General features: G+C 39.4%; 49 protein-coding genes (1 of these 49 cut by a window edge). 39 read left to right on the top strand and 10 right to left on the bottom strand.

Annotated features, from left to right (window positions below; genetic code table 11):
* Positions 1 to 444 precede the first annotated feature (444 nt).
* Entirely contained in the window at positions 445 to 735 is a 291-nt protein-coding gene (locus tag BMZ31_RS10315; RefSeq protein ID WP_090831661.1) for a hypothetical protein, read from the top strand.
* A gap of 33 nt (positions 736 to 768) precedes the next feature.
* Positions 769 to 2,544: an ABC transporter substrate-binding protein gene (locus tag BMZ31_RS10320; protein WP_090831662.1), complete on the top strand. Its 1,776-nt coding sequence runs from the start codon at positions 769 to 771 to the stop codon at positions 2,542 to 2,544.
* 332 nt (positions 2,545 to 2,876) lie between these two features.
* On the opposite strand, the gene BMZ31_RS10330 is transcribed toward BMZ31_RS10320, so the two are convergent.
* Positions 2,877 to 4,094, bottom strand: a complete 1,218-nt coding sequence (locus BMZ31_RS10330; RefSeq protein ID WP_090831663.1) for an MFS transporter — start codon at positions 4,092 to 4,094, stop codon at positions 2,877 to 2,879.
* A 285-nt stretch (positions 4,095 to 4,379) separates the two neighbouring features.
* Here BMZ31_RS10330 and BMZ31_RS10335 point away from each other — a divergent pair, with 285 nt between their 5' ends.
* The 4 genes from BMZ31_RS10335 to BMZ31_RS10350 all read left to right on the top strand — a co-directional run bounded on the left by BMZ31_RS10335 (position 4,380) and on the right by BMZ31_RS10350 (position 10,459).
* A complete protein-coding gene (locus BMZ31_RS10335) occupies positions 4,380 to 5,624 on the top strand; it encodes an MFS transporter (RefSeq protein WP_254778734.1) in 1,245 nt (414 codons plus the stop codon).
* A 38-nt stretch (positions 5,625 to 5,662) separates the two neighbouring features.
* Complete coding sequence (locus BMZ31_RS10340) at positions 5,663 to 5,896, top strand: group-specific protein (protein WP_090831664.1); 234 nt, start codon at positions 5,663 to 5,665, stop codon at positions 5,894 to 5,896.
* Positions 5,897 to 6,029: 133 nt separating this feature from the next.
* On the top strand, positions 6,030 to 7,994 hold the full coding sequence (locus BMZ31_RS10345) for a lipoteichoic acid synthase (RefSeq protein WP_090831665.1): 1,965 nt from the start codon (positions 6,030 to 6,032) through the stop codon (positions 7,992 to 7,994).
* A 149-nt stretch (positions 7,995 to 8,143) separates the two neighbouring features.
* Positions 8,144 to 10,459: an ATP-dependent DNA helicase gene (locus tag BMZ31_RS10350; protein ID WP_368086640.1), complete on the top strand. Its 2,316-nt coding sequence runs from the start codon at positions 8,144 to 8,146 to the stop codon at positions 10,457 to 10,459.
* Positions 10,460 to 10,587: 128 nt separating this feature from the next.
* Here the strand turns inward: BMZ31_RS10350 and BMZ31_RS10355 are convergent, their stop codons facing one another.
* The gene (locus tag BMZ31_RS10355; protein WP_090831666.1) at positions 10,588 to 11,067 is read right to left on the bottom strand and encodes a hypothetical protein; all 480 of its coding nucleotides are present in this window, start codon (positions 11,065 to 11,067) and stop codon (positions 10,588 to 10,590) included.
* A 201-nt stretch (positions 11,068 to 11,268) separates the two neighbouring features.
* Entirely contained in the window at positions 11,269 to 12,642 is a 1,374-nt protein-coding gene (locus tag BMZ31_RS10360) for a dipeptidase (protein ID WP_090831667.1), read from the bottom strand.
* 179 nt (positions 12,643 to 12,821) lie between these two features.
* Between BMZ31_RS10360 and BMZ31_RS10365 the strand changes: the two genes are divergently transcribed.
* The 5 genes from BMZ31_RS10365 (at position 12,822) to BMZ31_RS10385 (ending at position 18,540) form a co-directional block, all read left to right on the top strand.
* Positions 12,822 to 16,232 carry an NfeD family protein gene (locus BMZ31_RS10365; RefSeq protein ID WP_090831668.1) on the top strand — a complete coding sequence of 1,137 codons (3,411 nt, stop codon included), beginning with the start codon at positions 12,822 to 12,824 and terminating at the stop codon, positions 16,230 to 16,232.
* Positions 16,229 to 16,660, top strand: coding sequence for an NUDIX hydrolase (locus BMZ31_RS10370; protein WP_217644040.1), 432 nt, complete (start codon positions 16,229 to 16,231; stop codon positions 16,658 to 16,660). Before BMZ31_RS10365 ends, BMZ31_RS10370 begins: the two co-directional genes overlap by 4 nt.
* Before the next feature lie 30 nt (positions 16,661 to 16,690).
* Complete coding sequence (locus BMZ31_RS10375) at positions 16,691 to 17,254, top strand: maltose acetyltransferase domain-containing protein (RefSeq protein WP_090831670.1); 564 nt, start codon at positions 16,691 to 16,693, stop codon at positions 17,252 to 17,254.
* A 373-nt stretch (positions 17,255 to 17,627) separates the two neighbouring features.
* Positions 17,628 to 18,293 carry a Type 1 glutamine amidotransferase-like domain-containing protein gene (locus tag BMZ31_RS10380; protein WP_175478076.1) on the top strand — a complete coding sequence of 222 codons (666 nt, stop codon included), beginning with the start codon at positions 17,628 to 17,630 and terminating at the stop codon, positions 18,291 to 18,293.
* Positions 18,283 to 18,540 carry a transporter suffix domain-containing protein gene (locus BMZ31_RS10385; protein ID WP_090831672.1) on the top strand — a complete coding sequence of 86 codons (258 nt, stop codon included), beginning with the start codon at positions 18,283 to 18,285 and terminating at the stop codon, positions 18,538 to 18,540. The genes BMZ31_RS10380 and BMZ31_RS10385 overlap by 11 nt, the downstream gene beginning before the upstream one ends.
* 106 nt (positions 18,541 to 18,646) lie before the next feature.
* Here the strand turns inward: BMZ31_RS10385 and BMZ31_RS10390 are convergent, their stop codons facing one another.
* The 3 genes from BMZ31_RS10390 to BMZ31_RS10400 all read right to left on the bottom strand — a co-directional run bounded on the left by BMZ31_RS10390 (position 18,647) and on the right by BMZ31_RS10400 (position 22,845).
* Positions 18,647 to 20,332 (bottom strand): AAA family ATPase, encoded by a 1,686-nt coding sequence (locus BMZ31_RS10390; RefSeq protein ID WP_254778736.1) that lies wholly within the window; start codon positions 20,330 to 20,332, stop codon positions 18,647 to 18,649.
* 278 nt (positions 20,333 to 20,610) lie between these two features.
* Positions 20,611 to 22,056 (bottom strand): DEAD/DEAH box helicase, encoded by a 1,446-nt coding sequence (locus BMZ31_RS10395; RefSeq protein WP_090831674.1) that lies wholly within the window; start codon positions 22,054 to 22,056, stop codon positions 20,611 to 20,613.
* Between the two features lie 324 nt (positions 22,057 to 22,380).
* Positions 22,381 to 22,845, bottom strand: coding sequence for a GNAT family N-acetyltransferase (locus BMZ31_RS10400; RefSeq protein WP_090831675.1), 465 nt, complete (start codon positions 22,843 to 22,845; stop codon positions 22,381 to 22,383).
* Between the two features lie 204 nt (positions 22,846 to 23,049).
* Between BMZ31_RS10400 and paaA the strand changes: the two genes are divergently transcribed.
* From paaA to BMZ31_RS10520, 24 genes are all read left to right on the top strand, one after another.
* Positions 23,050 to 24,006 carry a 1,2-phenylacetyl-CoA epoxidase subunit PaaA gene (gene paaA / locus BMZ31_RS10405; protein ID WP_090831676.1) on the top strand — a complete coding sequence of 319 codons (957 nt, stop codon included), beginning with the start codon at positions 23,050 to 23,052 and terminating at the stop codon, positions 24,004 to 24,006.
* Between the two features lie 19 nt (positions 24,007 to 24,025).
* Entirely contained in the window at positions 24,026 to 24,373 is a 348-nt protein-coding gene (paaB, locus tag BMZ31_RS10410; protein ID WP_090831677.1) for a 1,2-phenylacetyl-CoA epoxidase subunit PaaB, read from the top strand.
* Complete coding sequence (gene paaC, locus BMZ31_RS10415) at positions 24,370 to 25,191, top strand: 1,2-phenylacetyl-CoA epoxidase subunit PaaC (RefSeq protein ID WP_090831678.1); 822 nt, start codon at positions 24,370 to 24,372, stop codon at positions 25,189 to 25,191. Before paaB ends, paaC begins: the two co-directional genes overlap by 4 nt.
* A 28-nt stretch (positions 25,192 to 25,219) precedes the next feature.
* A complete protein-coding gene (paaD, locus tag BMZ31_RS10420; protein ID WP_175478092.1) occupies positions 25,220 to 25,723 on the top strand; it encodes a 1,2-phenylacetyl-CoA epoxidase subunit PaaD in 504 nt (167 codons plus the stop codon).
* Positions 25,724 to 25,760: 37 nt separating this feature from the next.
* Positions 25,761 to 26,069 carry an EthD family reductase gene (locus tag BMZ31_RS10425; RefSeq protein WP_090831680.1) on the top strand — a complete coding sequence of 103 codons (309 nt, stop codon included), beginning with the start codon at positions 25,761 to 25,763 and terminating at the stop codon, positions 26,067 to 26,069.
* Positions 26,062 to 26,841: an enoyl-CoA hydratase-related protein gene (locus BMZ31_RS10430; RefSeq protein ID WP_090831681.1), complete on the top strand. Its 780-nt coding sequence runs from the start codon at positions 26,062 to 26,064 to the stop codon at positions 26,839 to 26,841. The genes BMZ31_RS10425 and BMZ31_RS10430 overlap by 8 nt, the downstream gene beginning before the upstream one ends.
* 27 nt (positions 26,842 to 26,868) lie before the next feature.
* Positions 26,869 to 27,642 carry an enoyl-CoA hydratase-related protein gene (locus BMZ31_RS10435; RefSeq protein WP_090831682.1) on the top strand — a complete coding sequence of 258 codons (774 nt, stop codon included), beginning with the start codon at positions 26,869 to 26,871 and terminating at the stop codon, positions 27,640 to 27,642.
* A 130-nt stretch (positions 27,643 to 27,772) separates the two neighbouring features.
* Complete coding sequence (locus BMZ31_RS10440; protein ID WP_090831683.1) at positions 27,773 to 28,630, top strand: 3-hydroxyacyl-CoA dehydrogenase; 858 nt, start codon at positions 27,773 to 27,775, stop codon at positions 28,628 to 28,630.
* Positions 28,630 to 29,835, top strand: coding sequence for a thiolase family protein (locus BMZ31_RS10445; protein WP_090831684.1), 1,206 nt, complete (start codon positions 28,630 to 28,632; stop codon positions 29,833 to 29,835). Before BMZ31_RS10440 ends, BMZ31_RS10445 begins: the two co-directional genes overlap by 1 nt.
* A 21-nt stretch (positions 29,836 to 29,856) precedes the next feature.
* Positions 29,857 to 30,633: an enoyl-CoA hydratase-related protein gene (locus BMZ31_RS10450; protein ID WP_090831685.1), complete on the top strand. Its 777-nt coding sequence runs from the start codon at positions 29,857 to 29,859 to the stop codon at positions 30,631 to 30,633.
* Between the two features lie 289 nt (positions 30,634 to 30,922).
* Positions 30,923 to 31,798 (top strand): phenylacetic acid degradation operon negative regulatory protein PaaX, encoded by an 876-nt coding sequence (gene paaX, locus BMZ31_RS10455; protein ID WP_090831686.1) that lies wholly within the window; start codon positions 30,923 to 30,925, stop codon positions 31,796 to 31,798.
* A 12-nt stretch (positions 31,799 to 31,810) separates the two neighbouring features.
* A complete protein-coding gene (locus BMZ31_RS10460; protein ID WP_090831687.1) occupies positions 31,811 to 32,746 on the top strand; it encodes an NAD(P)H-dependent flavin oxidoreductase in 936 nt (311 codons plus the stop codon).
* 256 nt (positions 32,747 to 33,002) lie between these two features.
* Complete coding sequence (locus BMZ31_RS10465) at positions 33,003 to 34,013, top strand: ABC transporter substrate-binding protein (RefSeq protein WP_090831688.1); 1,011 nt, start codon at positions 33,003 to 33,005, stop codon at positions 34,011 to 34,013.
* Positions 34,014 to 34,296: 283 nt separating this feature from the next.
* Positions 34,297 to 35,307, top strand: coding sequence for an ABC transporter permease (locus tag BMZ31_RS10470; RefSeq protein ID WP_090831689.1), 1,011 nt, complete (start codon positions 34,297 to 34,299; stop codon positions 35,305 to 35,307).
* Positions 35,291 to 36,085: an ABC transporter ATP-binding protein gene (locus BMZ31_RS10475; RefSeq protein ID WP_090831690.1), complete on the top strand. Its 795-nt coding sequence runs from the start codon at positions 35,291 to 35,293 to the stop codon at positions 36,083 to 36,085. Before BMZ31_RS10470 ends, BMZ31_RS10475 begins: the two co-directional genes overlap by 17 nt.
* Before the next feature lie 197 nt (positions 36,086 to 36,282).
* The gene (locus tag BMZ31_RS10480; RefSeq protein WP_090831691.1) at positions 36,283 to 37,389 is read left to right on the top strand and encodes a Leu/Phe/Val dehydrogenase; all 1,107 of its coding nucleotides are present in this window, start codon (positions 36,283 to 36,285) and stop codon (positions 37,387 to 37,389) included.
* A 559-nt stretch (positions 37,390 to 37,948) separates the two neighbouring features.
* Entirely contained in the window at positions 37,949 to 39,016 is a 1,068-nt protein-coding gene (gene pdhA / locus BMZ31_RS10485) for a pyruvate dehydrogenase (acetyl-transferring) E1 component subunit alpha (protein WP_090831692.1), read from the top strand.
* Complete coding sequence (locus tag BMZ31_RS10490; protein WP_090831693.1) at positions 39,013 to 40,008, top strand: alpha-ketoacid dehydrogenase subunit beta; 996 nt, start codon at positions 39,013 to 39,015, stop codon at positions 40,006 to 40,008. Before pdhA ends, BMZ31_RS10490 begins: the two co-directional genes overlap by 4 nt.
* An 11-nt stretch (positions 40,009 to 40,019) precedes the next feature.
* Entirely contained in the window at positions 40,020 to 41,243 is a 1,224-nt protein-coding gene (locus tag BMZ31_RS10495; RefSeq protein WP_090831694.1) for a dihydrolipoamide acetyltransferase family protein, read from the top strand.
* On the top strand, positions 41,244 to 42,686 hold the full coding sequence (gene lpdA, locus BMZ31_RS10500; RefSeq protein WP_090831695.1) for a dihydrolipoyl dehydrogenase: 1,443 nt from the start codon (positions 41,244 to 41,246) through the stop codon (positions 42,684 to 42,686). It abuts the gene before it with no gap.
* Between the two features lie 34 nt (positions 42,687 to 42,720).
* Complete coding sequence (gene hppD / locus BMZ31_RS10505; protein WP_090831696.1) at positions 42,721 to 43,836, top strand: 4-hydroxyphenylpyruvate dioxygenase; 1,116 nt, start codon at positions 42,721 to 42,723, stop codon at positions 43,834 to 43,836.
* A 274-nt stretch (positions 43,837 to 44,110) separates the two neighbouring features.
* A complete protein-coding gene (locus BMZ31_RS10510; RefSeq protein WP_090831697.1) occupies positions 44,111 to 44,734 on the top strand; it encodes a flavin reductase family protein in 624 nt (207 codons plus the stop codon).
* 36 nt (positions 44,735 to 44,770) lie between these two features.
* A complete protein-coding gene (locus BMZ31_RS10515) occupies positions 44,771 to 45,688 on the top strand; it encodes a fumarylacetoacetate hydrolase family protein (RefSeq protein ID WP_090831698.1) in 918 nt (305 codons plus the stop codon).
* Between the two features lie 9 nt (positions 45,689 to 45,697).
* Complete coding sequence (locus BMZ31_RS10520; protein WP_090831699.1) at positions 45,698 to 46,852, top strand: homogentisate 1,2-dioxygenase; 1,155 nt, start codon at positions 45,698 to 45,700, stop codon at positions 46,850 to 46,852.
* A gap of 122 nt (positions 46,853 to 46,974) precedes the next feature.
* Here the strand turns inward: BMZ31_RS10520 and BMZ31_RS10525 are convergent, their stop codons facing one another.
* A complete protein-coding gene (locus BMZ31_RS10525) occupies positions 46,975 to 47,823 on the bottom strand; it encodes a DegV family protein (protein WP_090831700.1) in 849 nt (282 codons plus the stop codon).
* 397 nt (positions 47,824 to 48,220) lie between these two features.
* Between BMZ31_RS10525 and BMZ31_RS10530 the strand changes: the two genes are divergently transcribed.
* Positions 48,221 to 49,459 carry an MDR family MFS transporter gene (locus BMZ31_RS10530; protein ID WP_090831701.1) on the top strand — a complete coding sequence of 413 codons (1,239 nt, stop codon included), beginning with the start codon at positions 48,221 to 48,223 and terminating at the stop codon, positions 49,457 to 49,459.
* Positions 49,460 to 49,642: 183 nt separating this feature from the next.
* Here BMZ31_RS10530 and BMZ31_RS20330 read toward each other — a convergent pair whose 3' ends face one another.
* Complete coding sequence (locus BMZ31_RS20330; protein ID WP_175478077.1) at positions 49,643 to 49,798, bottom strand: hypothetical protein; 156 nt, start codon at positions 49,796 to 49,798, stop codon at positions 49,643 to 49,645.
* Between the two features lie 545 nt (positions 49,799 to 50,343).
* Positions 50,344 to 51,510: an MFS transporter gene (locus tag BMZ31_RS10535; RefSeq protein WP_090832005.1), complete on the bottom strand. Its 1,167-nt coding sequence runs from the start codon at positions 51,508 to 51,510 to the stop codon at positions 50,344 to 50,346.
* Between the two features lie 287 nt (positions 51,511 to 51,797).
* On the opposite strand from BMZ31_RS10535, the gene BMZ31_RS10540 reads away from it, so the two are divergent.
* The 3 genes from BMZ31_RS10540 to BMZ31_RS10550 all read left to right on the top strand — a co-directional run bounded on the left by BMZ31_RS10540 (position 51,798) and on the right by BMZ31_RS10550 (position 56,702).
* A complete protein-coding gene (locus BMZ31_RS10540; protein WP_090831702.1) occupies positions 51,798 to 52,565 on the top strand; it encodes an ABC transporter ATP-binding protein in 768 nt (255 codons plus the stop codon).
* Entirely contained in the window at positions 52,552 to 54,480 is a 1,929-nt protein-coding gene (locus BMZ31_RS10545; protein ID WP_090831703.1) for an FtsX-like permease family protein, read from the top strand. The genes BMZ31_RS10540 and BMZ31_RS10545 overlap by 14 nt, the downstream gene beginning before the upstream one ends.
* Positions 54,481 to 54,608: 128 nt before the next feature.
* Positions 54,609 to 56,702 (top strand): peptidoglycan D,D-transpeptidase FtsI family protein, encoded by a 2,094-nt coding sequence (locus BMZ31_RS10550; RefSeq protein WP_090831704.1) that lies wholly within the window; start codon positions 54,609 to 54,611, stop codon positions 56,700 to 56,702.
* Between the two features lie 54 nt (positions 56,703 to 56,756).
* Here the strand turns inward: BMZ31_RS10550 and BMZ31_RS10555 are convergent, their stop codons facing one another.
* Positions 56,757 to 57,671 carry the 3' portion of a sensor histidine kinase gene (locus tag BMZ31_RS10555; RefSeq protein WP_090831705.1) on the bottom strand. Its footprint extends 51 nt past the window's final position, so 915 of the gene's 966 nt are visible here — the last part of the coding sequence; its start codon lies off the right edge, out of view; its stop codon occupies positions 56,757 to 56,759.

Genomic DNA, 57,671 nt, shown 5'->3' on the forward strand with positions numbered 1-57,671 from the left:
CACTTTCACTTCCTCCTATCAAGTCCGCTATACGCCCTTTTTCTCCAAATATATGCCATATGCATATAGAGCATGTCTTTTCTGTGTATTTATTTTAAGAATTGCTGTTTTCGTAACCCATGTTACTTTCTAACAAATAAAATCTATGGGGTGATTTTTGCTCCAGTCGCTTGCTTTCCGATACGAATTTTTGAAAAAGCCCTAATGCCGGCTTTTTCAAGAGCAAATTCGTCTTGGGGGCGTTCGTCGAGCCTCCTCGTCGCTATCGCTCCTGCGGGGTCTCGCCTGTAACGCTAATCCCCCAGGAGTCAAGCGCCCTCCGCTCCAATCAACAAAGTGCAAAAAATCAAAATTGTACTTTAACATAGCCAAATATTTAAAAAGGATGTTTTTTCCAAAACTATGAGGATTGATGATAAAATAGGCGTAAGGAGGGGAATAGAAATGTTATTAATTTTCTTAACCATTCTTGCCATTGTGATTACGAGCCTATGTCTAAGGTTAACTTCACAAAATAAAAGAATACGTTTGATTGTGGGTATAGGATTGACTATTTTTTCGATCATTGCTTATCCTGTTCTCGTTCCATTTTTCGGTGAATGGAACGCATTAGAGGGTGTTGCGAGTCTAATGGCTTTCCATTTCCTCTTATTTATTGGAGGTATCATCACCATCATTGCGGGATTTTTTACAAAAAAAAGCCGCACCAAATCAGGAAGACATTTCCCCGATTAAAATTATGAAATTAACTATAAAAGAGGAACCAAAATGAGTAGATTGAAACAAGATTATTTGACTTTAAGAAAAGAGTTTTCCGCTGTGCCAAATCACCAAGCTATTTCTATCACCATCACAAAAATAGCTAATCTGCTGTTCTGCACGCCGCGCAATGCTAAAAATATCATTTCAAAAATGATCGAAGCAAAATTACTTGAGTATCAAGGGGGAGTTGGTAGAGGTAATGCATCTACCATTGTTTTCTTAAGATCTCTTGAGGACGTCGTTTTAGATGAAGCCAAGTCGCTTGCTGCATCAGGCAAAATTGAAGAAGGATTCAAACTAGTGAAAGAGTATGGTTCGATCCATACTTCCACTCAACTTATTGAATGGGTGGGCAGTCTATTTGGTTACACCATTAGTAAAAGTGAGCACGAAATCAAAGAGATGATAAGACTGCCCATTTATCGAGACATTAATACCTTAGACCCCGCAAAATGCTTTTACCGCCTTGATTCCCACATGGTGAAACAAATATTTGACCGACTCGTGGACTATGATGCTGAGCGTAACGAGGTTACTGCAAAAATAGCTCATAATTGGAAAGTAAATGATGATTACACGGTGTGGACTTTCTATTTGAGGAAAGGGATTCTTTTTCATGATGGAAACGATCTCACATCCCAAGATGTTATATATACATTCAATCGTCTAAAAGAAAAACATCCACTCCAACAATGGATCGTTGAAAATATTGTTTCAATTAACCGTAAAAACAATTACTCAATCGTTTTTAAACTTAAAAATCCAAACTGCATTTTCCCTCAGTTCCTTGCCTATATTCCGACCTCCATTGTATCGAAATCTAAACAAGATCCTATTGGGAGTGGAAGCTACATGGTAAAAGAATATCATCCAGGGAAATGCAGGCTATCAGCGTTTCAGCAATATTATTTTGGCAGACCCCATATTGATATTGTTGAGCTTTTGCATATACCCCAATCAGAAGAAAATGGCGAACTTAAAGACTTGATGTTGCAAGTACGAACAGGTGAAGAACTAACGAAAAGAGAAGCGGGTTGGCAAGAACAAGAAAGCTTTCTTGCAGGCTGCGTGGTTTTAACTTTTAATTTAAATAAGAACGGCCCACTTAAAGAACTTTTTTTAAGAAAGGCAATCAGTTACTTTATTGATCGTCGTCAATTATTGTTTGATTTAGGTGAACCTCGATTTTCTCCTGCCGAAAGCTTCGAGCTAAAATTGAAAACAACTCTTACAGATAGGGATTTTTCAATTATTGACGGAAAAGAGAATCTTAAGCAAACAAAATACAATGGAGAATCCTTATCCCTTTATACATACAAACGACATGAGGATGATGCAAAGTGGATATCTGCACAGCTTCGTACCCATGGAATAAATATAGAGCCCATCATTCTTTCTTGGCAAGATATGCAAAATCCCGATGTTCAAAATAAAGCTGATATGATTCTCTTTGAAGCTGTTTTGGGTGAAGGAGAAGTGCAGTTTATAGAACTCATGCAATCAGGTTATAGTTTCATTCATAATCATCTGGATGAAATTTCAAAGGAAAAGATTGATATCGAAATTAGGAATATCATGAGTATCCCAGATATAAATGTCCGAAACCAAAGGGTAAAGGGAATTGAACAATTGTTGAAAAATGAATCACTGTTGACGTTTCTTGTTCACAAGAGTGTCGCAACAAGTTCACACCCAAGTCTAAAAGGGGTAAAAATAAACGAAAAAGGTTGGGTAGACTTTAAAGAAATTTGGTTTGATCAAGAAGCTGATTCAGAGGGATAAGGAGGAAATTATTGTGGGGGAAAGCATCGGATTGATTTTTTGGGTATTGATTATCGTTTCCCTTCTTTTCTACATAAAAGGCTTGTTAACAAAATCATGGGTTGCTTACTGTATTAGCGGGCTTGCGTTATTACTTCCTTCTTTATATTTTCTCGGCGCTGAAAATTGGAGTAGAATAGTGACTTTAATTCCCCTTCTCCCTTTTTATCAAGCTTTTTTAACAAAAAAATGACCATATAAAATGGAATTCCGTACTGTTTGATGAGAAAATCAACCAGTACGGATTTTTTAGTTTCATATCCAAAATATTTTTTCAACTGACAGATCTTATTCTATTTTAAGCCCCATATTGTCGACCATTTGTAGACGAGGAAAATAATTATATTCCATGCAGCTGCGGTAAGAAAAATGGCTTCTGATCCCCATTTAACCATTGCAGGCCCTGCAAAATACATCGCAATGGGCATACATACACGGTATAGGGTACCAGTAATGCCTGCAATTCTTCCAATCAGATGTGATGGAGTCTGCTCGTGACGAATTGTATACGATGTGACAACGTAAAAACAAATCGACATCCCATTAACGAACAAAGATAGACAAAGAATAGGCACATTTGGAAATGAAAACAAAAGCAAGTACGCTAAAGCACTTAACAAAAATGAAAAACCCAACACAGCTCCAATTCCATACTTCATTCTCAGTTTCGAAACATATAAACTCCCTAAACCTCCTCCAATTCCTGAGAAAGATAGCACAATCGCAAGCATTGAAGAGGATAGTTTTAGTTCATCCATAGCAAAGAAGATAACCGTTGTACTGACCACTATCATAGAACAATTAATGAAAATGATGAAAATCGTTACTTTCCACAGAATTTCGTTCCCAATAAATGCCTTCCAACCATCTTCTAGTTCGTTAACGAATTTTTCTTTTGGCTTTAAAGGTTCAGATGACAGCTGAATTTGAGACAATAATACTACACAAACCATGTAGGCTATCCCAGAAAATAAGATTCCATTTGAAATATCCGAAAATATGAACATAAGTCCTGATAATGCAGGCCCCATAACACTAACCATAGTTTCTATCATATTGAATTTTGCGTTGGCGGAAGTTAGTTGGCTCGTGGGCACACTTAATTTAGTTATACTGACTTGTGCATTAAAATAACCATAATTAAACGTCATTAACAAGAATCCAATCATGTAATAAAGATACATTGTTGTATTTTCTGTTTTAAACAAGAATGCCATTATAAAAAGCAGAACAGCCTGAATGGCCGTCATAGTGAGAACCCATTTCTTCTTATTGACACGATCAACGAGAACACCAATAAACACTCCAAAAAGAAAATTGGGTAGGAGTTCGGCTGTCCTCATTGTCGTCATCGCAATAGGGGAAGAAGTAAGGTGATACATCATAAGCGGTAGTACAATCTCATATACTTTGTTGCCTATGGTTAATACTAGGCTCGTTAACAAGAGCATTGTTAAACTCTTGTTCTTAATTGTAGACTTTTCACATGCGGACAGTGTATTTACCGACATTATTAATCCCTCCAAAATAGTTCTTAACTTAATTCTAGAGGTCAAATGGCTTAATAAAAATGCTATAAATATGAAGGGGAATTTCTCCTTTTTTTGCTAACATTCATCTAAAAGTCTGTAAATTTCAAAAAAGTAGAAAAAACACGAAAAATTTTTGCATGTATTTTGCAAGAATCCTATTGCAGGTAAGCACTTACGGGTTTATGATATCAATTGAACCTAATATTTAGGGTAGCGAAGCTTTTTTACACCTTTGAAAATACCCATTTGAAAGAAGATGAGCACGTGAAATCCGAATCTCACATTAATCGATTAAATGAAAAATACAGCATAAGAAATGGCATAGCTTCAACTGTAGTCATGAATATAAGTAACAATTATTTCGCCCTATTTGCTATTGGTGTACTCGGTGCATCCAATTATCAAGTTGGTCTCATTAGCTCTTTACCTCAATTTATTGGCATGTTTGCCATGATTTTATGTTCTATCATCATCGAAAAATATGAAGATAAGAAACAGTTCACGGCATATTCCATCTTTTTCACAAGATTCTTCTTGTTTTTGATGGCTTTCGTTATGCTTGTCCCAACTGATTACAGGGCATGGACTTTTGTTATTCTAGTAGGGTTGATGAATTTCCCGGGATCGTTTGCCAATCTAAGCTGGCAGTCCTTCATTGGCGATCTTATCCCAGATGAACGTCGAAGTGGTTTTTTCAGTGAGAGAAATCGGATTTTGACAATGGTTGGTATGGCAGTGACATTCTTAATTGGCATACTTTTGCAAATGTTTGCGAAGAGTAATCCAATACCTTATCAACTTCTGTTTTCGGTCGCGTTTATCTTTGGAATTGTGGAGGTATATTTCTTAACGAAACATGTTTCTAGCAAGAAAACCCAGCCTTCAAAAAAAACAATTGAATTTAAGTTGGATGTTACCATTTTTAAAGACAAACCTTTTATCTTCTTTGTCATATGCGGATTGTTCTTCAACTTTGGCTGGCAAATGGCATGGTCCCTTTTTAGTATTTATCAAATAAAATACGCCATGGCAACAGGTCTATGGATCAGCTTGTTCACAGTTGCCAATCAGGTCGCTCAAATCGCTAGCTTCAAATGGTGGGGGAAGATGGCCGATAAGCATAGCAATGCAAAAATGATGATTTTGGTTTCATTAGGCATGGCAACCGCGCCAATTATGACAATCATGTCTACAAACTTGATTTACCTTATTTTTGTTAACGCCTTTTCAGGTTTATTTGTCTCTGGAACGGTCCTGATTTTATTTAACCAATTGCTCGAAGTAACGAATGAAAATAACAGAAGCACATATATTGCTAAGTATAATATTGTCCTAGCTATCATAGGATTTATTGCTCCACAATTTGGGGTATATTTATTAGAAGTAACAAGTATGGAAGTGGCAATGACCACCTCGACAATTCTTCGGGCATCCAGTGCCATTTTCTTTGTTTTCCTATATGTGTACCTAAAGAAAAGAAACGAAGAAATGAAAATAGTAATATCGTAATTGTATTTTTTGCATATATATAGGAAGGAAGTAGGACAATGAGCACATGTAACTTAGACCACTCACACGAGGATGTAAAGAAGAAATATGAATCCCAAGCTGCATTCTTGCCTGCTGAAATCAATTCACTATTTAAGGGTTACTTGGAAAAAAAGCACACTCAATTAGAGCTAAATGAAGTCTTTCATTTATTAAAAAAATATGACATATCACCAGTAGAAGTAAGGGGAATCAAAAACGAGCAATTACTTCAAATTTTAGAAAAGTATTAACAATTTACGCATCCAGATTTGTCGAAAGCTGCCAGTTTTTTTGGCAGTCTTTTTCATTTTCTTTTTGCGAGATGTGTGTTAAAGTATATTTTGTTCGTTTAACTTACGGAAATGGTAAGTAGAAGGAGATCATATGAAAATACTAAAAAATTTACCGAAAGAACTTAAGAATCGTAACTTGACTCTGTTTTATATCGCGGTCGTTCTTTTTTGGTTAAAAACTTATGCAGCATATCAAATCGAATTTAATCTTGGCATTGATAATGGCCTACAACATTTCTTACTATTTATTAATCCGATCAGCTCGACCTTATTGTTCTTTGGATTTGCGCTTCTGTTCAAGAATCGCGTTCAAAACGTCGTCATGATCACCATCAACTTTTTACTATCATTCTTGCTGTACGCGAATGTCGTTTACTACCGATTCTTTAGTGACTTCATTACCGTACCGGTGTTGACGCAATTAAAAACGAATGCTGGTCAGCTAGGTGACAGTGTATTCTCATTAATGTCGGTATTCGATATTTTCTACTTTACAGACACCATCCTTTTGATTGTACTTGCTATCAAAGGTGTACGAATTGCGCGTGAAAACAGCAGAAAATCATTTAAATTTATTGTGGTAGCTGCAGTTGCAACATTTTTCTTCAACCTTGCACTTGCAGAAAAGGACCGTCCTGAACTTTTGACACGTTCCTTTGACCGCAACTACCTTGTGAAATACCTTGGTGCTTATAACTTCACGATTTATGATGTGATTCAAAATGCGCGTTCATCTAGTCAGAGAGCGATGGCAGATAGCAGTGATATTACTGAAGTTGAGAACTATCGTAAAGCACACTACGCTGAACCTAACCATGAATACTTTGGAAAAGCAAAAGGAATGAACGTTATTTATGTGTCCTTAGAGTCATTACAAACATTTATCATTGACTATAAGTTAAACGGACAAGAAGTAACACCTTTTCTAAACTCTTTGACACATGATAAAAACACATTCTACTTTGATAATGTTTTCCATCAAACAGGGCAAGGTAAAACATCTGACGCTGAATTCCTTATGGAAAATTCACTGTATCCAATGTCTCAAGGATCAGTCTTTGTAAATAAAGCACAAAACACTTACCAGGCAATGCCTGCAATTTTGAAAAATAATGGCAACTATTCTTCAGCAGCGTTTCACGGTAACTATAAAACTTTCTGGAACCGTAATGTGATGTATAAAGCACTTGGATATAACCAGTTCTTTGACGCAGAGTACTACAGCATGACAGAAGAAAACACTAAGAACTACGGAATGAAAGATAAGCCGTTCTTCTCAGAATCTATGCCGTTGCTTCAAGGCATGAAGCAACCATTCTATGCAAAATTCATCACTTTATCTAACCATCACCCATTCAAAATGGATGAAGGCGATACTGATTTCCCAGCAGCACAAACTGATGATGAAGTAGTTAACCAATACTTCCAATCTGCTAACTATATGGACCAAGCCATTAAACAATTCTTCGATAGTTTGAAGGCTTCAGGACTATATGACAATACCATTGTAGTAATGTACGGAGATCACTACGGTATTTCTGAAAATCATAATGATGCAATGGCAGAAGTTATGGGTGAGGAAGAGATTTCACCGACTACAAATGTTAAGTTACAACGTATCCCGTTGTTCATTCATGTTCCTGGTGTTGAAGGTGGACAAAAGCACGAATACGGCGGTCAAGTTGACGTACGTCCAACAGTTCTACACTTGTTAGGAATTGATACAAAGGATTATATGGAAATGGGTTCAGATATCTTATCACCTGAACACCGTAAATTTGTAGCTTTCCGTAATGGCGATTTTACTTCTGCTGAAGTCACTCAAGTTAAGGGAAATTGCTATAACACAGAATCTGGGGAACTCCTTGAAAAAGGCTCTTGCTCAGAACTATCTAACAAGGTAAAGAATGACCTTGAAATGTCGGATAACATTGTCTACAAGGATTTACTTCGTTTCTACAAGCCAGATGGATTTACACCAGTGAATCCGAAGGAAATCGAGTATATTAAAAAGGCGGTAGACTTAAAAGAACCTAAGTCACCGAATCAACCTTAATTTGTGAAAGAGTGGAGATCTTGTATCTTCACTCTTTTATTTTATCCAAAAAAGTTTAAGCCCATGTAAAGGCCACGTTAAGTTCTTGCGTCATTCTAAAATGAAAATACTAACGTGGTTAAAGAATTGTGTAATATAATGGAGTAAAAATGACAAGAAGTGAAGTGTATAGGATGACGGAAGAAATCAAAATATCGGTTAGAACGCTCGTGGAATACGTATTTAGTAGCGGTAGCATTGATTCGCGATTTCGAACTACCACATCCATGACCGAAGGAACAAAAGCGCATCAAAAAATTCAAAAATCATATGGCGAGCATGATCATCATGAGGTATATTTGGAGATTACCATTTTATTTGAAGACATTAATTTTAAGATTGAAGGACGCTGTGATGGCATCCTTCAATCTGAAGATGGGGTCATCATTGATGAGATAAAATCAACATCAGGAGATCTTGGACTTTTAGAAGAGGATTCATATGGTGTTCACTGGGCTCAAGCAAAATGCTACGCATACATATATTGTTTAGAAAAAGGGCTCCAGTCCTTATCCGTTCAACTTACCTATTACCAAATTGATACTGAAGAGATAAGTCGTTTTATTAAACGATTTACCTTTGATGAATTAAAGCATTTTATTATGGAAACGGTTGAAGCTTACGCGCCATTTGCACAAATGAAACTTCATCACGTCAGAGCCCGAAACGAAAGCATTGAGATTCTTACTTTCCCATTCGAAACATATCGAGAAGGGCAGAGGAAGCTTGCTGGGGCTGTTTATAAAAGCATCGTAGATAGTAAAAATATTTTTGCAAAGGCGCCAACTGGCATTGGCAAAACCATTTCTACAACGTTTCCATCTGTAAAAGCCATTGGAGAAGGACATTTACAAAAGTTCTTTTATTTGACTGCCAAAACGATAACTAGGCAAGCAGCCGAGGAAGCTTTTGCGTTTATGAAACGTAAAGGCCTCATCTTACATAGCGTAACATTGACGGCAAAAGAGAAGATGTGCTTGATGGATGAGGTGAAATGCAATCCCGACTCTTGTCCGTTTGCGGAAGGTTATTACGATCGAATTAATGGTGCAATTCTTGATATATTATCCAACGAAACGAATATGACTCGAGATGTGATTGAACAATATTCAAAAAAACATCAAGTATGTCCTTTTGAATTTTCACTGGACCTTGCCTATTCAAGTGATGCAGTCATTTGTGATTATAATTATGTGTTTGATCCGCGAGTTTCATTAAAAAGGTTTTTCGACGAACACAAAAAAAGGACAGCCTTATTGATCGATGAGGCCCATAATCTTGTTGATCGTGCACAAAATATGTATTCAGCAGAGCTCTTTAAGTCCGCATTCCTTGATATTTACAGGCAATTTAAGGTCGTCAACAAAGAAGTCTCTAACAGTTCTAAATTGATTAATGACTATCTTTTAGCGACAAGAAAGGGAATGGTGGAAGAGAAAAACTTAATAGTCAATGAACTACCGGAAGATTTTTTGCTGCTTATCAAGCAATTTATTATCGTAGCGGAAAAGGAGCTTTTGAATCAAGCTGGAGATCATCATACATCATTGTTGGATTGTTATTACTCTGCACAAGACTTTGAAAAAACTGCCAAACTCTTTGATGAGCGATTTGTTACTTATTATGAGGCAGAAAAGAGCGAAGTTAAAATCAAATTATTCTGCCTTGATCCTTCAGAATTATTAAGACAGTTTGGGAAAGGATTTCGATCCAAAGTTTATTTTTCAGCGACCTTTACTCCACTGGATTATTTTAAGGAGATGCTTGGAGCAGACTTTGATGATTATACCCTTGCTATTCCTTCACCCTTCTCTCCTGAACAGTCGGATGTTTATGTTTACCCACTATCGACAAGATTTCACGACCGAGAGAGCACAAAGGGAGCGATTGTAAAAGTCGTAAGTGACCTTGTTGGAGAAAGAAAGGGAAATCACCTGGTCTTTTTCCCTTCGTATGCATATTTGATGGACGTCTATGAAAGTTTTCAGATGGAGCATCCTCATTTGAAGTCAATTGTGCAAGAAAGGCAAATGACGGAGGAACAAAAAGAATGTTTCTTACGAAATTTTGAAGCTGAGACAACTGAAAGCTTAATCGGTTTTGCTGTGCTGGGCGGCATTTTTTCTGAAGGAGTGGACCTAGTAGGCAATCGATTAAATGGAGTGGTCGTTGTGGGGGTGGGCCTACCGCAAATTGGTCTTGAGAGAAACATCATGAAACAACACTTTACCAAAACTGGGAAGAATGGTTTTGATTATGCTTATGTATATCCTGGCATGAATAAGGTTTTACAAGCAGGTGGTCGTCTTATTCGTTCTGAAAATGATTACGGAACCATTGTCCTTGTTGATGACCGTTTTTTACAATCTAAATACCAACAATTACTGCCAACCGAATGGCAGGATTTTAAAATTATTAGGGGTTAGCTCTTGTTTGAGGGTAGTGAATTTGCGTCTAATTGTGTACTTAAGATTTAGGTATGGTTGTGAAGAACACCGAAATAGGCTTAAGAAAGGCTCATGCAATCGAATTGCATGAGCCTTTTCAAACAAAACTAAGCTTTCTTGAATCCTTCTTCGTGTAAGTATTCTTCTGCTTCTTCATAAGTGAAGAAGGTGGCATCTAAATTTACTCCTGCATAAATGTTCCAAGTATCATCTTCATTCATTAAGATCAAAGTATGGTTTTCTGAGTCAACCCAGCGTTCACCTTCGTTTTGATCTATTAGTGAAGGCTCTTCCTCGACTTCTTCTTCAACCCATGTTAATGTTCGGATTGTTTTTTCAAGAAGGGTACGTAACTCTTCTTCTGAGAAATCACGAATATTGACCATGCCTTTGTCATCTTTTTTGTAGCCTTTCAAGTAACCGGCATAGACAAATCCATTTCCATTTGGATGTAGGTGATATACGATATTTTTCTTTTCACTATTATTTTCTTCTAAGTGGAAGTTAACTCTCTTTAGTGAAACGTCTTTTCGGTCAAGTTGCGGGAAAGATTCAATAATCGCTAATTTTTCTTCAAATGTAAGCATGTTGCCTCCAAAATAATTATGTTTTAGTGATTCATTATAACATAAAAGAAAAGGCTCTGTTATATTCTGGTGTTGATTTCCGCTCCAGGCACTTCGGACCAATCAACTTTGTTCAAAAATCAACCATAAGCTTTAACAGAGTCAAAGAAAAAGAAATTCCAGCAAAAGAAAACAGCCCACCACAGTGGACCGTCAATTTTCTTAAAGTGTACCTGCGAGTTCTTCCCAATACTCACATAATGTAAGTAAACCTTTATCGAAGTTCTCGAGATTGAAATGTTCATCAGGGGCATGGAAATTCTCGTCAGGTAAACCGAATCCCATTAACACTACTGGCAATTTAAGTATCTGATCAAATGCCGCCACGATTGGGATTGAGCCTCCGCCTCTCGTGAATGCAGCAGGCACTCCATATACCTTTTCATATGCTCTTCCAGCTGCTTGAATGGCAGGGTGGTCAAATGGAGTTACATAAGGTGCACCCTTATCAAATAAAGTAACCTCTACAGTAACGCCTTTTGGAAGGCTTTCCTGAACATGCTTTTTCAAAAGATCAGCGATTACGTCTGGATCTTGATTTGGGACGAGACGACATGTAACTTTTGCGTGTGCTTCTGAAGGGATGACCGTTTTAATTCCATCACCTTGGAACCCACCATAAATCCCGTTTATTTCAAGTGTCGGACGAGCCCAAACTCGTTCTGTAGGGGTGAAGCCCTTCTCTCCAAAAAGAGCAGGCACGCCAAGCTGCTTTCTTAACTTTTCGTCATCCATGTTTAAGGCTTCAAAGGCAGCTTTTTCGTCAGATGTTAGTTCTAATACATCGTCATAAAAGCCTTCTACAGTTACTTTGCCGTCTTCATTATGAAAACTATCAACAATTTTGACAAGGGCGTGAATGGGATTATGAACGGCACCCCCATATAAACCGGAATGCAAGTCGCTGCTTGCACCTTTGATGTCAATTTGGAGTCCGCACAAACCTCTCAACCCATAACAGATTGTAGGCTTGCCGCGTTCGAGTAAACTTGAATCCGAAATGACAATGACATCTGCCGCCAATTTGTCCTTGTTTTCTTCAACAAAAGGAGGGAGGTTCGGACTTCCGATCTCTTCTTCACCCTCAATCAAAAACTTGAAATTCAAGGGAAGAGTTCCGGTTGTTTGTAAAATACCTTCAACTGCTTTAATGTGCATGAAAACTTGACCCTTATCATCACTTGCACCACGTGCATACAGCTTTTCATCACGAATTTCCGGTTCAAACGGAGGAGATGTCCACAATTCAACTGGATCGACTGGTTGTACATCATAATGACCATAGATTAACACAGTCGGTTTGCCAGGTGCATTTAGCCATTCACCATAGACCGCAGGGTGTCCTTTGGTAGGCATTACTTCTACATTTTCTATGCCTGCACTTTTTAAGGCATTAACTGCCCAATCCGCACCGCTTTTCATATCATTGACATGATCGGGTAGAGCACTAATACTCGGGATGGATAGCCATTGAAATAATTCATCTAGGTGAGCTTGCCGATTTTTCTTAAAGTATTCTTTTGTTGATTCTTGCATTTGATTTCCTCCTTCATATGTCTATCCGTAATATTTCGACAATCGGAGAAGTTTATCCTTCTTCATTCCTAATTCCTATTTAGCATCATAAATTAATGGAAAACTAATTGATTTTTTGAATTTTTAGTGTAAAATTACACTAAAGAAGGAAAATTTTATCATTTGAAAGTGGGGATATTATGGCCGGGGCTTATAGAGAAGAGCGTAGACGTCAATTCCGTCAAGATTTAAATACGCTTAAAGAAGAAGGTTATCTCTCAGCTGCCATAACAGATGAAGTGGCCAGAGCACATCATCAATATCATTTAGATCTCATGGCTGAAGAAAAATTAGAAAAGGAAGAAGTACACACTCCTATAAAACAAGAATCTGTTTCCGTTAATAAACCAATCCAAAAGCCGCAGGTGGTTAAGAAGACACTCTCTCCAGAAGAGTTAAGAGAGAGAAACATCACATGGTCGCTTAATATTGGGGTCATTCTACTTCTAATCGGCGGACTTTTTGTAGCTACGAGTAATTGGGAAACGATGACGCCTTTCATGAAAAGTGGGGCAATTGCAGCTGTTTCTGCCTTATTTTTCTTGCTTGCCTTTTTAAGTAAAAAAGTGTTGAATATTGAAAAGACTGGATTCGCTTTTACTGTACTAGGAAGTTTATTTTTACCCATATTTATACTTTCACTAGGCTGGTTTGGTCTTCTGGGAAGCTATTTATCTATTCAAGGGGAAGGGAAGTACTTTTTGGGGGTTCTGGGAAGTTTTGTACCTGCCATTGCCTATCTCTATTTCTCTACTAAATTGCAATCTAGATTGTTTGTTTGGTTCACATATATTTCCATTAGCGTTGGGTCAGCATTCTTGTTAGCCGGTTTTTCATTACCGCTCGACTATTTTTATTTGGGTATCATGCTTTTCAATGGCTTGGTGATCTATGTGTATCATTGGCTAAAAAGCAGAAGTCAATATACCTTGTTTTCAAAAGAAATGGTTCATTTTTCTCAAATCAATTTGGTGTTATCAACCTTATTTATGCTATTTGTGTACGACAATCACATTTTATATAGCGTAAACTTACTATTAACGGCAGTTATCTATTTATCGATGATGTTCGTCAGTGGAAAAAAGGAATTCCATTTTGTTTTCAGCGCTATGATCGTATATGGTGTTTATCAATTGATTGAAAACAGTATACTTGATATGGCTGGACCGCTGATTTATGCACTGGTTGCCTTTGGATTTATGTTGCTTCCAAACCTTCTAAAAGATTCATTTCAACTTAACAAAGCATTTCAATACACGAGTGCTGTGGTGTCCGGATTGGCATTCATATATATCAGCCTTGAAGGTATCTTAATGAAGATGGGTGAGGCATCATTTATTTTAATGGTTGCTTACTTCATTATTGCATTGAACTTTATCTACTTAACAAATGTTCATAAAAAGCATTTATTTATGTACTTAAGTTCCATTTTCCTTTTCACTGCTTTCTTTGAAGGTTTTGCGCTTGTAGATGTTAATTTAATGGACATTCACTATGCTTTACAAATGTTTTTGGCAGGGTTTGTTCTGTTACTGATTGTCGGAACAAATAAAGGTGCAAAATTATTAGAGTTTATCCGCAATAGTTCACGCGATGTTTCAATCGGTATCATGATCCTGGCTATTCTACTTGCTGAACTCGAAGAAAGCTGGTTGGCACTTGGGATGATGTTTGGCTTATTCGCGCTGTCGTCGTTTATCATCCTAAAGGTTGAAAAAAGGAAATTGTATACTCAAGTTGCCATTTGGACTATCCCAGTTGCTTCTGGCCTAACCATCGCTTCTATTGGACAATATTTGCACTCTTATCAGCGATATTTATTCCAGGGCTTTACTGAGGACATTCATTTAGCCTTGGCATCACTATTTGTCTTCATCATGAGTTTTGCTTGGAGCAAACTAGGGGAGCAAACAATTTCAAGGGCAAGCTTTCTAGTTGCCAACGGATTCTATCTCTTAAGCATTCTTGCATCGTACATCCTGCCCACAGAAAACGATTGGATACAACCTTTGATTTTAAGCGGTGGAATCTTGATGTTTAGCCTTTTATATATCAGGCTACGACTTCAAGTTGTACCATTTATGATCAGTATTACTACTTTACTTGCTTATTTTTCAATCTGGGAAGCGATCAATGAGACCGATAAACTGGAATTCATCCATTACACTGGTGTAGGTGTCTTACTATTTGCGGTTGCTTTTCTATTTCATGAAAAAGAAAAGTATATTTACCGAGCATTTTCATGGACTGCTCACATCTTTTATCCTATGGCATTAGCATTTTCAATATTGGAGTCATTTGACAAAGCGGAATTTAATTTCTTAACGGCCATCCTTATTTATGCAATGAGCATGAAGCTGTCATCAAAGGAATGGCAAAAGAAAATATTCCTATATGCAGCGTTTACAAGCCTATTCTTAACCATTGCAACAGGGCTTGAAAGATTGTATTTTTATTTTGAAACTCCATATGCCTTCCTTATTACAAGTATCCTAATCTTAGTTCTATGGTTATGGTCAAAGGATCCTTTCAGAAAGAGAATTCCGTATTATTACGTACCATTTTCGATTCTAGGTATGAGTTCATTTTTAATAGGTTTTCCTAAGGAAGGACCGGATTATCTAGCGTTCCTTTTATACACCATGATTGTTCTATTCCACCTACAAAAAGTAAAATGGGACATTTTCACATGGATTCCTCTGGTCTTACTATGGAAAGTTGCATTGGAATTTACAATTTACGAAGGATGGAGTAATCAATGGTCCATTGCTCTACTTGCAGGACTAGGAATCCTAATACTCTTTACAGGTAAGCTCTTATACAAGCATTTGATTTATAAGGAAGCAGGAAAATCACTTCTGAACATCGATTTTTATACAGTTGTGTCGCTTTTGTATTTCTTATGTCTGTACAGGTTCGAAACTGAAATGTTATGGACGGTACCCTTACCGGGTCTGCTCATTTCACTCGCTATATGGCTTCAGCAAAATAGAGTGAATCCAAAATGGCGGATATTTGTGCCGGTGGCATCTATAATATTTTTACTTCAGCCCTATTACGGTCTAATGATGGAGTTGGAACTTCCAGAATTATTTGAAAGAGAAATCTATGTATTGCCTTTCGTACTGGTTGTTATTTTTATCAAGAAAATCTTAAAGGGTTCTTATGAAGCTTTTACGAGCAGACTTCAATGGGCAATACTTATTATCGTTGCATTACTCCTCATTCAAGATGGTCTAGCAAGTTCGACGATATATGATGCGATCATTCTCGGAACATTATCACTAACCTCTATGCTTGCCGGTATGTTCATACGTGTAAAATCGTATTTCTTTGTTGGAGCTGGAGTGCTTCTATTAAATGTATTTCTACAAACTCGTCCATTTTGGGGGAATATGCCGTGGTGGGCCTATCTGCTTATTGCAGGCTCCATCTTAATTGGAGTCGCAAGCTACAACGAATGGCATAAGCAAAAAGCTGTTAAAGGTGAACCGACACTGATCACAAAATTCAAAGAAAATGTAATCAATAAACTTAAAGAATGGAAATGATGATGAAAAGAGTAGACGTTGTATATGCATTTATTCAAAATGAGAACGATGAAATCCTGGTTGTACAAAATCATCGAGAAAACGGATACGATTTTACCCTGCCAGGTGGCGCAGTCGAGGCAGGAGAAACACTTACTGAAGCCTTAATACGTGAAGTGAAAGAGGAGACAGGTTTTGAAGTTGTACCCAGAGAACTCTTGTCCATTAACGAAGCATTTTTCCAAAAAAGTGGACACCACACGATATTCTTCACGTTTTCAGCAAGAGTAACTGGAGGGAAGATTGAAATTCTCTTCCCAGATGAAATCGCCGAAGTAAGATGGATGAGCCCTGAAGAAGCCGATCTAAAAGTTAAGAATTTTGGTGATGGTCTTAAAACATATTTCACCAATCAAAGCAGCCCTTATTTTTTCAGGGGACAGATGTGATAGAAAATATAAAGAACGAGGAAATCTTACATGATGACTGAAAAAGAAAAAATGATTTCTGGGGAGTTATATTTAGCTGGAGATGAACAACTGGTCAGAGAACGTGAAAAAGCAAGACGAATGACACGGGAGTATAATGCCACTAAAGAAACAGACTATGAAAATCGCACACAACTGCTTAAACAACTTTTCGGTTCCACTGGTAATCAACTTTATATAGAGCCAACCTTTAGATGTGATTACGGATATAACATTCATGTGGGCGAAAATTTTTACGCTAATTTTGACTGTGTGATATTGGATGTCTGTGAAGTGAGAATCGGAATGAATTGTTTCATGGCACCAGGCGTGCACATCTATACGGCCACGCATCCTATTGATCCAATCGAACGCATTTCAGGTGCAGAGTTCGGTAAACCTGTTTTGATCGGTGATAATGTTTGGATTGGAGGAAGGGCCGTCATCAATCCTGGAGTGAAAATTGGGAACAACGTGGTTGTTGCCTCCGGCGCTATCGTCGTTAAGGATGTACCCGATAACGTTGTTGTAGGGGGAAACCCAGCTCGAGTCATAAAACAAATAGAAACTAAGTAAGAATGAACGCTTGGATTATAGTATCCAGGCGTTTTTTGTTTAAATGCCTTTAATGAATAGCTGTTTTCGCACTGATTGTTGCTTTTCGGATGCACTTTCATCCCGCATTCTTTATGGCTTCGGGGCCCTTTTCGAGAAGATGCTGAACTAAGAATTCATTAAAAATCGTAAAAATCCAGAAGCCGATTTTTACTTTTGCTTGTGAAAACAACAAAGTTTACGAAAAGAGCCTAATGAATTTAGTTCGTGAAAAGGGTGGGGTTACAAGTAAATTCTTTACTAGGGAGTAAAAGGGACATAAAAAGAAGGATTTCTTGTTATATTGACAGAATATTTAAACATAATGCAAATTTTATTAAGGGGGAGAACTTGGTTGAACGAACGCTATATCTACTTATTTGGAGGCAATCCGTCCTTAAAAGAGGCAAATCGAGAATTTGTCGAAAAAGCCGGTGGTTCAGAAGCAAGAATCGCTTTACTAATTATGAACACTGCTAAATGGGAAAAATTTTTACCTGTTTACACAACGGTGTGGGAAGAATTAGGCATTTCACGTTATGACATTATCATACCAGATGGAAATTCAATCCTTGATAATAAAAAGACTGAGGAAATCCTTAAGAATGCTACAGGCATCTACATTGGTGGCGGTGATACATACCTTTATCACAATCATTATGTAAATTCTCCTGTAAAAGAAATGATTATGAAACAATATAATGAAGGAGTCCCAGTAGCAGGCTGTTCTGCTGGAGCTTTAATCATACTGGAAAAAAGCTTTATTTCTCCTGAAGAATCTAAAAATAAAACGATAGATTATATTGATGGCATAGGATTATTAAAAGAGTTGTGTATCGGAGTTCATTATACCGAGGAAAATCAAAAACCTCACCTGATAAAAGCACTGCAACAATATGGTTTCAGTACAGGATACGGTATTGATGAAGAAGCATGTGCAGTTTTCAAGAATGAAAAATTCGAAAAAACTATCGGGCAAGATGTACACTACCTTCAACAAAAGGTTGAACATGGATTCTAAACGTCGCTTAGGAATTGTACTTATCATTCTTTCAACCTTACTTTTCTTCATGATTCCTGTTTTGCCCTTTTTGCCGATAACAGTAAAGATGAAGGTTATGATGACAACGGTATTAGCCATATCTGCAGAAATCATTTTTTGGATCGGTGGCTTTATTCTGGGGAAAGACGTGATTAAGAAGTATCGCCGATATTTTAACCCTTTAAGATACTTGAAACGAAAAGGTGAAAAGGATTCTGATACATAAAAAGGCCTGATTCCTCAACATTGGAGGATCAGGCCTTTCATATCATTGTGGGAAGTTTAGGACATGAATTTAAGACTGTCTAATTACGCATACTTTCGTTTACCTTCTATGCCAGTACTAATTCATCAATATCAATGAAATCTTGATGACTAACAATTTCTTGAACTTCGGTACCCTCGAGTGTTTCTTTTTTCAGAAGGGCATCGACTAGTTTAATAAATTGTTCTTCACGGCTAGAGATAAGGGTTTCGGCCTTCTCCAACGCTTCTTGGAAAAGGGATTGCATTTTAAGCTCTTTGTCATCTTTATTGAAAGTTAGGCTGAAGCCTTCTTGCAATAGTCCTGTATCGACCATTTGCTCAATTAACTGTTTTGCCTGTTTGACGTCACCGCTTACTCCAATGCTGTGCTCACCAAGGAACATTCTTTCTGCTACGCCTCCAGCTAGGATCATGGCAACTCGATCGAGCAGGTCACTCGTCGTAGAGAGATGCAATTCTTTCGGAATAGGTGCAACATATCCTAGCGCTTCGCCACGAGGTATGATCGTTGCTTTACGGACCGAACCAGGTTTTGTGACTGCAGCCACGATAGCATGGCCTGCTTCATGGATTGCGACTCGACGTTTTGTATCTGGATCTTGCAATTCTCTAGATGTGCTGCCAAGTATCGTGCGATCAAGAGCATAATCAAGATCGCTTTTTTGGATGTGTTCTTGTCCGTTTCGGACTGCACGTCTGCTAGCGGTTTCAAAAAGGGAACTTAAGTCTGCTCCTGAGAAACCTGAAGTGCTTTCTGCTAATTGATCAAGGGAAGAAAATACGTCACTCGCAAGCTGCTTTCCTTTTGTATGAATATCGATGATTTCACGGCGTCCTTTTGCATCAGGGAGAGGGACTTGGAAAGAGAAATCAATCCTTCCTGGTCTTAAGAACGCTTCGTCTAACATATCTTTTCTATTTGTTGCAGCAATAAATAGAATACCGTCATTTGAATGGCCCCCATCCAATTGAACTAGCAATTCTGTTAATGTTTTCTCTGCTTCTTCGCCGCCGTGCGCTTTTCTTCTAGCCGCAAGTGCATCCACTTCATCTATAAAAATGACTGCGGGACCTTGTTTACGCGCATTTTGGAATAAGCTGCGGACACGTGAAGCCCCGACACCTACGAACAATTCGTTAAAAGCAGATCCGCTTGCTGAAAAGAAATTGGCCTTAATTTCATTAGCAATAGCTTGAGCCAGCAACGTTTTCCCGGTTCCCGGAGGGCCATATAATAGGATTCCTTTTGGTGCTTTAATCCCTAACTTTGCTGCTCGTTCAGGTTCTTTTATGATGGATAGGGTTTGCAAAATTTCTTCTTTCATTTCATCCTGGATCCCACCAACATCTGCAAGAGTTATAGGAGGGAGTGGGCGCGCTTTTGCTAAGCTATTTTTCATGGAATTTGTAATTCCAATTCCGCCCTTTGATTTTTGCAACGCAAACGCTGCTGCTGCCAGAGAAACAATCAGTCCTCCTGTAATCCATTTTCCTAAACGGCTACTATTTGTAAAGGAATAATCCACATTGTATTTTTCAACTAGCTTGTCTATCACTTGGCTATTAGGAGGGACTTGAGAGACGAATTCACCTTCGCTTGTCTTAAGCGTCAGTTGGCCATTAGATTGTTCTTGTAAGGTCACGGGCTTTCCATCCTCGCTTTGAATTTTATTTTCCATGGCTGAAAAGGGAATTTTGACCGAATCATCTAGACTATGAATCACCCAAGAGATTGCTGCTATGATTAACATTGAAATTATAATTAAAGGTATGAACTTGTTTGTCAATTTAGAATTAGACTTCACTTTACCGCTCCTTTCTGACTCTACTAACATTATAAGAGATAATAGATGGGATTAAATAGGTAATAGGTATTAATCAGCCTGGTGGATTATGGAAATCAGAAAGTTAAACCTTTTTTTCGAAAAAATTATAGGTCAATAGTTTGGAATTAAGGTAGGAGGGGATTAAAAATTGGAATAGGAAAGGACGATTATGTTCAAACATAACCGTCCTTAGAAAAGTAATCTTATTTGATTGCCTTGCTTACTTTCAGTTTCTTACCTTTGATTGTTGTGTTTTCCATTGCCTGCAAAACCAATGAACCTTTTCCATTGAGAATATCTACGTACGACATAGTTTCCTGAATCGTTATAATTCCAATATCATCAGCGGTCACACCTGGAATCTTCGCAATGGTGCCAACAAAGTCAACTGCGCGTATTTTCTTCTTTTTGCCGCCGCTGAAGTGAAGTTTAGTGATATCTTGATTGATTCTAGCCGTTTTATTGTTTCGCACAACGCGACGTCCACTGATTTTTTCTTCGAATTCAGCCAATCCTTGTTCAACTTCACGTTTAGATGGGGGCTCAGTTACATTAATCTCAAACCCGATATATCTTTCAATCGCTCTTACGTATTTTTCTTCATAAGAAGTTGAAAATGTTATCGCTTTTCCTTTATTGCCAGCTCGACCTGTTCTGCCTGTACGGTGGACATAGCTTTCTTTTTCCATAGGAACATCATAGTTGATAACCAGTGTAACATTATCAATGTCAATTCCTCTTGCAGCAACGTCGGTTGCTACAAGGTAACGGAAATTACCTAATTTGAACCCATCCATTACAGCAAAGCGGTCTTCTTGATCCAATCCTCCATGAAGTCTTTCACAAGAATAATTGGATTCTTCCAATTCGTTATACACTTTGTCCACGTTTTCTTTCGTTCTGCAAAAGATGATGCAGCTGTCTGGATTTTCAACTACCGTAACAGCCTTAAGAACTTCCAATTTATCATCATCTTTTATATTCATTAAACTGTGTTCGATCGTATTCGTTGTAACACCAGTAGAAGCAATTTCAATTTGATGTGGTTCTTTCATATATTGATGGCATAATTTTTCAACATCTTTAGGGAGAGTGGCCGAAAATACCATCGTTACACGATCGGAAGGTAGTTCCTCTATAATCGCTTCCACGATGTCGATAAAGCCCATATTGAGCATTTCATCTGCTTCATCAATAATTAAGTATTTAACTCTATCCAAAACGAGCGTTTCTCTTTCGATATGATCCATGACACGTCCTGGTGTCCCCACGACAACATGCGTTTTTTGTTTAAGCTCTTCTTTTTGTTTCGCAAATGGTTCCTTTCCATAGACAGCCATTGCTTTGATTCTTTTAAATCTGCCGATATTTGTAACATCTTCACGGACCTGAGCTGCCAGCTCCCTTGTTGGTGTTAGGATTAGGGCTTGTGGATACTTTTCTTCCCAGTCTACCATCTCACAAATTGGGATTCCGAACGATGCCGTTTTTCCGCTTCCTGTTTGTGATTTTACGACAAGGTCTTGATTTTCAAGGGCCAAGGGGATGACTTGCTCTTGAACCTCTGTGGGCGCATCGTATTTTAACACTGAAAGTGCGCGAGTGATCTCAGGACTTAAATTGTAATCTTCAAAGCTTTTATTACTCATGTGGGTACCTCGTTTTTAAGTATTATCCGACTTACTATATAAGATTCTCTCCAAAGAAATATCATATGCAAAATCTGACTATTGTTCATTATACTTGAAATCACATGAGAAGCGGAGTGAATATCAAATTATATCTCAGTTAAACTGCCTGATGTGAATTCCGCTCCAGTCGCTTGTTTCCAGGAGCATGACAAATTCTTCTATGGCGTTTGCCTTGCCTGTATCGCTAATCACCCAGGACATTGATGATCTTTAAGGGAACGAACCTACACCCGAAAGCCTAAAAAACATATGCAAGTGCAGGTATCGAGAGGCTTGCTATTTTTAGAAGACATTCCTATACACTACTTCACGATACTTTATAAAACCCTGTCTTTCATAAAATTTCTTTGCACCACCATTATCGCACCAATAGTCGAGCTCTACTGTACCGATATTTTTTTGACGAGCAAATTCGTAAATATGTTCCAGTAAGATGGAACCGAAGCCTTTGCTCCTCGAAGCTTCATTAATACTGATTTGATGGACATAAAGCGTTTCATATGCCTTCTTAAAAGCATTCTCTGCAAATTTCTTATGTTCTAACCACACATATCCTTGAGAGATATTATCCTCTTCTAAAACCAGAAAAGTAAAAGCAGGATTTTCAATGATTTTAGCAAAAAACTCACTAACTTCGGTGAAATTGAACGGCTTAAAGTACTCTGGAAAAAGTTCGACATGTACGTCTTGAACATGCTGATTTAAGGCAGCGATCAATACAGAATCCCTTGTTTCGTAGATTTTCATTTTCAACCTCCGGATGAACTTATCTATGCTTTATTTTATCGTATATTCATAATTAATAAGAATAAAATAAATTTTCTGAAAAATAATTGACTTTTCACTATTATCACGCTATGTTAATGATAAATGTATGACACATATATAACATCACGGTAATTATTCGTTATACAAATTTTCCTACTTAAGTATTTCTCAGGAGGCGGTGAAATGAACGAATATATGTCTTTATATCAAACTACCGATGAAGAGAAACACCAGCAATTTATGAACCGTATTAACGCCGGCGAAAAAATCGAAGCAGACGATTGGATGCCCGATGAGTATCGGCTGACATTAATCAAGCTTATTTCCATGCATGGAATTAGTGAGATTATGGGTGCGCTTCCTGAAAAGGAATGGGTTCCAAAAGCACCTTCGCTCCGCAGAAAACTGGGCATTATGGCCAAAGTACAAGATGAAATGGGCCATGGACAATTACTACTCCGAGTCACAGAAGACCTCATGAAACCACTAGGACGTAACCGCGAAGATATCATGCAGGATTTATTCAATGGAGATTTGAAATTCCATAACGTCTTCCACATGGAAGCACCAACATGGGCTGATGCAGGACTGATCGGCTGGCTTGTAGATGGGGCTGCGATTATCTCCCAAACGAACATGCTTGATGCTTCGTATGGACCTTATGCTCGTGTATTAAAAAGGATCTGTGCTGAAGAAGTATTTCATGCTCAACATGGTGAAGCCATCATTATGGCTTTGGCGGAAGGAACACCGATGCAAAGGGACATGATTCAGGATTCCTTGAACCGTTGGTGGGAAGCTTTGTTGATGTTCTTTGGTCCTGCTGACGCTAGTACAACCGGTACTTCAAAACAAGACATTACGATTAAGTATAAAATTCGCACCAAAACGAATGAACAGCTTCGTCAGGATTTTTTCAACAAGTATATTCCTCGTGTTCTATCTCTCGGTTTAAAGTTGCCAGATCCAACCATGCATTTTGATGAGCAATCAAAAAAATGGGTTTATGAACAACCAGACTGGAACAGGTTTAAGCAAATCGTGAAAAACAACGGTCCGAAATCACAGGATCGACTAAGGTTACGAAAAATTTCATATGAAACGAATGAATGGGTAAGAGAAGCACTTAGCAAAACCTAAGGGGAAGGTGGAAAATCTTTTGGGAAGTGAAGGCTTTTATCAAGAATTCGAGGTGTTCAGCCGCAAGACGGACAATGCCTCTTTAATTTACCAATTTTCTTTGTTGGCCCCAAATCATGAGCTCGCACTCGTCATGGCTCAGGAAAATTTTATGAGGCGCGAAACGGTTGCAGATATTTGGGTCGTTAAACGTAAAGATATCAGAAAACTTACATTGGAAGAAAAGGAATCTTTAGTCCGCCTAGATAATAAAGATTATCGAACGACAAAAGGCTATGGATATTTAAAGAAAAAATGGCGTGAATACGAACAGGGCATGCTAGATGAACAAGAAATCATGTCATGGGGAGGAGAGCAGAAGCCATGATCATCACAAATGCTTTAGAAGCAGGCAAAAACGAACGATATCACAAAGCCTTAACGGAGTTACTTTATCAACTTGCCGATGATGATTTCATCTTGGCTTTTCGTGGCTCCGAATGGCTTGGATTAGCTCCCCATATAGAAGAGGATGTGGCCTTTTCGTCCATCAGTCAGGATACGATGGGGCATGCTGCGATGTTTTATCAATTGCTCTCTGATTTAGGGGAAGGTTCTGTTGATGCGTTAGCACATGCAAGACCTGCAACAGAACGAAGGAATGCGGTTCTGCTTGAGGCAGTTAATGGTCCTGGTCATTACTTAAAGGAACCTCGCTATGATTGGGCATTTGCCGTGGTTAGACAGTATTTTTATGCAACTGCCAAGAAGGTAAGGGTTGAAAGTTTAAAGAATTCTTCATATCAACCGTTAAGTGAAGCAGCTGTAAAAGTGAATCTCGAACTTTACTATCATTTACTGCACTGGAAAACATGGTTTGTTCAGTTAGTAAACGCTGGTGGGGAAGCGAGGACACGGATGGAAGAAGCCGTGAGAATCGTCTTTGAAGATTTTGAGGGTGTATTGACACTTGGACCAGCTGGGCAGGACATGGTAAAGTTCGCCCTTATTGATCATGAAGAAGCATTAAAGCAACGATTTACAATGCTACTTAAGCAAACCTTTGAATCCGTCAGCCTACCTACATCATTTTCGATGGAAATGAAAAATGGCAATGGTCGAGATCGACAGCATACTGAGGCCTTAACTACGGCATTATCGACATTAAGTGAAGTCTACAGCCTCGATCAGGGAGCGGTTTGGTAATCATGAATGAGGTGAATGTATGACACCTATGGAAGAAAAAGTTTCACAAGAACGAATGGTTACTCTCATGAAAGCGCTTCACTCTGTGAAAGATCCTGAGATTGATAGTGTATCCATCGTCGAATTAGGAATGATTAAGGATATTGAAGATTTAGGAGAATCATTCGCGATTCACATGTTACCGACTTTTATGGGTTGCCCAGCATTAGACATTATTAAGAAAAACGTTGAAATAGCTTTACTTTCCACAAACTTGGTTACGCATGTTGATGTTCAGTTTCATCACTATCCTCCATGGACTTCCGACCGAATTTCAGATGAGGGTCGTGAGAAATTGAAGGAGTTTGGTATCGCGCCACCTCCTCGTTATATCGGAGAAAATGGCGAATGGCAGGTGGATTGTCCTTATTGTGATTCCACTTATACCACCCTTGAGAACCTATTTGGTCCAACGGCTTGCAGAAGTATTCTATACTGTAAATCGTGTAAAAACCCCTTTGAAGCAATGAAGCCTATTTCTACCTTGATGTAGGCCTCAATCATATATTCATATTTTAGGAGATGAGAAAATGATTAAAATGGTAGCGCTATACAAACACCCTGAAGATAAAGAAAAATTTGATGAATATTACTATGGTACACACGGACCTCTAACAGCTAAAATTCCAGGGCTTCGCAAAATGGAAGTCACAAAAATGATTGGCAGTCCGATGGGTGGTCAAAGTGAATATTATTTGATGTGTGAAATGTTTTATGACGACATGGCCTCTTTCAAAGCAGCAATGAAAACGGATGAAGCAAAAGCTTCGGGTAAAGATGCGATGTCATTTGCGGGTGACCTTATTACGCTAATGATCGGTGAGGAAGTGAATGAATAAGGAATTTACTTGTATTGAGGTTACTACCGAAGGGGCAATCGGCTTTATTAAATTGAATCGTCCCAAAGTATTGAATGCCTTGAATCGCCAAATGATTGCAGAGATTCTTGAAACGATGGAGAGCTTTGATCGAGATGAATCTGTACGAGTGATTGTTTTAAGCGGAAACGGGCGTTGCTTTGCGGCTGGTGCCGATATAGATGAAATGGCTGATGCGAGTGCAGTAGACCTTGAACTGCTTAACCAATTTACCGATTGGGATCGACTTGCATGGATTAAAAAACCAATAATCGGAGCTGTTCACGGATTCGCTCTTGGTGGTGCTTTTGAACTTGCCCTATGCTGTGACTTACTCTTTGCAGCTGAAGGAACCGAATTTGGGTTTCCTGAAGTTTTACTAGGAGTCATGCCAGGAGCAGGCGGTACACAAAGAATCACAAAGCTTGCCGGAAAAACAAAGGCACTGGAATGGATTTTCACTGGTAAAAGAATATCTGCCGTTGAAGCGGAGCGTTTCGGAATCATCAACCGAATGATCGCTCCAGAATTGTTAATGGAAGAAACGGTCAAATTTGCTGAATCGATTGCAAAGCAGCCACCGATTGCCATCCGATTCATAAAAGAATCGGTGTTAAAAGCAATTGACGCTTCTCTTTATGAAGGAATGCAATATGAACGGAAAAACTTCTCATTACTTTTTTCTACAGAAGATCAAAAAGAAGGGATGAGAGCCTTCAAAGAGAAACGCAGACCTGAATTTAAAGGGCGATAAAATAGAGAGATAAAGGGGGTACATACTTTGTTCGATACCGTTAAATATGAGGTCCGTGGAAAGGTTGCCTGGCTTACGCTTAACCGTCCTGACAAATTAAACGCCTTCACAGCAAGATTAAATAAGGATGTTCAACTTGCTTTCAAAGAAGCCTCTCGAAATCGCGAAGTACGTGCCATTGTTATTACCGGTGAAGGCAGGGCATTTTGCTCCGGACAGGATTTAAGTGATGTAGAAGACGAAAGAGACTTTGGGGAAATCCTTCGTACCCGATACAACCCAATGGTGCTTGAGATGGAAAAATGCGAGAAACCGATCATTGCTGCCATTAATGGCGTGGCTGCTGGAGCAGGCCTGAGCCTTGCTCTTGCTTGCGATTTCCGAATTGCTTCCGAAAAAGCCAGTATCCTTCAAGCCTTTATTCATGTGGGTCTGATTCCTGATGCAGGAAATCTATATTATCTGCCCCGTATCGTTGGCCATGCAAAAGCACTAGAACTTGCTGTCCTCGGTGAAAAGGTATCTGCTCAGGAAGCCAAAGAGCTCGGACTAATCACAAAAGTTTTTTCAACAGAAGAATTCGATGAAGGAGTAACCAAGTTTGCTGAAAGATTAGCATCGATGCCTACCAAAGCGATCGGTCTGATTAAACGGAACCTAAAGGCGAGTTGGGAATCAAGCATTGAAGACTTTTTGGAGAAAGACGCTCAAGGACAACGAATTGCTGGTGCGACAGAGGATTATCAGGAAGGCGTACAATCATTTTTAGAAAAAAGAAAGCCTAACTTTAAAGGCTGCTAAATGGTGACCATTCCCGATAAACAATCGTCCACTTAACCCATTTGTATTATAGAACTTTGCGAGCACTCATGATTATCGGGTGCTCGTCTTATATTATTCTGTTAAACAGTACGTAAATGGAGGTTAATAAATGAAAAACATCCTCGTTATTGGTTCAGGTGTTATGGGAAGAGGAATTGCCTATGTAAGCGCTGCAGGGGGATTTCATACAACATTGGTGGATATTCAAGAAACACAGCTTGAAAATGCCCGAACGACTATCCAAGCATCGTTTGAAAAAGCAGTTGCTAAAGGGAAAATCTCACCTAAAAGGCATTCTGAGTCAATGAACAGACTTACATATTCGACACATTTACAAAGTGCGGCATCAGAAGCAGATTTAATCATTGAGGCGGTGCCTGAGGTTTTATCAATCAAGAAGGGAATATTTGAAACGATTGATCATTACGCTAGCGATCATTGTGTTTTTGCCACTAATACTTCAACGATGAGCCCAACCGAGATTGGCTCCTTTACGAAGCGTCCTGACCGAGTCATTGCCATGCATTTCTTTAATCCAGTGCCCAAAATGAAACTGGTTGAAATCATAAGAGGGCTTGAAACGAGTGAAGAGACGACCCTGCTCGTTCAAAAAGCAGCGACTCAAATGGGGAAAGAAACTGTGATAATCAACGAATTCCCTGGCTTTGTGACGAGCCGCATCAGTGCCCTTGTTGGAAACGAAGCCTTCTATATGCTTCAAGAAGGCGTGGCAAGCGCGAAAGATATTGATAAGGCGATTAAGCTCGGTTTGAATTATCCGATGGGCCCCTTTGAACTTGGTGATCTCGTTGGACTTGATACGCGTCTAAACAACCTGAAATACCTTCACGAAAAATTAGGTGAAAAATATCGACCGGCCCCATTATTAGAACAGTATGTTAAGGCCGGCCGCCTAGGAAGAAAAACAGGTCGTGGCGTTTATGAGTATGGTATGGAGGTGGAGTGATGCGTGAAGTTGTGATTGTTGATGCTGTGCGCACCCCAATCGGAAAATATAAGGGGTCATTAAAAGACGTTCGACCGGACGATCTTGGTGCAATTGTTATAAAGTCATTATTGCAACGTAATCCAAGCCTAAATCCCGCTGAAATTGAAGAAGTAGTGATGGGAAATGCCAATCAGGCAGGAGAAGATAATCGAAATGTAGCGAGAATGAGCGCTTTACTCGCGGGCTTACCAGTTGAAGTTGCTGCGACAACGATTAACCGTCTCTGCGGTTCTGGTTTAGATGCCGTGAATTATGCGGCAAGAGCCATCCTTGCAGGTGAAGGTGATATCTTCATTGCCGGAGGCACTGAAAGCATGACGAGGGCTCCATTTGTTATGGGGAAGCCGTCTTCGGATTATCCACGCGGAAGTATGGAATTGATTGATACAACCATTGGGTGGAGGTTTATCAATAAGAAGCTTCAAGAAATGTATGGAACAGACAGCATGCCTGAAACAGCGGAAAATGTAGCAAGACAATATAAGATCTCCAGAGAAGCTCAAGACGCTTTTGCTTACGAAAGTCAAATGCGTGCCAAACGTGCCGTTGAAGCCAACCTTTTCAGAGACGAATTGATTCCAGTAAAGATTACAGATAGAAAAGGCAATATCAATGTGTTTGATCGTGACGAACACCCACGCACGGATGCCACGCTCGAAAAACTTGCCAAGCTTAAACCGCTTTTTCAAGACGGGACAGTTACTGCCGGCAATGCCTCCGGAGTGAATGACGGTGCTTCCGCATTATTGTTGATGAGTAAAGAAAAAGCTGAACATCTCCGTTTGAAACCTTTAGCAAAATACACCGTTTCTGCGGTTTGCGGCCTAGAACCATCCATCATGGGAGTTGGCCCTATTTATGCAGTGAAAAAGGCACTGGAAAGAGGCAAACTTTCAATAGAAAATTTGGATTTGATAGAACTGAATGAAGCATTTGCATCACAGTCACTAGCCTGCATTCATGAACTTGGTCTTTCAACAGATAAGGTGAATGTCAATGGCGGGGCCATCGCCTTTGGTCATCCATTGGGTGCCAGCGGAGCACGGATCTTAACATCCCTTGTACATGACATGAAAAGAAAAGACGCGCGTTATGGGTTGGCTACGATGTGTGTAGGTGTAGGACAAGGAATCGCTACTATTGTAGAAAATGTTAGCAAATAGATGAATGGGGGAGTAGCAAGCATGAAGTATGTCCAATATGACAAACGGAATGGAATCACTAAGATTACGCTAAACCGGCAGGAAGCTATGAACTGCTTCAACTATGCATTTTTACTAGAATTGGAGGAAATCGTAGACCAACTACGCACCGACCGCGAAACGAGAATCGTCATCATCACGGGTTCAGGGGATAAAGCTTTTAGTGCTGGTGCAGATTTAAAAGAAAGGAAAACACTTAATGAAACGGAAGTTCGCAGGAATGTATTAAAGATTCGCACCGTTTTTGATAAGATAGCCGACCTACCGATGCCTACGATTGCCGCTATTAATGGTTATGCATTCGGTGGCGGTTTCGAATTGGTGTTAGCGTGTGATTTTAAGATTGCTGCAGAAACTGCCAAGCTAGGATTAACAGAAACAAGTTGGGGAATTATCCCTGGTGCAGGAGGTACGCAAAGGCTTACGAGACTAATAGGAGAGATGCGGGCAAAAGAACTTATTTTTACAGCGCGTAAAATTACTGCCCTTGAAGCCTTTCATTGCGGGATTCTTACAAAAGTCGTTTCACAGCAAAGCCTTATTCCTGCATGTGAAAAGCTTGCGGATGAGATAATGAAAAATGCACCTATCGCCATCAAACAGGCGAAATTTGCGATACAACAAGGGGCTGGCAATGACATGAAATCTGCTCTAAACATCGAGCAATCAGCCTATGAACTAACCATCCCAACGCGAGATCGTTTAGAAGCACTAGAAGCCTTCAGCCAAAAGCGCAGACCGATTTTCAAAGGTGAATAACTTAAAATTTTATAATTGTTCAATGCTGTTTTCGCATTGACTGTTGCTATTACGAAAAATGGAACAACACGTATGGATGTTTATTTCGTGCTCTTTTCCTTAATATAATATTCTATTGCTAAATTTCTAATGGAATGTAATTAGAAAAAGCCCTACAGCCGGCTTTTTCTTGTTCCAATAACAAAATTATTTAAGAAAAGAGCCTTTTCAAAAAACATTCTCACCAATTGGCAGGAATCTAGTAAAATAGGAGATGGTTTTTACAATTAGAAAGAGGATGGACGGAATAATGAATACGAGATCAATGATATTCACTTTATATGGCGACTATATTTCGCATTATGGAAATAGAATCTGGATTGGCAGTCTCATCAAACTCTTACACGAATTCGGTCATAATGATCAGTCGGTAAGGGCAGCCATTTCAAGAATGAATAAGCAAGGATGGGTGCAAGCCGATAAAATTGGCAATAAGAGCTTTTACTCTTTGACAGGTCGTGGAATCAAGCGAATTGAAGAAGCTGCCAAGCGTATTTTTAAACTGAAGCCGGATGAATGGGATGGTAAATGGCGCATTTTGATGTATTCCATCCCTGAAGAAATCCGCACGGTTAGGGACGAACTACGAAAGGAACTTGTATGGAGCGGTTTTGGTTCTATGTCAAATAGCTGTTGGATTTCTGCTAATAATCTAGAGAAACAAGTTTATGACCTGATTGAGAAGTATGATATTAAAGACTATATTGATTTTTTCGTTGCCACCTACGATGGTCCACACGAGAATTACCGCATCGTCGAAAAAAGTTGGAACCTCAATGAAATTAATGCGAAATATCAAGACTTTATCAGTGAGTATAGTCAAAAATACATCATTGCCAAGAATAAAATTAGTAAAGGTCAAATGAGCGATGCGGAATGTTTTGTTGAGAGGGCTAAACTTGTCCATGAATATCGTAAATTTCTATTCTATGATCCAGGCCTACCTGAAGAGCTATTACCTGAACAATGGCTCGGAAGCCCTGCATCATCGTTGTTCAGTGAATATTACAAGGAACTTGCTGCACCAGCTTCCCGATTTTTTGAAGAAGTTTTTCAGGAAGGAAACGAAATTGATGCAAAGGACAAGAATTATGATGTGCTCGGCCACCCTTATATCCTAGAATAAAGGAGGGTACATATGAATGAATTAACTACACTATTAAATATTAAATATCCTATTTTTCAAGGCGGAATGGGAAATATAAGCAATTCTCAACTAACAGCAGCTGTATCAGAGGCTGGAGGTTTAGGGACCATTGGGGCAGGAACGATGTCACCAGAGCAAGTTGAGAGAATCATCATTGAAACGAAGACTCTTACTTCCAAACCGTTTGCTCTCAATATCGCCTTAAGTGTTTCACCTCATGTAATAGAACTCTTAAAACTCGTCGTAAAGCATCATGTGCAGGTCGTTTCATTATCTGCTGGGAATCCAGCTCCTTACATCGGTAAATTGCATGAGCATGGTGTTAAAGTCATATCTGTTGTCGCTTCTGTCCGTCAGGCCATAAAAGCTGAAAGTGCAGGTGTTGATGTCATTGTAGCAGAAGGATATGAAGCAGCTGGGATCAATTCACCCATTGAAACTACTACTCTCACGCTTATTCCACAGGTTGTTGATGCGGTTCAAATACCTGTTGTTGCAGCTGGCGGAATTGCTGATGGCAGGGGGTTAGCCGCTATGCTTGTTTTAGGCGCGAAAGGAATTCAAATGGGAACACGCTTCATTGCAACAAAAGAAGCACCCTTTCATGATGAATATAAACAAAAATTGATAGCTTCAGATGATACAGGCACCGTAATTGTCGGACGATCAGTCGGAAAAATTCGAAGGGTCATGAGAACTGAATATGCGGACCATTTACTATCTGTCGAAAAATTCGGCATCAACGCGGATGATTTTCAAGCATTAACGACAGAAGATGTACATCGGATTGGCGCACTAGAAGGCAATGGTGAGAAAGGCTTCATGAATGGAGGCCAAATTTCCGGATTAATAAAGGACATTCCAACGGTGGCAGAGCTATTAGAAGAGATGGTTGAAATAGCCAAGCAAAAAGTTCGTTTTGAATAGCCCTCAGCAATAGCTGGGGGTTATTTTTATTATGGAAACGGTTTATCTTCAACTATAAAAATGGGTTAATTGGATCATTTTTGCTTTCTTAATATATTTAAAATTTAGAATATTCTTGACGTATTAAACAATAGAATGATAGTATAACGTTATATTTACGGTGTTCATAGTAAATATCATATGTGCATCTATTAGCGATTACATAAGAGGTTCATTTTCATGCTTATCTTCATATTTAAAAGGGGGATTATTGTTGATGAAAAAGTATGTACGCTCATGTTCGATCGTGCTGGCTAGTTTGCTCTTACTCGCAGGTTGCGGCACGAATGAAAAAACCGGATCGTCAGGTGAAAAAGAAAAAGCAGAGAAAACCTACACGATTGGGATTACGCAATTTGCAGAACATCCATCTCTCGATGCAGCAACAGAAGGCTTCAAAAAAGCTCTTGCTGATAATGGATTCAAAGAGGGAGAGAACGTAAAGTTCGATGTTCAAAATGCACAAGCAGATATGAACAACACACAAACCATCGCCAATAACTTTGTGGGTGACAAAGTCGATCTCATCTTTGCAAACGCAACTCCAAGTGCCGTCAGCGCACTTAACGCCACAAAAGATATCCCCATCGTATTTACTTCTGTAACAGATCCGGTAGGTGCCGGACTAGTGAAAGCATTTGATCAACCGGGAGAAAACATTACTGGTACAACTGACAACCATCCAGATGCTACTGCGAAAACTATTCATTTTATCACAGACGAAATCAAAGCAAAAAAGATTGGAGTCGTATATAACTCAGGAGAACAAAACTCTGTCGTTCAAGTGGAAGCCGTTAAAAAATTAGCTGAAGAAAAAGGGGCAAAGCTTGTTGAAGTTTCTGTATCCACTTCAGCAGAGGTAAAACAGGCTGCAGAATCTTTAGCAGGCAGGGTAGACGCCATCTACATCCCAACGGATAACACAGTTGTATCCGCCCTTGAGTCTGTCATATCCGTTGCAAACGACAAAAAGTTGCCTTTATTTGTAGGGGAACTTGATTCTATGAAACGCGGAGCTATAGCAGCTAGTGGTTTCAACTATTTCGACCTAGGTTATGAGACTGGTGAAATGGCAGCTGAAATCCTCAAAGGAAAGAAACCTTCTGAGATTCCTGTCGCACTGCCTCAAAGCTTGAAACTTGTTATTAACAAGAAAGCTGCCGCATCCCAAGGCGTTGAAGTTCAAGAAGCATGGAGCAGCTTTGCTGAGTTCTTTGACGGAGAATAAAATGAAAGGCATTGGTGAGATCTTTTCTCACCTCTGCCTTTTCCTTATGTTGAGGTAGATATAAAAATTATGTTCCCAAATAAGAAAGGGAAAGGATTAAATCTTAAACAGGAATTACTGTCTAGCTCCAGCGCCCAGCCCCTCGGGGTTGTTTCCAGAAGCCGAAACAACCTCGGTCATAAGCCAAATCGCTCCAGAAATCAGGATTTCCTGCGCGCTTCGTCTTATGCCTGTCGGGGCTGAACAGGGCGCTTACGCTTTTCTAACGAAGGGGATGAAGTAGATGTTTACAGCCATTTTTGGAGCATTTGAATCAGGTATTATTTATGCAATTATGGCACTAGGTGTATATTTGTCTTTCCGCATACTCGATTTCCCCGACTTAACCGTTGATGGCAGTTTTGTTACAGGTGCGGCAGTGGCATCTACGATGATTGTCAGTGGAGTAAATCCATTTGTGGCGACAGCAACAGCGATTGTTGTCGGATTTGTAGCAGGATGCCTGACAGGGATCTTACATACCGTTGGAAAAATAAATGCCTTATTATCCGGTATTCTAATGATGATTGCTCTCTATTCAATCAACTTGAGGATCATGGGAAAATCAAATGTACCTTTATTAAATACCGACACGATGATGACTTCTGTAAGCAACTTTACAGAAAAAACAGGTATTGATTCATTTTTTAATGGCTTACTAAATGCTGTAGGTCTTGGTGATAGTCTGCCAAGAACTTGGGGAATTCTACTATTTATGATGATCGTAACATTTATAGGGAAATTCTTAACCGATTGGTTCTTAACAACTGAACTGGGTCTTGCATTAAGAGCAACCGGTGATAATAAACGAATGATACGTAGCTTATCCGCTAACACAAATTTGATGGTCATCCTCGGACTTGGTATTTCCAACTCCATGGTCGCCGTTTCAGGGGCATTGATTGCCCAACAAGGTGGTTACGCGGATGTAGGGATGGGCATCGGTATGATTATCATTGGTCTTGCTTCCGTCATCATTGGAGAAGCACTGTTTGGAACAAAGACCATCGCCCGTACAACTCTTGCTGTAATAGGTGGGGCAATCATTTACCGAATTGTTGTTACACTGGCTTTAAGATTTGAATTCCTCAATCCTGGTGATATGAAACTTATTACGGCAACTATCGTGATTCTTGCCCTGATTCTTCCAAAAACGCTTGACCATTTTAAAGAAAAGAAACGGAAGGCTCAACGAAATGCAGAAAGATTAAATCTCTTAAACGGAAAGGGTGATGGTCATGCTGCGGTTAAGTAATATCCACAAAGTTTTCAACGAAGGCACTCCTGATGAAAAAATCGCTCTTGATCATCTTAACTTGACGTTAAAACCTGGTGATTTTGTAACAGTTATCGGAAGTAACGGGGCTGGAAAATCGACTCTAATGAACTTGATTTCCGGTGTACTTTTTCCTGATATGGGTGAAGTATTTCTTGACGAAAAGAATGTCACATTCATGCCGGAACATAAGAGAGCCAAGTTGATAGGTAGGGTTTTCCAAGATCCAATGGCCGGTACCGCTCCTTCCATGACCATTGAAGAAAATCTAGCAATGGCGTATTCACGTAATAAAGCCCGTACATTAAGACGTGGCGTGACAAAGAAGAGAAAAGATTTTTTTCAAGAAGCTTTAGAAACCCTTCATCTTGGGCTTGAAAATCGCTTGAACGCAAAAGTTGGCTTGTTATCTGGTGGCGAAAGGCAAGCACTGTCCTTGCTGATGGCGACATTTACCGAACCATCTATTCTTCTTTTGGATGAGCATACTGCTGCATTAGACCCCGCCAGAGCCGAATTGATTACAAATTTGACCCGTCAAATCGTTGGAAAATATCAGTTGACCACCTTAATGGTTACGCACAATATGCAACAAGCCCTCGAGCTTGGAAACAGGCTGATTATGATGGATAAAGGTCAAATTATTCTAGAAGTAGACGAACAGGAAAAATCAAAATTGTCTATAGAGGGATTATTACAGGAGTTTCAAAGAATTAGAGGCTCACAAATGGCAAGTGATCGCGCTTTGCTTACTTAATGAGGGAACAAAAAAACCTGTATGAGTTCCGAATTCAAAGAATATATTTTAATTTGTCATAAACTAAAATTCTCGATTCCATAGATTCATACTTTCAAGAAGAAATACAAAAACTTGCAGTCGTATGCAGCAATTGTCAGGGAGGTTTTTTTGATAATATGAAAGCGCTAACAACTAGTACAAAGGAGAAAACACATATGGATATGTTCGATAAAATCAGGGAACACGAACAGGTCGTTTTTTGTAATGACGAAGCGACAGGACTTAAGGCGATTATTGCCATCCATAGTACAAGACTAGGACCTGCCCTTGGTGGATGCCGAATGTTTCCTTATCAAAGTGTTGATGATGCATTGGAAGACGTCCTTAGACTTTCTAGAGGAATGACCTATAAATGCGCAGCATCAGATGTAGACTTTGGGGGCGGAAAAGCGGTAATCATTGGTGATCCCGCTAAAGATAAAAGTCCTGAGCTTTTCCGGGCTTTTGGACAATTTGTAGAATCTCTGAATGGTCGATTTTATACAGGGACAGATATGGGCACAACTCCAGATGACTTTGTCCACGCCATGAGAGAAACAAATTGCATTGTAGGGGTAGATGAAGAGTACGGCGGAAGTGGAGACTCATCGGTTCCAACAGCTATGGGAGTGATTTATGGAATTCAGGCTACCAATCAAGCCGTCTGGGGTTCAGATGACTTAGGAGGCAGAAGTTACTCCATTCAAGGTCTTGGAAAAGTTGGCATGAAAGTAGCTGAAAGACTACTTGAAGCAGGTGCTGATCTTTATGTGACGGATATTAATGAACAGGCCATTGAGCGTTTGCTCGCAAAAGGAAAATCACTTGGTGCAGGTGTCAAGGCCGTAAACAAGGATGAAATCTATTCCGTTCCCGCTAATGTATTCGTTCCATGCGCATTGGGAGGGATCATTAATGATGATACCATCTCGGAATTAAAGGTTAATGCGGTTGCAGGATCCGCTAATAATCAGTTGCGTGAAACCCGACATGGACATTTGCTGCAGGCTAAAGGAATCCTTTATGCTCCAGATTATATTGTAAATGCAGGCGGACTAATCCAAGTAGCTGATGAACTGTATACACCCAATAAAGAAAGAGTACTTCGTAAAACGAAAGCTATTTACACTTCTTTGCTTGATGTGTATCGATATGCTGAAGGACACAGCATGACAACCGTGGATGCAGCCAATTTATTTTGCGAAAGAAAAGTTGATGCAGGAACACGTCGAAACAGCTTCTTCTCTCATATGAAACGTCCGAAATGGGCTGTAAGAAACTAATCCATTGTTGGATTAAAAATAAGGCTATGCCTGCATACATTAACCATAAAACTATCTTAGAGTACATGCCTGATTTTCTGCATTTTGTTGATGGAGCGGAGGACGCTTGACTCCTCGTAAAGCAAGCGACTGGAGCGAAAATTAACAGAGCATATTTCTTAAGAAAATCCACGGGGTTTTCTCAGATTTCATGATTTTTCTAAAAGCTGAATTTGAACTAAGCGAATATATTTTTGAAAACGTTGATTACCATTAAAAAACAGGCGATAACATTTTTGAAAATGGAGATTACGGTCAAAAAACAGAAGCATAAAAAAGGTACCAAACCCCATATGGGTATAATGAATTAATCTTATATCCACGAATAAAGAAATAATTAAGCCGAAATTTCATTATTTGATCATGCAAATTTTCGTATAAGTTGGCTTTTAGTTCTTTCTGCCAGAATTTCTGAAAAAGAAGGTAAATTTAAGTAAATTTGTTGATTGGAACGGAAATCAACATGCAAGATTACCAGAGCCAACCACAAATACACGAACCATAACAAAGGGTGAGATAAGTGGAAAGTCAATTCCCCATTTTTCAGATAATCGATCAAAACGGGAACGTCGTTACGGAAGAGTTCCAAGAAGTAATGACTCCTGAAAAAACAAATGAATTTTACAGGCATTTGGTGCGCATACGTGCGTTTGACCGAAAGGCCATTTCTTTGCAACGCCAAGGCAGGATTGGAACTTATGCTCCTTTCGAAGGGCAGGAAGCTTCACAAGTTGGAAGCGCACTAGCTTTAAATAGTCCGGACTGGATGTTCCCAACTTACCGTGACCATGGTGCGGCAATGGTTTTTGGACATTCATTGAGAAACATCCTCCTTTTCTGGAATGGTCGAAATGAAGGTTGTGTGCCCCCTGCAGGGAAGAACATCTTTCCACCAGGAATTCCGATTGCGACTCAAATACCGCATGCTGCAGGAGCTGCTTTTGCCGAAAAATTAAAAGGTAGTAAGAATGCTTCCATTGCTTATTTCGGTGATGGCGCAACATCTGAAGGAGACTTTCACGAAGGATTGAATTTTGCCTCTGTAGTAAAAGCACCTGTCGTCTTTTTTAACCAGAATAATCGCTACGCCATTTCCGTTCCAATCCATAAACAAATGAACAGCAGAACAATCGCTCAAAAGGCATTGGCCTATGATATTCCTGGAGTAAGAGTGGATGGAAATGACGTATTCGCTGTATATGTCGAAACAATGAAGGCGTTGGAAAGAGCGAGGAACGGGGAAGGACCAACCCTCATTGAAGCTGTTACATGGCGGTATGGTGCCCATACGACTGCAGATGATCCTTCGAAGTATAGAAATCAGGCCGACAGTCTTCTTCAAAGAGAGTTCGATCCAATTCTAAGGGTGGAAAGGTATATGAAAAATGAAGGCTTCTTCGATGCAGCATGGGTGCAAAACATTGAAGAAGAATGCACAAGCGAGATTGAACAGGCCGTTTCCGATATGGAAAACTTTCCGCCTGCAAATCCAGCAGATATCTTTGATTACGTTTTTGAAAAACCGACTTGGCAAATTCAAGAACAAAAGGATGCCTATTTGCAGTTCATCGGAGGTGAGCGTTCATGAGTACAGACACCAAAACAACGACAAAAACATATGTACAGGCGATTACCGATGCGATGCATGTCATGTTGAAGGAAAATGACCGTGTCGTTTTGCTAGGGGAAGATATTGGCAAAAACGGCGGAGTTTTTCGGGCTACCGACGGCCTTCAAGCAGAATTTGGTGAAAACCGAGTGATTGACACACCACTTAGTGAGGCAGGTTTTGTAGGTGCCAGTATTGGGATGGCAGTCAACGGCTTTATTCCTATCGTAGAAATTCAATTTCTAGGGTTCATTTATCCAGCTTATGAACAAATCATGACACATGCGTCCCGTCTCCGAATGCGAACAATGGGGCATTACAGTGTCCCGATGGTTATTCGGGCTCCGTATGGCGCAGGAGTTAGAGCTCCTGAAATCCATTGTGACAGTACTGAAGCTCTTTTTACTCATATGCCAGGCTTAAAGGTCGTCTGTCCTTCTTCTCCATACGATGCAAAAGGGTTATTAATCGCAGCGATTGAAGATCCTGATCCCGTGCTATTCCTGGAACCAATGCGATGCTACCGTTCCATCCGGGAAGAAGTACCTGAAGAAAAATACATTGTTCCAATCGGTAAAGGGAAAAAGCTGATAGAAGGAGAGGACGTTACGCTCATAACATGGGGAGCGATGGTTCCCATTACCCTGTGCGCTGCCGAAAAGATGGCTGAAAAAGGCGTAAGTTGTGAAGTAATCGACTTAAGGACACTTTATCCACTAGATAAAGATATCATTTCCGAATCGGTCCAAAAGACTGGAAGGACAGTTATCGTGCATGAAGCGCACGCCACCGGCGGTGTTGGCAATGATGTTCTAGCGATAATCAATGACACATCTTTCCTCTACCAAAAAGCACCTGCTGAACGCGTCGCCGGTTTTGATACACCGGTACCATACTTTGGATTTGAAGATCATTATCTGCCGACTACAGCTCGAGTGATTTCAGCAATTGAAAAAATCATGCGTTTTTAGGAGTGGAGAAAATGGAAGTGAAACTGCATGACATCGGCGAAGGGATGACGGAAGCTGACATCAGTTGTTTCCTTGTCAAACCAGGAGATCGGGTGAAAGCCGATGATCCTCTCGTCGAAGTCATTACGGATAAGATGACCGCAGAAATACCCTCTCCATGCGCAGGAATTGTGAAAGAGTTTAGGGTTAAACCAGGTTCTACTGTAAAAGTTGGCACTACTTTGCTTATTTTAGAGACAGTAGAAGGTCTGAAAAAAACTGAAGCTACCCAAGTAATGATTGCCAATTCCACAACGCATAGGATAATTGCATCACCTTACACGCGAAAAATTGCCAGAGACAATTTCATTAAAATTGAAATGATCGAAGGAAGCGGTCCAGCAGGAAGAATTACGGATGAAGATGTTTATCGTTTCATTCAAAAGGATTCGGCTACTAACAAACCAATAATTTCAATGCCTGCGATAAGAAAGGCTGAACCTGTTCCATTAAGCGAAGATAAGGTCGTAAATGTACCGAAGGAAAATAAATTGCCATCGAGCTCTAATAAAGTGCCTTTTAGGGGACGCAGAAAACAGATTGCAAAAGCTATGCAAAAATCTGTTTATACGATACCGCATTGTACCCATTTCGAAGAAGTAGATGTTACTGAACTAATTGATATCCGTAAAGGTTGGAAAAGTTTTGACCGAGACGTTTCCGCAACAGCCTTTTTTATCAAAGCACTATCGATTTGCTTGAAGGACTTTCCGATTTTTAATGCTCGCTTATTTGAGGAAGAAGAAGAGATTGAACTTCTTGCCGAACATAACATCGGGATCGCCGTCGACTGTGAAGATGGTTTAGTCGTTCCCGTTTTACGAAATATCGAGAAGAAGTCATTACTAAGTATCCATTCGGAGATGAAGGAACTCACAAATAGAGCCCTTGAAAATCAACTTAACGTAAAAGATTTGAGTGGCGGTACTTTTACCATCAGCAATGTCGGCCCACTTGGAGGCAGTATTGGTGCAACACCCATTATCCAGCATCCACAAGTCGCGCTTGTATCCTTCCATAAAACAAGGAAGATGCCTGTTGTAACTGATAACGATGAAATTATCATTCGTTCGATGATGAATTTGTCGATGTCTTTTGATCATCGAGTGGTTGATGGAGCCACAGCGGTACGCTTTACGAACCGCTTCAGTCAATTAATAAGCAATCCGAATAGCCTTTTATTGGAGTTGATATAAATGGTCGTTGGTGAAATGGCACATGAACATGACTTCATTGTCATCGGGGGTGGGCCTGGGGGGTATTCGGCGGCCATCAGGGCGGCACAACTAGGTCGAACGGTCACTCTAATCGAAAGGGATCGGCTAGGGGGAATATGCCTTAACAAAGGCTGCATTCCGTCCAAACACCTTACAAGAGCCGCAAGCGCTTGGACTGACTTGCAAAAATACGAAGAATTTGGTTTCGAGCAGGAAGCACTACGTGTCAATCATGAGAAACGTCTTATGCAGAAGGAAAATGTCATCAACAGACTTGTGGATGGCATTAAAGCCCTGTGTAAAGCGAACAAAATCGAAATCATATATGGAAATGCGTTTTTCCTCTCTGAAAACAGGATTGGCGTAGAGCAGACGAATAGTTATGAAATCTACCAGTTTAAAAATGCCGTCATTGCTACTGGTGGATCACCCATCAGCCATCCTGCTATAAAAATAGACAACATACGAATCTTGGACAGTTGGCATATAGCCAATTTAAGTGAGATACCAGATCATCTCGTAATTTACGGGGATGACGCACTCTCTCTAGAAATGGCGATAAGCTATAGAATCTTCGGTTCTTATGTAACTGTCATGCTACCAGAAAAAGACGATTTCTCCTTCGATTCTTCCTTGAACCGAGAGATTAAGAGGTTATTGAAAAAAAATAAAATCCAACTCGTGAAGAGTGCAGAAATCTTGTCCGTTTCACACAATTCATCTACTGGGATCGCTGTGAAGTACGTTGTCAATGGCGAAGAGAGATTACTAGATGCCACTCATTTATTTTTCTCAGCCAAAATGAAGCCAAACACAGACGACCTTGGAATTGACAGGATTGGAATCAATACCGATGAGAATGGATTTGTCATCATTGACCAGCAATGCAGGACTATACTTTCTCACATCGCTGCAATCGGGGATATCACCCATGGTCCATCGCTTGCCGTCAAAGCGATTAAGCAAAGTAAGGTGGCCGCAGAGTCACTTTGCGGTGAAATGAGTGAGTTTGATCTTACCTTTCTACCACGAGTTGTTCATACCGTCCCACCAATTGCGAGTGTCGGTCTGACCGAAGAAGCGGCGATAGAACATGGGCACAAAGTGCTTACTGGACAATTTTCGCTTACGGCAAATGGATATGCGAGTCTTATGGGCAAAAGGGAAGGCTTTGTAAAAATCGTTGCCGATGCCGAAACGGAACTCATTCTTGGGATTCACATGATGGGAGAAGGAGCCATTGAATTGATTACAAGTGGAACATTGGCCATGGAATTATGTGCACGTATTGAAGATATGACCTTTCCGCTCTATCCACACCCAAGCATTAATGAATCCTTACTTGAAGCAGCCGAACATTTAAATGGCAAAGCCATACATGTTGCCCCGGCTAAATTACGCGAAATAATGAATCATAGATAATTAGGAATTTGACATATAAAAGGGAGGAATTATCATGCAAGAAAAAGCTTTAGAATCAAACAAAACAGTCGAGGAGATTTTTCCGGTACAAGAAGTTGATTATTTGGAGATTTATACAGGAAACGCAAAGCAGGCATGTCACTTTTTCTGTACTTCCTTCGGTTTTAAGCCTGTGGCTTATTCCGGACTAGAAACAGGTAACCGTGAGACTGTATCCTATGTTTTACAACAACGAAAAATCCGTCTGGTTATCACTGGTTCCTTAGTAGAAGATAGCAGAGTTTCAACTTTTGTAAAAAAACATGGTGATGGAGTGAAGGATATTGCCCTCACTGTCAAAGACGTCGAAAAAGCTTATAACGGAGCTGTTGAACGTGGAGCAATTGCCATTATGCCTCCAATCGAACTAAAAGATGAGCACGGCACTGTTAAGAAGGCGGTAATCGGAACTTACGGTGACACGATCCATACACTTATCGAGCGTAAAGATTACAAAGGGATCTTTATTCCAGGTTTCCAAAAGCATGAAATGAGCTTACCAGTAGAAGATGCAGGTTTCATTGCCGTCGATCATGTCGTTGGGAATGTTGAGAGAATGGAAGAATGGGTCAACTATTATGCCAACGTAATGGGCTTTACTGAAATGAAGCATTTCACCGATAAAGATATTACGACAGAATACTCTGCACTCATGTCAAAGGTGATGCACAATGGCGGCAGAATCAAATTCCCGATCAACGAACCTGCGCTAGGAAAACGCAAATCACAAATTCAAGAATACCTTGAGTTCTATAATGGCCCTGGAGTACAGCACCTTGCAATCCTTACGGAAGATATCATCTCTACCGTTACTACGCTTCGCAAAAACGGAGTAGAATTCTTATCGACTCCAAGCTCATACTATGAAGCTCTAAGTGAGCGTGTCGGAAAGATAGATGAAGAGATTGCAAAATTACAAGAGTTAAACATCCTCGTGGATCGTGACGACGAGGGATACTTATTACAAATCTTCACAAAACCAATCGTCGATCGTCCGACACTATTTATTGAGGTAATCCAACGCAAAGGTGCACGCGGATTTGGAGAAGGAAACTTCAAGGCACTCTTTGAATCCATTGAACGCGAACAAGAAAGACGAGGGAATTTATAAGATAGCTTGTCTTTAAGGTTTAAATAAATCATTTCAAGAACACAAAGGGGGATATTTTCTCCCTTTTCAATATTTAGGCTCTTTTCGTAGACTTTGTTGCTTTCACATACAAAAGTGAAAATCGTCTTCTGGAATTTTACGATTCATTCGAATATAGGTTCAAGAACATTTCGAAAAGAGACCCGAAGCTAATCGTAATACGATTGGCTGAATAATTCGTCAACAACAATCAATACGAAAACAGAAACTATTTAAGAAAGGAAGGTGAAGGAGAATGGATATCAGCCCAGCTTCACTTCCATGGCAAGATGCCTACAAACTACTGGTCGGATCGATTTTACCAAGACCGATTGCATTTGTTTCTACCATTGATGAAAAGGCAATAGCAAATGCAGCACCATTCAGTTTTTTTACCGCCATTTGTGCCGACCCCATGCTCGTTTGTTTTTCGCCGATGCGCAGGGGAACAGATGGTGCCAAAAAGGATACTCTCGTTAATATTGAAAAAACGAAAGAATTCGTGATTAATATCGTCAGTGAATCGATCTTAGAGCAAATGAACGAGTGCGCACCGGAGTTCAAGCCAGAAGTGGATGAGTTTGAAAAGGCCGGTCTTACGAAACTCCCTAGTATGAAGGTACGTGCACCAAGAATTGCAGAATCGCTTGTTCATATTGAGTGTGAACTTTACCAAGTGCTTCATTTCGGAGACAAAGCTGGTTCGGGAAGTCTCGTCATTGGAAAAGTCGTTCATTTCCATGTCCACGATGACCTCTATGATAGCGGACGGATTCTGACGGAAGGTCTAAACCCAATTGGACGGATGGCTGGCCATTCCTTTACAAAGCCATTGGACGCTATGTTTGAATTGGTTCGGAAAACTCAAACGAGTGATTAATCCTTCGGAAAATACAAAATAAGCCAAGGTGATTGAATGAAACTTATTACTTTTCAAAAAGAAAACGGCGATGTAAGAGCCGGCTGGATACACAACACGCATTATGCCGTAGATATGCACGAAGCAAGTAAAGGTGAGTTGCCAGAAAATATGCTTGCTTTCCTTGAGCATAACGACGTTTATTTAACAAAGATCACTGAACTTGAAGCAGAAGGAATCTCCATGAAAGGTGTTTATCCATTAGAGAAGGTCACACTACTTGCACCTTTACCATTTCCTAAGAGTTTCAGAGACTTTTATGCTTTTGAGCAGCATGTCAAAACGGCTCGTGCGAACCGGGGATTGGAAATGATCCCAGAATGGTACGAAATTCCTGTCTTTTATTTTTCCAATCATCTTGCCATTAAAGGAACAGAAGAAGAGATTAAGAGGCCAGACCAATGTGAATGGCTAGATTATGAATTGGAAGTTGGATGTGTCATTGGAAAGAAAGGCAGGGATATTCAAGTTGCTGATGCAGAACGTCATATATTTGGATACTGCATCTTAAACGATTGGAGCGCCCGCGACTTACAACGGCAAGAAATGAAGGTTGGACTCGGTCCAGCCAAAGGGAAGGACTTCTCCACGTCGATTGGCCCCTATATCTTAACGAAAGATGAACTCGATTCGTTTCAAAAAGATAAAGGATTCGATTTGAAAATGACAGCTCGCGTTAACGGTCAGCTTCTTTCGGTCGGGAACATGAGCGATTTGCATTATTCCTTTGCTGAAATGATTGCCAGGGCTTCTGCTGATGTCACCCTTTATCCTGGAGAACTTATTGGTTCAGGAACGGTTGGAACAGGGTGCATCCTTGAACTTGGTGAAGATATTCATCGCTGGCTGCAACCAGGGGATGAAGTCGAATTGGAAATAGAGAAACTTGGTGTTTTAAGAAATCGCATTGTATGAGGTGAAAGTATGTATTATAAACAACTTGGAGACATCCCGCGCAAGCGGCACACGATGTTCAAAAAAGAAGATGGCAGCTTATACCGTGAACAGGTAATGGGAACGAGGGGCTTTTCCGGAACTCAATCCATTCTTTATCACCACTATATGCCAACTGAGGTAAGAAAAGCGGAACTCGTTGGTTCCTATCTACCGCAATACGAAGATCAATCTCCGTTAATGCATAGACACTTCCTTACAAATAAAATTGCTAAAAAAGGCGATGCACTAGCTAGTAGGGAGTACCTGCTTGGAAATAGCGATTTACTGATTGGTACTGCGAATGTGACAGAAGCAATGAAAAGCTATTATCGTAATGGTGATGGCGATGAAATGTTGTTCATTCACCATGGCTCTGGAAAGATTGAGACGATGTTCGGCAGCATTACCTATAAGCCAGGAGATTATGTAATCCTGCCGATTGGTACGATATATCGTGTACTACCTAATCAGGATGTTGCAACGAAGATTCTTTTCATTGAATCTTTCAGTCAGATTACAACTCCGCGCCGCTATAGAAATGAATATGGTCAACTTCTTGAACATAGCCCATTTTGTGAAAGGGATATTCGCGGTCCAGAAAAGCTAGAGGTTTTTGATGAAAAAGGGGAATTCGAAGTTTTAACGAAATCTCGCGGTCACATTCACTCCCATGTCCTTGGACATCATCCTCTCGATGTTGTTGGTTGGGATGGATACCTTTATCCATGGGCATTCAATATCAGCGATTTCGAACCAATTACTGGGAGGATTCACCAGCCGCCTCCAGTCCATCAAACATTTGAAGGACATAACTTCGTGGTTTGCTCATTTGTACCAAGACTGTACGACTATCATCCAGAGGCCATTCCAGCGCCATATTATCACAGCAACGTTAATTCCGATGAACTGCTCTATTATGTGGAAGGCAACTTTATGAGCAGGAAAGGGGTTCACGAGGGTTCAATCACTTTGCATCCTAGTGGCATTCCTCATGGACCACATCCTGGCAAAACGGAAGCAAGCATCGGCAAGAAAGAGACTTTAGAACTTGCTGTCATGATCGACACTTTCCATCCTCTGAAAATAGTCAAAAGTGCAGGGAAGATTGAAGACAATCAATACATGTTCACTTGGAATGAATAAGACAAAGAGCTCGGGAAGAATCTCGAGCTCTTGTTTTGTGCTAGTCTATGAAATTATAAAATAAAACAATGTGGATAACTTTCTACCATTTTCTAATAATCCAGCTCCAGCGCCTTTTGTTCTTATAGATTGTGCCAAATAATCGCCAGTGTACCTTCGCCAGCGTGAACAGCAATCGTCGAACTAATTTCGCCGATGACAACCTTAATTTCCGGATAAGCTGTTTTAAATAAGGCTTCCATTTCTTTTGCTTTATCAATAACATTCCCGTGCATGATTTGGATTTCCTTTACTTCATTCTTTTGATAGGCTTCATCAAAAAGCTCAACCAAACGATTGAATGCTTTCTTTTCCGAGCGCACCTTTTCATAAAGTTCGAACTCACCCTGATGAATTCGAATGACCGGCTTTATTTTTAAAATACTGCCAAGCAAGAATTGTGTGCCGCTCATTCTGCCACCTTTATAAAATTGCTCAAGATTGCCTAATAAAATATAGTTTTGTGAGCGATCAGCTTCTTTGCGTAAATATTCCGCAATTCCTTCCAGTTCATTGCCTTCATTCGCCAGTTCGATCCCTTTATTTAGGAGAGTTGTAATGGCATAGGACATAGATTTGGAATCGACAGTTTCAAGCTTAAATTCGGCCATTTCAGCACCAGTCTTACAGCTCGAAAGTGTGCCGCTAAGCTTTGAAGAAACGTGGATGGCAATAGCACCTTCATACTCTTGCTTCAGTTTTTCAAAAAGGTTTAAGAACTTGCCTGATGCAGGCTGTGAGGTTTTTGGGATTTCTTTTTCTTTTCTAATTCTAGAATAAAGCTCGTCTGTCGATAAATCGATTCCATCCTCAAAGGCTTCACTACCAAAGATGATTTCGAGAGGCATCACGTAGACATCAGGATTATTTTTTAATTCTTCTGTAACGTAAGCAGTACTATCTGTAATCCAGGCGATTTTCTTTTTAAGCATGTATGGTAATTCCTTTACAATAGTTTGTATTTCCGGAAACGGTTATTTTCTTATATTTACACGTCCTACTTGTTTTAAACAAGGCTCTGTTAAACCAACCTGTTGATTTCCGCTACAGGATGCTCGCTTTCCGCGGGGCGAATTATGAAAATGCCCTAAAGCCGGCTTTTTCTTATTCCAATTACAACAAAGTTTACGAAAAGTGCCTAAAGCAAACCACTTCATTATATCCTAATTTTTTCTCATTTGAACTAAAACTCTTAAATTCTAAAATGTAAACGTTGAAAATTCGACTTTTTCATGACAATTTTGCATTTCAAAGAAAAAATCCGATTTGCCAGTTCCATTATTTAGGGGTAAAATAAGCTGATAATTCTTAATTGTTCAGGAGATTAATATGAAAAATATGAAACAGATTCACCCGTTGATATGGAATGTCCTTATCGGAACCTTGTTCGGTCGGATGGCGACGAGTATGAGCATTCCGTTTCTCGCCATTTATCTCACCAATGTGAAGGGAGTCTCGCCTTCGCAAACAGGATTGATTATAGCCATTAGCTCACTTGTTGGTATTGGAACAAGCTTTTTCGGCGGTTACTTATCTGACCGATTTGGTAGAAAAATCATCCTTTATATTTCTATTTTCATGTGGACAGCTGTGTTTATTGGGTTCGGTACTGTTCAAACCGTTGCCGGATTTTTCGTTGTGAATGCCATGAATGGTTTTTGTAAATCCATTTTTGAACCCACGTCACGAGCTTTATTAGCAGACTTGACGAAAAAAGAGAATAGGCTCAGTATTTTTAACCTACGTTATACAGCGATTAACATAGGGGTTATTTTCGGACCCATCCTAGGATATTACCTTGGGTCCTCGAAGACGACATTTCCATTTTTCATTGCAGCAGCAGTGTATGCCATTTACGGAATATCCTTGATACTTACATTTAAAAATTCGACTTATGTTTCCAATAATGTGCAAGATCCTAAGAAGCGAGTGACCGTTAAAGAAGCGTTCCTTATCACGAAGAATGACCGAATATTATTATGGTCCATTATTGGACTCATTCTGGTTGTGGCTGGTTATGCCCAATTCAGTTCCACGCTTCCACAGTTCTTATCAAACACCTCTAAAATTGAAGACGGGGCTAAATTATTTTCAATCTTGATGGCTTTAAATGCAATTGTAGTTATCACTTTACAGTATCCTCTTTTAAAAATCGGAAAAAAATATTCACCGCTCATTTCCATCGTAATAGGAAATATCGTTACAGTCGTTAGCTTACTTGGAATGGGAATAAGTGATACAGCTCCCATGTGGATGATCATGATGGTGATTTTTACTATTGGGGAAGTACTTATGTTTACGATGACAGATATGTTCATGGATACAATTGCGAAGCCTGGGATGAGAGGGACTTATTTTGGTGCCATGGGTTTTATGCAATTCGGGAATGTTTTGGGTCCGGCCATAGGAGGATTACTTTTAGACAGTTTTGGCTATGAGAAACCTATGCTTGTGTTCGGACTTCTCGCATTGCTTTCAGTATGTGGAGCACCGATTCTCCTATATGTGCAATGGAGAATGAACAAGACTGTGACACTTGATCACACAAACGCAGCAGTCTCAAAATAAAAAACCCAATATATTCATCTTGTCTTTTTGATAGAACGATGTTATATTGATTAAGCGATGAGCTAATTTGCATAAGACAAGGGACGCGCCTTCGTGCACGAACGGATGTGGCCGTTCGGTTCCTTGCCGCAAACGCATCAAAGACGCCTGATTATTCAGGCGTCTTTTTCATTTTAATCAATTTCATTTTTCTCGAATACCTCCATCAGTATTGAAGATGTCGGAATTTGTCAACTCGTCGATATCTTTTAAAATGGCATCGATATATTCAAATATCATATTGATATCCTTGATTTTCATATCGATATTTCTAAAAACCACGTCGATAAACCTTCTCATTTAGCCTATATACCCGGAAATACCCCTGACGATCTTCCAAGGAACAAAAGGCGCAAGTAAAGAGCACTTGTGCCTGCGATGTTTTTCAAAGTTGCTTTCCTTTGTGTTTAGCCCCGACAGGCATAAGACGAAACACGCAGTTCATCCTCGAAAATCCTCATGATGCTATCGCATCATTTCGTGCGATGTGAATTCATGGAAGCTTTCCTTGTGCTATCGCCTTTTCTTCGTGCGATGATGATGCTGCCGAAGCGTTCCTTGTCCTGATTTCTGAAGTGATTTGGCTTATGACCAAAATTGTTTTGGCTTTAGAAAACAATTAAGGTTGTTTCGGCTTTAGGAAACAACCCCGAGCTGCTCCAATCATCACCTAAAGATCATGCTTTCCGCAAGATATTCGAAGATGCATATTCATTGATGAAAACTGGCTGGGCGCTGGAGCTGGATTATTAGAAAAACGTAGGAAGTTATCCACATTAATTTATTTTAAAATTTCCTAGACCAAAAAAAATCGCCAACCATTTGGTCAGCGATTCTTCCATCTATCATACACGAACTTGAGCTCGAATTTTCACACGGTACATTTGGAACAACATGAAAGCGATGATGCTGAGTATCGCACCGGATACATACGGTAGGCCTGCTCCGATTGAAAATAATAAACCGCCAAGTGGGGGACCAATGATTCTTCCTAGAGAGTCAAAAGAACTTAACAATCCCGTTGTGCTCCCATGCCCAGCAGTTGATGTCTTCGTGAGTAGTGCGGAGACGCTCGGGCGTATTACACCATTTCCAATTCCGAAAATCGTTAGGAAGATAGCAGCTGTCGTAAAGTCTTTTACTAGTAAAATCAAAAGGAAACCAATTGCCGAAACAACGATTCCACCTTGAATGACCGTTCCTTCACCAAATCTCTTCGTCAACCTGCCAACGAGACCACCTTGTACAAACGCTCCAGCAAAGCCCATGATCATGAAAATATACCCAAGATGAGCAGAATCAAGGCCAGCTTTTTTCGCAGCATAATAAGCAAATGTTGCTTCGAGGCCAGAGAGCGATAACGAAATGAACATTTGTAAGAAAAACAAGATACTGATTGTACCACCAAACGCTTGCCAGCGGGATTCTTTTTCAGATCCTTTTTGTATGCGTTTTTCTTTTAGTAAGGATTCTTTCAAGAAAAAGGCCACCAAGAAAATAGTCAATACAGAAGAGGCACAAGCAAGATAAAAAGGTAGGCTTAAGCTTGTTTTTGAGAAAACTCCACCAATAGCTGGTCCAAAGATAAAACCTAGACCAATGGAAGCACCTATGATCCCCATTCCTTTGGCACGATTTTCAGGTGTGGTAATGTCGGCTACATAGGCCATCGTTGTCGGCATATTGGCTGACGAAAGGAAGCCGCCAATAATTCGAGCCGCAAATAACATCCATAACTGATCCGAAATGGCCATTAAGAAAAAGGAAAGTGCAAGTCCTGTAATACCAATTAAAATAACCGGTTTACGACCAATTCGATCAGATATTCTACCCCACATTGGAGCAAAAATCAGCTGCATCAGGGAATACACAGCCATTAAGAGTCCAAGTTCGGTTGGATTGGCGCCAATATTTTCCGCATAGAAAGGTAGCACGGGAATGATAATTCCAAATCCGACCATTACAAGGAACATAACTAAGAATAGAACGGGTAAAGCTTTTTTTGTGTTCAACAAATATTCACCTCTTATTACAATTCAAAGGAAAGTTTCATGGACAGGTACACTGTACTATCGATTATGTAAGTGATCAATGATAGATATAGGATAATGCCATCTAAATAGTAATAATATCACAACCACAATTAAACGTGTCAATTTTATCAGAGGGATTACCTACAAAATTCAACATGACAAAAATGTAAGTTTAAAAACCAAAATAGTAAGGATATGTTATGGTAAGGTTTTCCTTCTTTGACTATAGTGGAAGTACAGAGATAACAGGTTTTGGAGGGAAAAACATGACGGCTATATTACGCGCCAAATCATTAAGTAAAACATTTGGAACTAAAGCAAATTCACTTAAAGTGGTTAAAGAGATTGATTTACAAATTCAACGTGGGGAATTCCTTGGGATAATGGGGCCATCTGGGTCTGGAAAATCCACACTTTTAAATATCCTTTCTAGCATTGATACTCCTACAAACGGATCAATTGAAATAGATGGACATGAGTTTACTAATTTGAACGAAGATGATTTATCGGATTTTAGAAGAAATAAATTAGGATTTATTTTTCAAGATTATCATTTATTGGATACTCTGACCGTCAAGGAAAATATTTTGCTGCCGATGGCGTTTTCAAATTTTACAGCAAAAGCTATCGAGAGAAGAATCGAAGAACTCACAAATCAGTTTGAATTAACTTCAATCATGAATAAATATCCTTATGAAATTTCTGGAGGGCAACAACAACGAACAGCAGTCTGCAGAGCCATCGCTAATCATCCATCTATTATTTTTGCAGATGAACCCACAGGTGCACTTGATTCAAAATCTTCCTATCAGCTTTTGCAAACAATGTCTCATTTGAACGAGGAACACCATTCTACGATTTTGATGGTTACGCATGATTCATATGCAGCCAGTTTTTGTAGCCGTATTCTTTTTATTAAGGATGGAAGTATTTTCACTGAAATTCATAAGGGTGATCTTTCTAGGAAGCTATTTTTCCAACAAATATTAGATATTCTTGCAACCCTTGGGGGAGGGCAACATGACTTTAACTGACATTGCCAAGAAGAATATTAGAAAGAATCTGAAAGATTATTACCTTTACGTAAATTCGATGATTATCTCCATTTTGATTTTTTTCACTTTTAAATCACTTCAATATAATCAAAATCTTTTAGATTCACTTGGAACAGTAGATAAAGTCGAGTCTGCCTTAAATGCAGCGTCGTTTGTCCTCATTTTATTTGCAGCAGTCTTTATCTTCTATTCCAACGCATTTTTTACAAGAAAGCGCAAAAAAGAAATAGGCTTGTATGCACTCTTCGGGATGCCAAAGGAACGTATAGCCGTACTCCTATTCTTTGAAAACTTGATTATAGGTTCAATCGCTCTTTTTATTGGAATCATCGGGGGTATCTTTCTTTCCAAGTTGTTCACAATGATTATTTTGAAATTAATGGGAGTAAAAGTCATAGTAGGTTTAAGTTTCTCGCTACGGGCACTTATTTTTACGTCAGTACTGTTTCTTATCATAACGCTCATCTCTTCCGTACAGTCATACCGATTAATCTATCGTTTTTCCCTATCGGAATTATTTCAAGCTGATAGAAAAGGAGAGAGAGTACTATTTCCTTCAGTAATAAAAAGCGTGTTAGGCGTGTTATTGATTAGCATAGGTTATTGGCTAGTTTTGGACTCTGATGCAACAGCCTTGGGTTTAACTGGTGGAGCAAAAATCCTTGTATGCGTCATATCACTAATCGTAGGAACTTATCTCTTTTTGAGTACGACCGTCCTTTTTTTCCTGCAGATTTTAAAGAAGGAAAAAGGAACATATTATCGCGGTTCCAATCTTATCAGTATCAGTCAAATTTTATACCGTATTAAGAGCAATGTTGTCATGCTAACCATTATTACAATACTAAGTACTTTCACATTATTTGCCATGAGTACATCGTATAATCTTTACTATCAAACTAATAAGATTTCAGATGAACAATTTCCGGTGAGTTATGTAATCAAAGGAAATGAAGAAACAAAGAATGAAATAAAAAACTTAATTAATTCATATCCTCAGCACAAAGTTTTGTACGAATTAAAGATGGAGTATCTTTCTGTAAAGGCAGATGTTTCAAAAATTGGAAGGGTTCCTGAATGGTTCCAAACCATCCTTATTTCTGAAAAAACATTTAAAAATATGCTCGATGCTAGAGATATTCATATGGATTTGAAACTGGACAATAACGATGCCATTGCATTCTACGACGGAAACTTGGATGTCCATGCCGATCCATATACTAATAAAAATGTAAAAATAATCGATAATGGAGAGAATCTTAAGATAAAAGCTTATAAGTCTTTTACATTATTGAATCAAGGTCAGTATTTTTTTCCGCTTGTTGTGAGCAATGATTTCTACAGTAGTGTAGAAAAAGAAATTCCAGCATCAACTGCGTTTCTCTTTAAAATTAAGAACCAAAAGGACTCTGAATCTCTAAGTGAAAAGATTGATGCTAGAATGCTTGAGAAGACATTGTCAGAAGAACCTTATCTTTATTCAAATTTCTTTAATGGATATCAAAAGTTAAAGGAAACATATGGCCTACTTATTTTCCTTTCAGGATTTCTAGGGCTAGTATTTTTACTGGCAACAGGCAGTATGATCTTTTTTAAACAACTAACGGAAGCGAACGCAGATCAAGACCGATTCGTCATCATGACTAAGTTGGGAATGAAACCGAAAGACTTAAGAAAATCCATTCGCCTCCAAATACTTTTGGTATTTTTGTTGCCCTTAGTGATTGCCATTTTGCACAGTGCTGTACTCATAAATGCACTTTCTAACTTTATAGGTATGAGCGCAACTATTCCTTTCTTAACTAGTGTCTGCGCCTATGTCGCTATCTACTTCGGTTATTATGTATTGACGGTTCAAAATTATTTAAAAATACTGCAACAAAGACGAAATTAAACCCGCAACCTGCGGGTTTTTTTTTTAGTCGAAAAATTACTCCAATGGAGAAAAATTTCAAACCATTAAAATGATAGAAATGTTATACTAAAATGGCAAACTTTGTAAAGTTCTAAGGGGGATAGAGAATGAACGCAAATCCGGTGAAAAAGAAACCGCACACACCACTTCGTGTCAATATATTATTCTTTTGTGTTTTTCTCCTTTTTTCAGTTTTAGTAGTTAGACTTGGGGTTGTCCAAATGGTCCAAGGAGAGGATTTTGCGCGTGAGGTTGCAAGAACAGAAGATATCATCGTCAGTTACCCAGTGCCAAGAGGCAAAATGTATGACCGTAATGGGAAAGTGATTGTTGGAAATGTTTCAAAGAATGCGATTACATATACCAACTATGGAGTCAAACAAAGTGAAATGCTTGAAATAGCAAAACGTCTTGCCACTCTCATCGAAGTTAAGGCAGATAAAGTGCAAGAACGAGACAAAAAAGACTATTGGCTTTTATTGAATCCTGAGAAAGCAGAAGCGAAAATTTCAAAGGCTGAATTAAAAGAATGGAAAAAGAAGCTTGAAGGAAAGAAATTTGACCAGAAAGTTTATAAAATCAAGCTTGAGAGAATAACTGAAACAGATCTTGGGGAACTAACAAATCAAGACCTTGAAATCATTGCGATCTATAGCATTATTAGTAGTGGTTACGCCCTTACTCCACAAATTGTTAAGAATGAAAATGTTACAGATGAGGAATTTGCAATAGTGAGTGAAAACCTGGAATATCTGCCAGGAGTTGATACGACGACAGACTGGGAAAGGTCCTATCATTATGATAAAACACTTAAAACAGTCCTTGGAAAAGTTACTGATTCAAGCGAAGGACTGCCAAAAGAAAAGTTAGATTACTATGTAGCTAGAGGATATAGCCTTAATGAAAGAGTGGGGAAGAGTTACATAGAAATGCAATATGAAGATGTCCTTCATGGAAGTAAAAAGAAGGTTAAAAATATTACAGATAAAGGCGGAAAAGTGATTTCCACTGAAGTCGTATCAGAAGGTAAAAGCGGCAACGATCTCGTTCTAACAATCGATATGGATCTCCAACTTGCTGTGGAGAAAATCATCGAAGAAGAATTGTTAAGAGTAAAGCAGGGTGGCAGAACAAAGTTATTAGATCGCTCTTTCGTCGTGTTAATGGATCCACGAACCGGGGAAGTATTGACAATGGCTGGTAAACAAATCGTCAGGAATAAGGAAACTGGAAAAATGGAAATCGAAGATTATGCATTAGGTACCATTTCTTCATCATACAATGTTGGATCTACGGTAAAGGGCGCTACCATTCTTACAGGACTAAAAACAGGTGTGATTAATACCAACACTAAATTTCATGATAGGCCTATCAAGATATTGGATACACCTGAAAAGGGCTCCTACAGCAACCGTTTAGGTACACTTAATCCAATTGGCGCACTTCGTGTTTCATCTAACGTCTATATGTTTGAAACGGCCATTCGAATTGGTGAAGGACATTATCAATATAATCAGCCGTTACCGATAAATAAGAAAGCATTTGATATTATCAGAGATTCTTTTAGTCAGTTCGGACTCGGCATTCGTACTGGTATTGATTTACCAAATGAACAAATTGGATTTAAAGGCCCTTCAAGATTAACTGGTTTATTATTGGACTTATCCATTGGACAATACGATACATACACCCCCATGCAGTTAGCTCAGTATGTTTCGACCATTGCGAATGATGGTTATCGCGTTCAACCAAGAATTGTGAAAGAAATACGAGAACCGGCTTCAGCGACAAATGAAATCGGGAGAATTGTTCAGGACTTCAAGCCTAATATCTTGAATCGAATCGAATTGCAGGAAGGTTGGCTTGAAACCGTGCAAGAAGGTTTCCGCCAAGTTATGCAAACACCAGGAGGGACAGCATACAGAAGATTTGGAAATGCTTTATATTCTCCAGCAGGAAAAACTGGAACAGCGCAGGCGTTTTATGATGGGCCTGAAAGAAAGAATTACAAAGAACCACCACCCGTGATGAATTTGAGTTTGATTGGATATGCACCATTTAAGAATCCTGAAGTAGCCATGTCTGTTATGGTTCCATGGGCATACGAGGGTGAAAGTGGCCACACAGCGAACTATGAAATCGGTCGAAGGGTCATGGATGCTTACTTCGAATTAAAGAAACAAAGAATGGCACAACAATAAGAAAGAAGCATCCTCAGCGATGCTTCTTTCACTTTAAAGCGACATTATGTAGTTTCATAGTAAATAATAATTTTCCAGGTCAGGGAAGTGAACACGTACTTCAGTAAATTCTCCATACTCGGAGGTAATCGAAATCTTATGTCCCAACTTTTCTGCCATTTTATTCGACAGGTACAATCCCATTCCGGTTGCACCGCGTGTTAAACGTCCATTCTTTCCAGTAAACCCCTTTTCAAACACTCTCGGCAAGTCTGTAGAAGATATTCCTATCCCATTATCCCAAATGCTTATGTACTTGTTCTCCGGACATAATGAAATCTTGATTGTTCCGTTTTGGTCTGTGTATTTTATGGAATTCAATAATATCTGCTTTATTACATAGCTAAGTGCTTTCTGATCACTTAATACTTTCATTTTCTTGGCATCAAAGACGAGAGTGATTTTTTTGGAAATGAATAGGTTTGATTCTGCCTTCAGTAGGTCCTTAATGATTTTTGGTACTGAAATTTCCTGTATCAAATAATCTTTATTAAATTCGCTTAAACGAGAAAAATACAAGGCTTGATCGACATATGACTCAATGCGATTGATCTCTTCAAGCAAGGAGGTAGGTTGCCCATTCGTTTCAATAATCAACTTTGAAACAGCCAACGGATTTTTTATTTCATGAAACCAAGTAGTCATATATTCAAGTTGTTCTTTTTGTTCCTCTTGAAAAAATAAAATTCTTTCTTTTAGGACATCTTGTTGCTCCATCATGCAATGAAAGTAAACTCTTTGTTCGTTCGTTTCATAAGTCATATTTTCAGAGAACTTTTTGAGCTGATTTCTCTTTACATTAAAAGAAATCATTAAGTAGAGCAGGAAAATAAGTGTACAACCTATAAAGAGGTATGCAATATTTGAATCTTCGAGAACGAAGTATGGATCAGAAAATATGGTTGTACCCACAAAAATCATCATAAAAAC

The organism is Bacillus sp. cl95 (assembly GCF_900115925.1).
Taxonomy (GTDB): domain Bacteria; phylum Bacillota; class Bacilli; order Bacillales; family Cytobacillaceae; genus Neobacillus_A.

Bases quoted from the DNA above. Each gene is read 5' to 3' on its own strand.
- BMZ31_RS10315 (WP_090831661.1), top strand. From the start codon at position 445: ATGTTATTAATTTTCTTAACCATTCTTGCCATTGTGATTACGAGCCTA.
- BMZ31_RS10320 (WP_090831662.1), top strand. From the start codon at position 769: ATGAGTAGATTGAAACAAGATTATTTGACTTTAAGAAAAGAGTTTTCC.
- BMZ31_RS10330 (WP_090831663.1), bottom strand. From the start codon at position 4,094: ATGTCGGTAAATACACTGTCCGCATGTGAAAAGTCTACAATTAAGAAC.
- BMZ31_RS10340 (WP_090831664.1), top strand. From the start codon at position 5,663: ATGAGCACATGTAACTTAGACCACTCACACGAGGATGTAAAGAAGAAA.
- BMZ31_RS10345 (WP_090831665.1), top strand. From the start codon at position 6,030: ATGAAAATACTAAAAAATTTACCGAAAGAACTTAAGAATCGTAACTTG.
- BMZ31_RS10350 (WP_368086640.1), top strand. From the start codon at position 8,144: ATGACAAGAAGTGAAGTGTATAGGATGACGGAAGAAATCAAAATATCG.
- BMZ31_RS10355 (WP_090831666.1), bottom strand. From the start codon at position 11,067: ATGCTTACATTTGAAGAAAAATTAGCGATTATTGAATCTTTCCCGCAA.
- BMZ31_RS10360 (WP_090831667.1), bottom strand. From the start codon at position 12,642: ATGCAAGAATCAACAAAAGAATACTTTAAGAAAAATCGGCAAGCTCAC.
- BMZ31_RS10365 (WP_090831668.1), top strand. From the start codon at position 12,822: ATGGCCGGGGCTTATAGAGAAGAGCGTAGACGTCAATTCCGTCAAGAT.
- BMZ31_RS10370 (WP_217644040.1), top strand. From the start codon at position 16,229: ATGATGATGAAAAGAGTAGACGTTGTATATGCATTTATTCAAAATGAG.
- BMZ31_RS10375 (WP_090831670.1), top strand. From the start codon at position 16,691: ATGATGACTGAAAAAGAAAAAATGATTTCTGGGGAGTTATATTTAGCT.
- BMZ31_RS10385 (WP_090831672.1), top strand. From the start codon at position 18,283: ATGGATTCTAAACGTCGCTTAGGAATTGTACTTATCATTCTTTCAACC.
- BMZ31_RS10390 (WP_254778736.1), bottom strand. From the start codon at position 20,332: ATGTTAATCATAGCAGCAATCTCTTGGGTGATTCATAGTCTAGATGAT.
- BMZ31_RS10395 (WP_090831674.1), bottom strand. From the start codon at position 22,056: ATGAGTAATAAAAGCTTTGAAGATTACAATTTAAGTCCTGAGATCACT.
- BMZ31_RS10400 (WP_090831675.1), bottom strand. From the start codon at position 22,845: ATGAAAATCTACGAAACAAGGGATTCTGTATTGATCGCTGCCTTAAAT.
- paaA (WP_090831676.1), top strand. From the start codon at position 23,050: ATGAACGAATATATGTCTTTATATCAAACTACCGATGAAGAGAAACAC.
- paaC (WP_090831678.1), top strand. From the start codon at position 24,370: ATGATCATCACAAATGCTTTAGAAGCAGGCAAAAACGAACGATATCAC.
- paaD (WP_175478092.1), top strand. From the start codon at position 25,220: ATGGAAGAAAAAGTTTCACAAGAACGAATGGTTACTCTCATGAAAGCG.
- BMZ31_RS10425 (WP_090831680.1), top strand. From the start codon at position 25,761: ATGATTAAAATGGTAGCGCTATACAAACACCCTGAAGATAAAGAAAAA.
- BMZ31_RS10430 (WP_090831681.1), top strand. From the start codon at position 26,062: ATGAATAAGGAATTTACTTGTATTGAGGTTACTACCGAAGGGGCAATC.
- BMZ31_RS10440 (WP_090831683.1), top strand. From the start codon at position 27,773: ATGAAAAACATCCTCGTTATTGGTTCAGGTGTTATGGGAAGAGGAATT.
- BMZ31_RS10445 (WP_090831684.1), top strand. From the start codon at position 28,630: ATGCGTGAAGTTGTGATTGTTGATGCTGTGCGCACCCCAATCGGAAAA.
- BMZ31_RS10450 (WP_090831685.1), top strand. From the start codon at position 29,857: ATGAAGTATGTCCAATATGACAAACGGAATGGAATCACTAAGATTACG.
- paaX (WP_090831686.1), top strand. From the start codon at position 30,923: ATGAATACGAGATCAATGATATTCACTTTATATGGCGACTATATTTCG.
- BMZ31_RS10460 (WP_090831687.1), top strand. From the start codon at position 31,811: ATGAATGAATTAACTACACTATTAAATATTAAATATCCTATTTTTCAA.
- BMZ31_RS10465 (WP_090831688.1), top strand. From the start codon at position 33,003: ATGAAAAAGTATGTACGCTCATGTTCGATCGTGCTGGCTAGTTTGCTC.
- BMZ31_RS10470 (WP_090831689.1), top strand. From the start codon at position 34,297: ATGTTTACAGCCATTTTTGGAGCATTTGAATCAGGTATTATTTATGCA.
- BMZ31_RS10475 (WP_090831690.1), top strand. From the start codon at position 35,291: ATGCTGCGGTTAAGTAATATCCACAAAGTTTTCAACGAAGGCACTCCT.
- BMZ31_RS10480 (WP_090831691.1), top strand. From the start codon at position 36,283: ATGGATATGTTCGATAAAATCAGGGAACACGAACAGGTCGTTTTTTGT.
- BMZ31_RS10490 (WP_090831693.1), top strand. From the start codon at position 39,013: ATGAGTACAGACACCAAAACAACGACAAAAACATATGTACAGGCGATT.
- BMZ31_RS10495 (WP_090831694.1), top strand. From the start codon at position 40,020: ATGGAAGTGAAACTGCATGACATCGGCGAAGGGATGACGGAAGCTGAC.
- lpdA (WP_090831695.1), top strand. From the start codon at position 41,244: ATGGTCGTTGGTGAAATGGCACATGAACATGACTTCATTGTCATCGGG.
- hppD (WP_090831696.1), top strand. From the start codon at position 42,721: ATGCAAGAAAAAGCTTTAGAATCAAACAAAACAGTCGAGGAGATTTTT.
- BMZ31_RS10510 (WP_090831697.1), top strand. From the start codon at position 44,111: ATGGATATCAGCCCAGCTTCACTTCCATGGCAAGATGCCTACAAACTA.
- BMZ31_RS10515 (WP_090831698.1), top strand. From the start codon at position 44,771: ATGAAACTTATTACTTTTCAAAAAGAAAACGGCGATGTAAGAGCCGGC.
- BMZ31_RS10520 (WP_090831699.1), top strand. From the start codon at position 45,698: ATGTATTATAAACAACTTGGAGACATCCCGCGCAAGCGGCACACGATG.
- BMZ31_RS10525 (WP_090831700.1), bottom strand. From the start codon at position 47,823: ATGCTTAAAAAGAAAATCGCCTGGATTACAGATAGTACTGCTTACGTT.
- BMZ31_RS10530 (WP_090831701.1), top strand. From the start codon at position 48,221: ATGAAAAATATGAAACAGATTCACCCGTTGATATGGAATGTCCTTATC.
- BMZ31_RS20330 (WP_175478077.1), bottom strand. From the start codon at position 49,798: ATGAGAAGGTTTATCGACGTGGTTTTTAGAAATATCGATATGAAAATC.
- BMZ31_RS10540 (WP_090831702.1), top strand. From the start codon at position 51,798: ATGACGGCTATATTACGCGCCAAATCATTAAGTAAAACATTTGGAACT.
- BMZ31_RS10545 (WP_090831703.1), top strand. From the start codon at position 52,552: ATGACTTTAACTGACATTGCCAAGAAGAATATTAGAAAGAATCTGAAA.
- BMZ31_RS10550 (WP_090831704.1), top strand. From the start codon at position 54,609: ATGAACGCAAATCCGGTGAAAAAGAAACCGCACACACCACTTCGTGTC.